Source organism: Bacillus sp. AR2-1 (assembly GCF_008368755.1).
In the GTDB taxonomy this organism is placed as follows: domain Bacteria; phylum Bacillota; class Bacilli; order Bacillales; family Bacillaceae_G; genus Bacillus_A; species Bacillus_A wiedmannii.
The window spans coordinates 112,170-169,840 of record NZ_QORY01000007.1 but is presented as its reverse complement, the minus strand read 5'-3'; the positions used below and the strand labels follow the sequence as shown (position 1 = coordinate 169,840).

Genomic DNA, 57,671 nt, shown 5'->3' with positions numbered 1-57,671 from the left:
GATTATATAGAGTTCTCCTAATAAGCTGTTACAATGGCCTGTTTTAGGGGTTTCATATTTATAAATTTAAAAATGTTTTTTTGAGATAAATTGAAGTAGAGGTGAACCATCGGTGAGGCAGGTGTTAGTAATTAAGAATGAACGGTCTTTAGCAAAGAAAATCGTAAGCGGTTTAACGCAAGAGGGCCATTTCATTTTAAAACTTCACAATGAAAACCAAGGTTTAAATATAGCATATGAACAAGATTGGGATATTATCATATTAGATTGGGATTCATTAAGTATATCGGGACCAGAAATTTGTAGACAAATACGACTTGTTAAAACGACACCGATCATTATTGTGACTGACAATATTTCTAGTAAGGATTGCATAGCAGGGCTACAAGCAGGAGCAGATGATTATATTAGAAAACCATTTGTGAAAGAAGAATTAGTAGCAAGAGTTCAAGCTATTTTAAGGAGAACTGACTATATCCAGCAAAATGAGACAAACTTTTTTCAGTTTAAAGATCTCTTTGTTGATACATCTAGCAATATTGTGAAAAAAGGTAGCGAAAATCTCTCGCTTACGAAGCGCGAGTACGATTTACTTGTATTTTTAATTAAGAATAAAAATACAATATTGAGCCGTGAAATGCTTTTAAATCAAGTTTGGGGATATAACGTAGTAGTGAATCCAAATGTAGTAGACTTATATATTGGGTATGTAAGAAAAAAGTTAAAGTGTGAGAAGAGAGACAGATATATTCAAACGATACATGGCAGAGGCTATTCAATGGTTGAATGATAAAAATAAGATAATAAAATAGTTTCTGTGAAATATGAAAAGAAGGAAACTATAAAAAGAAGATTGCTATTAGGAAATGGTCATTGTTTTGCAGTAGAAATCATGGTTTATAAGGTGCTCAATCTATTGATTAGCACGTGTGTGGACTGACTCTGGTGCGCATTAGATGAGGTTGTATCTAATTTATGTTTAATTTGATTAACGCACACCATTCACAAGATTTTCACAGAATTAATGACTATACTTATTTACAGGATGTTCAAATGAAAATGATTATCAATAGCAATTTAGATACATGAAAGTTACTATCTAATTCAATCTATGGACGTCATCATTTTCGAACTAAATTACATAATAAGGAGTATACGTATGAAAAAAACTATGCTTTTAAAATTAGTAAGTATTCTAGCAATTTTCACTTTAATGTTAGTAGCTTGCTCAGATTCAAGTAAGGAAACTTCGAAAGCTAATAAAGGTGATAGTAGTGATAAACCAAAAACGGTTGAAATCACTGATGCTCATGGAACTGTTAAAGTCCCTGTAAATCCAAAGAATGTAGTTGCTTTAGATAATAGAACGTTTGAAACTTTAGCTGATTGGGGAATTAAATTAGCGGCTGCTCCAAAGGATATCATGCCTGCGGATTCAGCATATAAAAAGGATGATTCAGTTAAAAATATCGGGAATCACCGCGAACCAAATCTTGAAATCATTGCAGCGGCAAACCCTGACCTTGTAATCGTTGGTCAAAGATTTGCTGATCATTACGAAGAAATCAAAAAATTAGTGCCAAATGCAGCTGTTATTGATCTTAATTTTGATGTTTCTGAGAAGGCTACTAAGCCTGGAGAAAACTTAGTAAAAGGACTTAAAGATTCTACAACTACTTTAGGAAAAATCTTTGCTAAAGATAAAGAAGCTAAACAATTAGTAGCTGATTTCGATAAATCTATTGAAAAAGCAAAATCTGCTTATAACGGAAAAGATAAAGTTATGAGTGTTATCGTTACTGGTGGAAATATTGGCTTTGCTGCGCCGCATTCTGGTCGCGTTTGGGGACCTATGTATGAAATTTTCGGTTGGACTCCAGCATTAGAAGTTTCGAATTCTACTGCAGGTCATAAAGGTGATGACGTTTCTGTTGAAGCTATCGCACAAACAAATCCTGATTGGCTTTTCGTATTAGATCGTGATGCTGCAACATCTGATGCAGCTAAGTCAGCTCCTGCTCAGGATGTTATTTCTAAATCACCAGCTCTTCAAAATACAACTGCTGTTTCTAAAAAACAAGTTATTTATGCACCAGCAGATACTTACACAAATGAATCAATTCAGACTTATATAGAGTTATTTGGAAATCTTGCAAAAACTTTAGCTAAGTAGTGTAAAGGGGTACGAAACAGTGTCAAAAAATATGATTTCTAGGGTTGAGAATATTTCTCAACCCCAGTTTTATAATCACAATAAAATATGGACAAAACCTTTTATAATAGCGGTTATAGTTGTTATAATTTTAGGGATTATATCACTGTTTACTGGAGTTTATGATATACGTGGACAAGAGGACGGAATGGAGATGTTTTTCATCACTCGTGTTCCGAGAACAGTTGCATTAATGCTTACTGGAGCTGCAATGGCAATGGCAGGGCTCGTAATGCAATTAATTACACAGAATCGTTTTGTTGAACCTACTACAACGGGGACGATTGAATGGTCAGGCTTAGGCCTGCTTTTTGTGTATTTATTATTTCCTGCCCCGACTTTAGTTCAAAGAATGACTGGTGCAATCATTTTTTCTTTTATAGGAACTATGATTTTCTTTTTATTTTTAAGAAGAGTTAAACTTCGTTCTTCTTTAATTGTCCCAATTATTGGATTGATGCTTGGAGCAGTTATTTCTGCAGTGTCTACTTTTTTGGGACTCCTTTTTCAAATGTCGCAAAGTATTGAAACTTGGTTCGTAGGTTCATTTGCTACTGTTCAGGTGGGAAGATATGAATATTTATGGCTGATTGTTATCGTTACTTTGTTTATTTTTATGTATGCTAATAGATTGACTTTAGCTGGACTAGGAGAAGATGTCGCAACAAGCCTTGGAGTTAATTACAATAGAATTGTTCTTTTTGGGACTGGTCTTATCTCTGTTGCTGTTGGAATTGTTGCAGCTGTTATTGGAAACTTACCTTTCTTGGGATTAATTGTTCCAAACATTGTTTCCATGTTTAGAGGGGATGATCTTAGGAGTAATTTACCTTGGGTATGTGTGATCGGAATGGGGACAATCACTGCCTGTGACATCATTTCTCGGACAATTATAAAGCCTTTTGAAGTCCCTGTTTCTTTAATACTTGCAACAGTGGGAGCGGTCGTGTTTATTACTATTCTATTGAGACAAAGAAAACCAAGGAGGCTGCGATGATCACATTAGATTATAGAAATAAAGAAAATGTCGAAGTCGATTCTAGCCTTCATAATGAAAGTAGATCAGCTAGTGCTTTTCGTTCTAAGAAGGAGGCAAGACGTTATTGGATTGTACTGACAACATTGATTGCTTTAGGTCTCCTTTCTTCATATGGACTTTTAGTTTATAACAATCCAGTTCCGATAGATTCACCTTCTTTTATCCCGGTTGTTAAGAGAAGGATAGTAGCTATTGTTGCAATGATTATTGCTGCAGTTTGCCATAGTTTATCGACAGTCGCTTTCCAATCTATTACAAATAATAAGATTATTACTCCTTCACTTTTAGGTTTCGAATCACTTTATTCAGCAATTCAAACGAGTACAATATTCTTCTTTGGTGCTAGTGCATTAATAAACTTTAATGGAATTGGATCATTTTTATTTCAAGTTGTTGTGATGGTCTTCATGAGTTTGATACTTTATGGGTGGTTACTTTCCGGCAAATACGGGAATTTACAACTTATGCTTTTAGTTGGAATTATTATTGGTACCGGGCTAAATTCTGTGTCAACTTTTATGAGAAAACTACTTGCGCCTTCAGAATTTGATATTTTACAAGCGAGATTATTTGGTTCTGTTAATCATGCAGACCCTGCATATTTTCCTGTTGTAATTCCTATGATCATAATTGTAGCGTTATTAATTTTTGCTCATTCTAAGAAGTTGAATGTTTTGTCACTAGGAAAGGATGTTGCTACTTCTTTTGGGGTTAAATATCAACCTAGTGTAATTTATACGCTTGTGTTAGTAGCTATTTTAATGTCTATCTCAACAGCTCTAATTGGGCCACTTACTTTCTACGGCTTTTTAGTAGCAACTTTGAGTTATCAGGCGGCGTCAACTTATGATCATAGATATATTTTCCCAATGGCTTTTGCTATAGGATTTTTAATAATGACGAGTGCATACTTTTTAATGTATCATGTATTCCATGCTCAAGGTGTAGTTTCAGTTATTATTGAATTATTTGGTGGAATCATATTCTTAACTATAGTTTTAAGGAAGAGGGCTTTATGATAAAAATCGATAATGTTAAAAAGTTCTATACTGATAAGGTGAAAATAGGACCTTTGGATATTGAAATACCAAAAGCGGGCTTTACTTCTTTAATTGGACCAAATGGCGCTGGAAAGTCTACGACACTATTGATGATTGGAAGACTTTTAGATATGGATGAAGGCCAAATTCAAGTAGCGAATATGGATGTTTCTGAATCCAAATCAAAAGACTTAGCAAAAATTTTGACTATATTGCGACAAGAAAATCATTTTGTAACGAGGCTTACTGTTAGACAATTAGTTGGATTTGGGCGCTTTCCGTATTCTAAGGGAAGATTAACTAAAGAAGATGAGGTTATCATTTCTAAATATATCGATTTCTTAGATTTAACTAGTTTAGAGAATAGATATTTAGATGAGCTTTCTGGTGGTCAAAGACAAAGGGCATATGTAGCGATGGTATTGTGCCAAGAGACTGAATATGTGCTATTGGACGAGCCTCTGAACAACCTTGATGTTGCGCGCTCTGTTCAAATGATGGAGCATTTGAGACGTGCAGCTAATGAATTCGGAAGAACAATTTTGACTGTTATGCATGACATAAATTTTGCAGCTAAATACTCTGATAAAATTTGTGCTATGAAAGATGGGCAAATTGCTGCTTTTGGAACAGTAGAAGAGGTTATGGACCCAACACTTTTGACAGATATTTTTGAAACAAAAATAGAAATTATCAAGGGTCCTTATGGGCCAATTGCTGTTTATTAGTTACAAAATGAGTATGCAAAAAAAAGCTGCTGTCTATATTTTATAGGCAGCAGCTTTTTTTGCGATTGCCCATTCTGCGGATATTTCATTTGCGACGCTTTGAGCGCTCAGAATATGAGGTTGTATTTATAAAAAAGTTCTTTTACATACGGTGAATGTTATTCTCTCATTTCGAAAATGTCGTAATCAAAAGAGGTGATTAACATTATGATTTAACTCACCTTCAATCATAATTTTGCTATAATAAATAAGTATTTACGTGAAGGAGAGTGTGAAATGAAGTTTAATATCGATCATTACATAGCTAGCGTTTTGCAGTGGATATTGAATATAGCGTTAATTATATTGTCCATTGTTTTATCGATCTTTTTAATTAACGAGACGATTACATTTATTCAATACATATTTTCAACAAAGGAATATACATCGTATAAATTGGTTGAGAGCATCATCGTTTATTTCTTATACTTCGAGTTCATCGCATTGATTATTAAGTATTTTAAGTCGAATTATCATTTTCCGTTACGTTATTTTATTTATATCGGAATTACGGCGTTAATTCGTTTAATTATTGTGTCTCATGAGGAACCAATGGAGACGTTATTATATGCGGGATCCATTCTTGTTTTAGTTATTGCTTTATACATATCGAATATGAGAGATTTGAGAAAAGAGTAGTGCAGACATAAGTTCGCACTACTTTTTTACGTCTTGACATTCAAGTTACTTGAAAGTTTACAATGAAATTAGGGCGTTTGAAATTGAAAAAAATTGAGAAATTAAGTGAAGAAGTTTCTTTTACTTGGAGGTTATAGCAATGAGTCAGGATTTGAAGTTACGTCCTTTAGAACGAGAAGATTTAAAGTTTGTACACGAACTGAATAATAATGCACATATTATGTCGTATTGGTTTGAAGAGCCATATGAGGCATTTGTGGAGCTGCAGGATTTATACGATAAACATATACATGATCAAAGTGAACGGCGTTTTATCCTAGAGAAAGATAATGAGATGGTTGGATTAGTTGAGTTAGTGGAAATTGATTATATTCATCGAAGAACAGAATTCCAGATTATTATTGATCCGAATTATCAAGGACATGGTTATGCAGCGGAAGCGACGCGTTTAGCGATGGATTACGCTTTTTCTGTATTAAATATGCATAAACTCTATTTAGTTGTTGATAAAGAGAATGAAAAAGCTGTACATGTTTATAAAAAAGTTGGATTTATGGTAGAAGGAGAACTTCTCGACGAATTTTTCGTTGATGGTAACTACCATAATGCGATAAGAATGTGTATGTTTCAGAAGCAATATTTTAGAACGAAATAATGGAGTGAAAAGGCTATAGATAATGATTGTCTATAGCCTTTTTGTTGTGTTTAACAATAATTATTTATCGTAAAACAATAAATAATTATTGACTGAGAATGTTAGTGGACTTATTATGATGGTAGTGATAATAGTAAAAAGGAATGCAGATAAATTAATTGTGAAATCAAAGGAGAATATATGATGAAAAAATATTTATTAGCTTCTAGTCCAATATTTTTAGGAGTGTTATGTATCATTATGTTTAATGTAATTGGTTCGGAAGTAAAACGAGATGGAACTTTAGTGGAGCCATTTTACTTAATTCCGTTAGCATATTTATTTACTTTTACTGGAATTGTTGCAATTTTGTGTGTGGCTCTTTTCTCGGTGCTTCGAAAAAAGACAGCGTAATAAAACACTTGTCATGAAATAGAAACATACGATAGGGAAGAAAAATAAAAAGTGAGCTGAATCATGGTGAATCATTATTGTTATCCTGAAAGGCAAGTTGGATCGGCTATTACTTTGGCAGGAGCACAGGGGACAATTCATGCTGTGAATCAAGCGATTCAAATGCAGCAGCAAGCATATTTTGCACAAGTGATGCAAGGGCAGTATATGTCGTACTCACAGCCTCCGATGCAAATTGTACATTACGATGTGCATCCAGCGGGTTTATTCTCCATTCCATATGGCGGGACATACTTCTTATGAAAGAAAGCGACTGATAAGAGTCGCTTTCTTTTTTTATATTCCGCCTAGTTTCATTCCAAGGAATGCAAAAAGGATACCAATAATATAAGTAGCACTTAAATATAGAAATAGTATGCCAAAGTTTTTACGATTGAAGAGCTGAATGGACTCTAGTTTAAATGTTGAAAACGTCGTAAAGGCACCCATAAATCCAGTACCTAATAATAATTGCCAACCTGTAGTGACTCCGTTGCCAATTATATATCCGAGTAAAAACGCGCCTGTTATATTAATGAGAAATGTAGCAATTGGAAAGGAAGTTTTATTTCTTTTTTTAAACCAATTACTAATTGCAAATCGTGTAATAGCACCGAAAAATCCACCTGTTGCCACTAATAAAGCTTCTATCATAAGTGATCACCTTCCGTAAGGTGTTTCTTAATTAAGAAATCACCTAGTGTATAGCCAAGACCAGACATAATGAGACCACCAAGTATACTGCATGATACATATAAGAAAGCCGTACCCCATTCAGAAAGATGGATTAGTTGCACAGTTTCTACACTAAATGTTGAAAACGTCGTAAAGGAACCGATGAATCCAGTCCCAATGCCTGTGATAATTTCTGAAGGCAAGATGTTTCTCCGAGCGATATACGTAGTCAGCCACGCTAATAAGAAGCAGCCGAGTAAGTTGATGAGCAATGTAGCTAGCGGAAATGAATGATTCCATGAAGTATGAATAGTAAGACCTAAATAATAGCGAGAAAGGGCTCCTAATATACCGGCTATGCCAACGATAATATAAATCAATTTCTTCACCTCTTTAAATAGCTTGCTCAAAAAAATAGACTCCTACCAGTAGTTATACTGGTAGGAGTCATTAGCTAAGCAGCAGTTATGGCGAACTCCATCGCCTATGATTATTACATATAGTGTACTAAAAATTGCGTAGAATTTCCAGTGAAGAAGTGGAGCTGTTTTGTATGTATGTGATGGTTTAAGATAGAGAATTTATACTTATAAACTAAATATAGTGATATAAGGTTTTCGATATGATAAAATGTTTCGTATGTCTTTCATTCGCTTTAGTTAACTGAAAATAAAGAAAAGTAAAATTGGTAGTTTTAGAAAAGGAGTCGTTCGTTTGAAAAAATTATTAAAAATAGTACTTATATGTATTTTAGTAGGGGTGGGAGTTGTAGGTGGTTTTTTAGCATATATGACACTTACAAAAGAACAGCCGGCTAATGTTATAAGTTTGAAGGTGGAAAATAATAAGGAACGCGTGTTAGCGCTTGGAAATGAATTTAAAGTTACAACATTTAATATTGGATATGCTGGATTAGATAAGGATCAAGACTTCTTTATGGATGGTGGAAAAGGTTCTGGTTCAAGTAGTAAAGAGCAAACGGAAACGAATTTAAAGAAAATGCTTTCGTTTTTACAAAATGAGAATAGTGATTTTACGTTATTACAAGAAGTTGATATAAAATCAATGCGATCTTTTGATGTAAATGGGCATGAATTTTTGAAAAAAGGATTACCTGATTATGCTTCGTCGTTCGGAAAGAACTATGATACAAAATGGGTCCCTGTACCAATTACAAGTCCAATGGGATATGCGGAGGCTGGATTAAGTACGTTTTCTAAATATACAGTTCAAGCAGCGCAGAGGTTCCAGCTTCCTGGAATGGAACCTTGGCCAAAGCGTTTGTTTGATTTAGATCGAGCGATTGTTGAGCATAAAATACCTGTTAATAATGGGAAGTTTGTGAGACTCGTAAATTTACATTTGTCTGCGTATGATGAAGGCGGGAAAATTAGAAAACAGCAAGTAGAGTTTTTAAAAGAATATATGAACAAGCATTATGAAAATGGTGATTACGTAATAATGGGCGGAGATTGGAATCAATTACTTTCGAACGCTCAGTTAAGTGATCCGAAGTTTGTGAAAGAGCGTCCTGAGTGGTTAGTAGAGTTACCAAAGGACTTTACTGATGGTGGCTTTAAGTGGGCTGTAGATCCGTCTGTTATGACGGTGAGAGATGATGTGAAGAAGTATGTGGAAGGTGAAAACTTTGTCACGATTATTGATGGTTTTATCGTTTCATCGAATGTGGAAATTGTAAATGTACAAGGGAAAGATTTAAAGTTTGAAAATAGCGATCATAACCCAGTAAGTGCGGTATTTAAGCTGAAGTAATCTATATGTATAAGTAGAAGGTGGGGCTTCATATATGGAGTGGTTAAAGAGAACTTGTTTTTCTAACCTGGAGAAAGAATCACAGAAAAATCATTTATTGCTGTTCATTACGATTTGTAGTTTCTTTCTTGGAATAATCGCGATTGGGTATTACGGATATATTTTTACAGAGAGAGCAATAGCGTTTTGGGTTTGTGGTATTTCAGTTGTTGTATTTGGAACGCTGTTTACTTTTATAGAAAGCATGGAAGCGATGTATAAGTATATCATGACATTTATGTTGCTTATTATGTCTTTCATTATGGTACAAGCTTTTAATGAAAGTCCGGCTGTATTTCAAATGGTCTACTTTACATTAGCAGTTTCACTTATTTATTTAAGTGAACGTCTCGTTATCATTCTCGGCGGAGTGGCGGTTATTATCACATTTATTCTTTGTAGTTATTGGCCGGAGCAATTTTTTGCTTATACAGCGGCATCTGAAGCTGCAAACTTCGCAAGCTTGTTAGCGATCGTAACGATTGCAATGTGGGGCGTAACGAAGATTGGCTCTAATTTGTTAGCTCGTTTAAGTGATGAGAAGCAAGAAGTAATGAGGAAAGCTCAGGAGCTAGAAGAAACGCAAAGACTGATTGAGGAAACGGTTGGGAAACTAGATAATAATTTCAATCACTTAAGAGAAAATATGAATACATCGATGGAGTCGATGAGTGAAATTAATTTTGCTTTTGAAGAGGTGGCAGTTGGTACTCAATCACAATCAGAGATGATGTCACGTTCAGTAGAAGTATTGAACGATATGGAAGGGAATATTGAACAAATCATTTCGCAAGTAAGAAATGCATCGACTCGTGTTGATGAAAGTTTAGAGATTTCAAAGGGTAGTGTACATACTTTACGAAATTTTGAAGCGAATATGAGAAGTTTAAATGATGTTGTTTCACAATCAGGAATTATATTTAGAGATTTAATGATGCAGTCGAAGCAAATCAACGAAATTGTAGATGTAATAACGAATATCTCAAGTCAGACGAGTTTGCTAGCTTTAAATGCAAATATTGAAGCGGCAAGAGCAGGCGAGCATGGAAAAGGATTTGCTATTGTAGCGAATGAAGTATTAAAGCTTGCCGAAGAATCGAATCGCTCTGCGGGGAGAATTCAAGGTATTTTGAAGGAGTTTAGTAATCAGGCAAGTAAAGTGGAAGTACAGGTAGAAAAATCAGAAAAAGTACAAGAAGAATGTAATGAAATGCTAGCAAGTGTTTTAACAAATGTAACGGATTTAGGGAAGTTTATTGATGCAATTAATGATGTAATGAGAGAGATTGTTGGTCATCAAGAAAACTTGCAGGTTAAAACGACAAATATCGTAAAGGATGTTACACATGCTTCTAATGTAATTCAGCAAACTTCTGCGGCTACGGAAGAAGTGTTAGCAAGTGTGGAAGAAGAAAAACATCGAAATGATATATCGGTGAAGACGTTGCATACTGTTAGCGAGCAAGTGAAGTTGCTAGAAAATATTTTAGAAAAGTAATATCTCTTAAAAAGGGCACACTATGTGTGCTCTTTTTTCATTTAAATGAATACTTGGTAGTAATTTAATTGCTTTTCTGCGCGTTTTCTGCCAAGCTTAAGGAGATAAACTGAGACTTTAATTAGTGGGGCTATACGCTACTGATTATTAGTTGAACCCCGCAAATAGCGGAATAAAATACTTCAAAGAAAGAATTATATAGGTGACGCATATGATCGAAGTTAAGACTTCTGAACTTAGTGATGGAGAATTTAATAGAGGGGTATTTGCAACTCGTGATATTAAAAAGGGTGAGTTGATTCACTCAGCACCAGTTATCTCTTATCCGAATGAACAGCATGAACACATTGAGAAAACGTTACTTGCTGACTACGCATTTGAGTATGGGGTAAATCATACAGCATTCCTTTTAGGATACGGCATGTTATTTAATCATGCATATAATCCGAATGCAACGTATGATATTGTCTTTGAGAATCACACATTTAACTTCTTTGCTTACAAAGATATAAAAGCGGGAGAAGAGATTCTAATCAATTATAATGGTGAAGTTGATGACGATGAGCTATTATGGTTTGATAAGGAAAAAGAAGAGAACGAAAAGTAAATTATAATAAGTAATAAAAAAGATGCTTTTACCTATGTAAAAGCATCTTTTTTATTGATGAAAATAAAGTAAAGATTACAAAAAAATACCACTTTATTTTCGTATGGTATAGTAAGATACTGAAGGATAGTGTTTTGAAAAAGTAATATATTTTACAAATTGTTGTCTTTCTGATGACATGTCAAGTTTAGTAGCCCATTTGGGTTGCTTTATTATGCAATATATATTTTAATATGAGTGGCACCTCTTATAAATTAAGAGGTTTATAGGTGTCTCGAATTGATTTTGGGTACACTGTATCCACCACTTTAGGTTCGTTCATGTATGTGGGGATATTATGGGCCCGTATAACGGGATAAAAAGAATATAGAAATAGAGGAATCGTAAAATGAATATGCAAGAGGTTTATAAATATTTAAGTACGGTATTGCCTGAAGGTCATGTGAAACAAGATGAAATGTTAAAGAATCATACACATATTAAAGTTGGTGGAAAAGCAGATGTGTTCGTTGCGCCGACAAATTATGATGAAATTCAAGAAGTTATCAAATATGCTAACGAATATAATATTCCAGTTACGTTTTTAGGAAATGGATCGAATGTCATTATTAAAGATGGTGGAATTCGTGGGATTACCGTAAGTTTAATTCACATTACAGATGTGACTGTAACAGGAACGACGATTGTGGCACAGTGTGGTGCAGCAATTATTGATGTATCACGTATTGCATTAGATCATAATTTAACGGGTCTTGAGTTTGCTTGTGGTATTCCAGGTTCAGTTGGCGGAGCTTTATATATGAATGCTGGCGCATACGGCGGTGAAGTATCGTTTGTATTAACAGAAGCTGTCGTAATGACAGGTGATGGAGAGTTACGTACTTTAACGAAAGAAGCATTTGAATTTGGATATCGTAAGAGTGTATTTGCAAACAACCATTACATTATTCTTGAAGCGAGATTTGAGCTTCAAGAAGGTGTGCGTGAAGAAATTAAAGAAAAAATGGATGATTTAACGTTTAAACGTGAATCAAAACAACCTCTAGAATATCCTTCATGTGGTAGTGTATTTAAGCGTCCACCAAATAACTTTGCTGGTAAATTGATTCAAGAATCAGGACTACAAGGTAAGCGAATTGGCGGAGTGGAAGTTTCTTTAAAACACGCTGGATTTATGGTGAATGTTGATAACGGAACAGCACAAGATTACATCGATTTAATTCACTTTGTACAAAAGACTGTTGAAGAGAAATTTGGCGTGAAGTTAGAGCGAGAAGTAAGGATTATTGGAGAAGATCTATAATAATCTTTGAATTAAAAGCGTATAAAAGTATGAATTATTTTAAAATAACATTTGGGTATTGTTGACAATTTGTTTTCAATTCAATATAATGGCTAATAATTTAACAAATAACATACGTTGAAAGAGCCCAGTAGCAGTTTGTCACTGTTAATGAGAGAGCTAGGGGTTGCTGGAACCTAGCACAAACAAACTTGCGAATTACACTCTGGAGTATCTTAGGTAATGCTAAGCGGATTGGCAATCGATATTATTGCTAAGAGTGGTATGAGTAGCTATGCTATTTATACAAACTGGGTGGTAACACGGTGAATAATCGTCCCTATGTCATAGACATAGGGACTTTTTGTTTTCAAAAAAATAGAGGAGATGACAAAAGATGAATATTATTGATGAATTAGAATGGCGCGGCGCCATTAATCAACAGACGGACGAAGAAGGGTTACGTAAGCTAGTAGAAGAGAAACAGATTTCACTATACTGCGGAGTTGATCCGACTGGTGATAGTATGCATATTGGACATTTAATTCCGTTTATGATGATGAAGAGATTCCAGTTAGCTGGCCATCATCCAGTTATTTTAATTGGTGGGGCAACAGGAACGATTGGTGATCCGAGTGGACGTCAATCAGAACGTCAACTTCAAACGTTAGAAGTAGTTCAGCATAATGTGGATGCGTTAACAGCGCAAATGAAAAAGCTATTTGATTTTGGCGGAAATAGCGAAGTGAAGATGGTAAATAACTACGACTGGACACATGAAATAAACATTATTGAGTTTTTACGTGATTACGGGAAGAACTTTAGCATTAATAGCATGTTAGCGAAGGATATTGTAGCAAGTCGTTTAGATACAGGAATTTCTTTCACGGAATTTACGTACCAAATTTTGCAAGCGATGGATTTCCATCATTTATACACGAAAGAAGATGTTCAACTGCAAATTGGTGGTAGTGACCAATGGGGAAATATTACGAGTGGTTTAGATTTAATTCGTAAGTTAGAAGGGCACGAAGCGAAAGTATTCGGATTAACGATTCCGTTATTACTGAAATCAGATGGTACGAAGTTCGGTAAATCAGCAGGTGGTGCAGTTTGGCTTGATCCTGAAAAAACAACACCATTTGAATTTTACCAGTTTTGGGTGAATACAGATGACCGTGATGTAGTGAAATACTTGAAATACTTTACGTTCTTAACGAAAGAGCGCATTGATGAATTGGCAACGAAGGTAGAAACAGAGCCTCATAGACGTGAAGCGCAAAAAGTATTAGCGGAAGAAATGACGAAATTCGTTCATGGAGAAGAGGCCTTCCTGCAAGCTGTGAAAATTACAGCAGCGTTATTTAGCGGAGATATTAAATCATTAACAGCTGATGAAATTGAGCAGGGCTTTAAAGAGATGCCAACATTCCAGTCTTCAAAGGAGACGAAAAATATCGTAGAATGGCTAGTCGATTTAGGAATTGAGCCATCTAGACGACAAGCACGTGAGGATATTAATAATGGAGCTATTTCGATGAATGGCGAAAAAGTAACGGATGTGGGTACAGATGTTACTGTAGAAAATTCATTTGATGGACGATTTATTATTATTCGTAAAGGGAAGAAGAACTACAGCTTAGTGAAGTTAGGAGAATAATTTGTGTGAAAGGATGGGAGTAGGAAGAATACTTCCATCTTTTCATATACACAATTTAGACATAAAATAATCAGTAAATTTAGATAATTAAAAGGGTTATAATATTCTTCTGCCGAATAAATAAGTTAGAGAAAATTACGGACAAAAATAGCCCGAACCATGCAGGGCATGATTCGGGCTTATATTCAGATTAGTAAGCTAAGCTGAATAGACCTTTAATGTGTGATAAGTAACGAACGTTACTTGCTTCTTTCATTAATGAAGCTGGTAAGCCTTTAAGTGGAGTATTGCTTGCTCCAATTGTAGCAACAGCATCTTTACGCCCTAGACTAGCAAGTGTTCCAGAGTTTACAGGTGCGAACTCTTCGAATGCTTTGCCTTCTAGTGCTGCGTATAAGTTGTATCCAATTAACTCACCCATTTGCCAAGCGATTTGTGCAGTTGGTGGGTATGGACGTCCGTCTGGAGCGAAGACAACAGCGCTGTCTCCAGCAACGAATACGTCTTTGTGAGAAGTAGATTGTAGGTATGCATCAACTGTTGCACGGCCACGGTTTACTTCAAGACCTGATTCACCGATTAATGGGTTACCTTGTACGCCGCCTGTCCAAACGAATGTGTTAGCAACAAGTTTTTGACCGTCTTTTAAGTCGATTTCATTGCCAGCAACGTTTGTTACAGGAAGACCTGTTAAGAATGTAACACCGCGTGCTTCTAGGCTAGTAGTTGCACGTTCGATTAAGTGGTCTGGTAATACTGGAAGGATTTTTGGACCTGCTTCAACAAGAAGAAGTTTAACTTCTTTTGGATTTACGCCGTGGCTTTTTGCAAGTTTAGGCATAATGTCAGCAAGCTCACCAACTAGCTCAACGCCAGTTAATCCGCCACCACCGATTACGATTGTAGCATCAGCTTCGTTTTTCGTTTTCGCGTATTCACGAATACGGTCTTCAACGTGTTTGTAGATTTTGTTTGCATCAGCAGCAGATTTTAATACCATGCTGTTTTCTTCTAGTCCTGGAATACCGAAGTAAGCAGTTTTACTTCCTAAAGCAACTACAAGTGCGTCGTAAGATAAAGTAGTGCCACCAGCTAGTTTAATTTCTTTGCTATCAACTGAGAATGACTCAACTGTTGCGATTTTAAGATCGATGTCTTTACCTTTGAAAAGCTTTGTAAGTGGCATTGCAATTGCTTGCTCAGCGACGTTACCAGCTGCAAGGCGGTGTAGTTCAGTGATGATTTGGTGTGTTGGGTATTGGTTAATCACTGTAACTTGTGCTTCTGATTTGCTGTAATATTTACGTACGTTTAAAGCGGCAAGAAGACCGCCATAACCAGCGCCTAAGATGACAATTTGTTTTGACATAGTATGATATCCCCCGTCTTTACTAATTGTTGTTATAAGTTAACTTATTTATTGTTACGTTCTGCACTAATTTGAAGATATGCGTTCACAAAGCGGAACATTTTTTGTGCTTGTGGGTCTTTTAGTAATTTTAATAGACCGAACAGGCCGATAACTTCGTTGCTTTCGTCAGCACGATCTTTCGCTTCGATAGCAGTTGCAGCCATGCCTTTCACTGTATCTTTTACAGGTTCTACAAGCTCTGTGATTGCACTAACAGTGTCGCTTTTTAATACTTCATCAGTAGCAACAGTTTGAGCGAAGTCATAAGACTTAGTTAAAATGTTAACAAGCTCAGTTAATTTTGGAAGCTGTTCTACTAGTGTAGTTAATGATTCTTGTACCTCAGGTTTTAACAACTGATCAAGTACATCAAGTTGTCCTTGGCTAGCAGAAATTTGTACAGTTTCTTGTTCTGGCTTTGTTTGAGTCATAGTTTCTGGCATCTCCAATTCTCCTTTACGATAGCAATACTCTTATTTTTGATAGGTAAGATAGTAAACGTTTGCGAAACTTTATACAAAGTTTCACAAAGCACAATAAAATGCCTTTAAATTTATGCCAGCAAGTAAGCTGAAATCATAAATCCAAAACCATAATGTCCTACCTATTATTTATGAACTGTCCGATACATGGCTTGTCCGCATAATGGAAAGTTCCTTTATCGGAAAGTGTATATAATATATATCCTATATTATATACTATATACACCTATGTTAACATAAAAATGATTCCTAATTATTTGATATTAAGCGTATAATGTAGTACTGACAAGGCGTGAAAGCGCATAAATTATTTTGTTAAGGTTAGAAAGGTACGTATATATAAATAAAAAAAGGAAAAAATGGACAAATTTATGTTCATTTTTTCCTTTTTTTATTGTTCACCTTCTGTAATTAGCATCGATGTGTTACCGCTTTTTTCAAGGTGGCATTCGCCCCAAGTACAAAGGGAATCAAGAATGGATTCTAAAGACCAACCGTAGTCTGTAAGAGAATATTCTACTTTCGGTGGTACTTGATTGTATACCTTTCTTTGAATAACTCCGTCTTCTTCTAATTCGCGTAATTGCTGTGTTAACATCTTTTGTGTAATACCAGGCATGAGACGTTTTAATTCACTCGTTCTCTTTGTACCTTTCGTTAAGTGGCAAAGAATAACGACTTTCCATTTTCCGCCGATAACCTCTAAAGTCGCTTCAACGGGAATATTATATTTCTTCATATAAAAAAATCTCCTTTGATGAATATAGATTTCAGTTCTCCAACAAAAGAAGCCAAATAATTTAAATGTTACTAAAAAGTACCTATAGCACTTTAAAGTACGTACTTTTTATCATGTTGAATATGTTCCATAATAGCATACGTAAGAGGGAAATGAGTAGTACGGTACTAAAAAGTGCCTATGTTACTTTTTGGTACCTATCGTACTTTAAAGTGCGTTCTTCAAAAAAAGAGTGAAGCCATTCATAATAGCATATATCAGCAGTAACATTATTTTTGTAGAAGAAAAAAGGCCTTTTTTCATACTATTATGATTGGATTTCTCGTATTAAGGAGGAGTTCAAGTGAATTCATATACAGTATCTTCTTCGGTAGTACAGACGAATCGGAGAAGCATGTTTGCTTTATTAGCACTAGCAATTAGTGCGTTTGGAATTGGTACAACCGAATTTATTAGTGTCGGTTTATTACCATCTATTTCAGAGGATTTACATGTTTCTGTTACAACAGCGGGTTTAACCGTTTCTTTATATGCATTAGGAGTAGCGTTTGGTGCCCCAGTATTAACGTCATTAACAGCTAGTATGTCGCGAAAGGCGTTATTAATGTGGATTATGATTATTTTCATTATTGGTAATGGAATTGCGGCAGTGGCAACAAGTTTTACTGTGTTGCTTATCGCAAGGGTTGTATCTGCGTTTGCACACGGCGTTTTTATGTCGATAGGATCCACAATTGCGGCTGCGCTTGTACCAGAGAATAAACGTGCGAGTGCAATTGCATTTATGTTTACTGGTTTAACTGTTGCGACCATTACAGGCGTACCGATTGGAACATTTATCGGTCAACAATTTGGTTGGAGAACATCGTTTATGGTAATTGTGGCAATTGGAATCGTTGCCTTAATCGCCAATAGTATGCTAATTCCTTCTAACTTAAAAAAAGGTACGTCTGTATCATTTCGCGATCAATTCAAACTGATTACGAATGGAAGGCTATTACTTGTATTTATTATTACTGCATTAGGATACGGGGGAACATTCGTAACGTTTACGTATTTATCTCCGCTATTACAAGAAGTAACAGGATTTAAATCAAGTACCGTTACAATTATTTTGTTAGTGTACGGAATTGCAATTGCGATTGGGAATATGGTTGGCGGGAAATTATCAAATCATAATCCGATTCGAGCATTATTTTACATGTTCTTTATTCAAGCAATTGTATTATTTGTTTTAACATTTACAGCGCCATTTAAAGTCGCTGGACTCATCACAATTATTTTTATGGGACTATTTGCGTTTATGAATGTTCCTGGGCTACAAGTGTATGTCGTTATCTTGGCTGAGAGATTTGTTCCAAGTGCTGTTGATGTGGCATCAGCGATTAACATTGCAGCATTTAACGCAGGAATTGCTCTTGGTGCTTACTTGGGCGGTATTGTAACGAACTCGTTAGGGTTAATTCATACGGCCTGGGTAGGCGGCATCATGGTAGCGGGGGCTGTTATTTTAACAGCGTGGAGTATGACATTAGAAAAAAGAGATCAAGTGAAATAAGGGAGAGAAAATATAATGAAAAATTTACAAAGTACAACAACATTGCATAACGGTGTAGAAATACCTTGGTTCGGTTTAGGGGTATTTAAAGTAGAAGATGGACCAGAACTTGTAGAAGCAGTAAAATCGGCGATTAAAGCAGGATACCGCAGTATTGATACAGCTGCGATTTATGGAAATGAAAAAGCAGTTGGAGAAGGAATTCGCGCTGGTATAAAAGAAGCCGGGATTACTCGAGAAGATTTATTTATTACTTCAAAAGTGTGGAATTCGGATCAAGGATATGAAACGACACTTGCTGCATATGAAGAGAGCTTAAAAAAATTAGAGCTAGATTATTTAGACTTATATCTTGTCCATTGGCCTGTAGAAGGGAAATACAAAGATACGTGGAGAGCGTTAGAAACACTGTATAAAGAAGAACGTGTGCGTGCAATTGGCGTAAGTAACTTCCAAATTCATCATCTGAAAGACGTATTAGCAGGTGCAGAAATGAAACCAATGATTAACCAAGTGGAATATCACCCTCGTTTAACACAAAAAGAATTACAAGCGTTCTGTAAAGAGCAAGGTATTCAAATGGAAGCATGGTCACCACTTATGCAAGGTCAATTATTAGATAACGAAACATTACAAGAAATTGCTGATAAGTATGATAAAACGACAGCTCAAATCATTTTACGTTGGGATCTTCAAAATGAAGTTGTAACAATTCCGAAATCAACGAAAGAACACCGCATTATTGCAAATGCTCATATATTTAATTTTGAATTAACGAAAGAAGATATGGAGAAAATTGATGCGTTAAATGAAAATCATCGCGTTGGTCCAGATCCTGATAACTTTGATTTCTAAACTTATAGTGGAGAGAAGGGGTGCAAACAGTTTGCACTCTTTTTTGTTTTGCTTATGCATAAAAAAAGTTTCTAACTAAATAATAAGCAGAAGAAAATTTGTTATTTCATAAGGGGTTGTAAACATGAATATAAAAAGATCGTTCAAGCTAATGGCCGCTTTTTTGAGTGTTTTATTTGTATTTGCGAACTTATTATTTCCACTTCAAAAAGCATTCGCGGAAGTTATGGATCATACAAAGTATGAAATGGATTGGAGTTATAGTAGGTCAAAGAAGAAACCAATTCGAACAGAGCTTATTAAAACAGCAGATGGAAAAATTGCCTTTTGCTTAAATGTAGATTTGAAATCTCCAAGCGGTCAAGATTTACCGGAAATGGGCAAAGTGGATATTAATGTATACCGTGTACTGTTAAATGGGTATCCGCAAAAGAGTCCACAAGAATTAGGTGTTTCTGATTGGAGAGAGGCACATTATGCAACGCAGCTTGCAGTATGGAATGCGTTAAAACAAATTGATATTAATGATTTAGATTTCCGTAATAAAAATGTAGAAAAGGTAACGAAAGATATCGTTGTAAAAGCAAGTGCTAGTGAAGAATTACAAGAAATTACGATGAGCGTAATACCGTCAGAAGAACAACAAGCAGTGTTGAAAAATGATTTCTTTGAAACAGGTTTATATACAGTAGAAACAAATGCGAAAAGCGGAACATATAAAGTGCAAGCAACAGGTGCACCAGAAGGCGCGAAATTTGTAAATGAAAAGGGCGAAGCAAAAACGGAATTTAATGTAGGAGAAAAGTTCCGCATCTTAATTCCGAAACAAACACCAGCTGGTGGGTTTAGCTTTAAAGTATTAGGAAATTTAACAAAGTTACAAGGGATTGCACATAAAGGGACACCGACTATTCAAAATGCAGTTGTATTACTTGAGCGTAGTGAAGAAAAAACAAGTCCGGAGTTATCGGTAAGTTGGAAAACAACAAATGGTCATGAGAATAATAAACCACATACTCCAAATGAACCACATAAACCGAATCAAAAGAGATAATGAAAAAGCATTGGCTTGTGCCAGTGCTTTTTTATATGAATTTTAAAATTATATCAGGAAAATTATATGTAGAATGAAAGCGCTGTTTATACAGTTTGAACTTTATTTTGAAGTAATATAAATATAGTAAAATCCAAACGTTAAAATTAATAGATTTCATTCGCAAAATTGTAACATTATTCTGATTGAAAAGGCTATCAAACAAAGTATAAAGCGTGTAAAATTCAGTTGAAAAAAATACCTATATATGGTCATGTACGAAGAATATGTAATATTCTATTTGTTATTTACAACTTTAGATGTATAGATGAAAATACTGAAAATATATCGTTTATTATTCTCTTTTTATGTAGAGAGAACTCATCACAAGAAGAGAGAAGTGAGGAGGATACAGTACATAAAAATTTTTATAATATAAGAAAGCGAATACATGGAGAGAGATGCGGTAGTAAATGATACAGGTGCGCGAGGTGTTAGTCTATTCACTAAATGTTTTTATAAAAATAATAGGATTTCTTATTAGATGAATATACATAGGATGGTTTCTCTAAATAAAGGAACAGGGGACACAGATTATGTCGAAGAAAAAGAGTAGTAGGGTATTAGTGGCTGGGATATGTATATCTACATTATTATCGCCAGTAGCTTTCGAAGCATCGAAAGGATATGCAGCACCTTTGGAAGAAAATAAAGGTGGAAAATTAGAAGAGGTTAAAGAGAATAAGTTTGAGCAAAGGACGTTTCATGTACCTGGAAAAGGTGATATAGAAAAGGAAACGAAACGCTTAAAAGTAAGTTTTCACCTTTCGGTTAACGAACCGACTGGAATTTATGCAGCGCCAAACGAAGAGATTACAATTGAAATAAAAGGAACGCAGTCTATTCAAGCTTTTATAGGAACGAGATCATATGGTGAAAAGGACCCTGAAAAGTTTGATTTAAAACCTGGTAAAAATGTTATTTCATCACCAAATGGTGGTATTTTATATTTTTACAATATGAACGATGAAGGTGAGGTAACGGCTTCTGTTACGAATGGTGGTAGCCATTTTCCTTTGTTTATTTTAGGTAAGCATACGAAAAAAGATTTTGATGAAATGTTGAAGAAATATAAGGATCCTTATGCAGTTGAATTAAAAGGGGAGAGAAGTTTAATTACTGCGAGTTATAATGCTGTTCAAGATCATATGAACGATACAGATCCAACAAAGTTAATGAAATTACATGATAAGATTATTCGTTTGGAAAATGCAGTAGCAGGATTATCTGAGGACGGTATTGGAGTCGCAAAATCTCCAAATCATTACGTTCAGTTTGTTGAAAAACGGAATCCGGATGAAGATGATTATATGTTTGCAACAGATTATCGTACAGCATATATCCCAAAAGTAATGAATAGAGTATTGGATTTAGAAGTACTTGAAAAGGATGGTTGGGGACCATGGCATGAAGTTGGACATTTACATCAACAAAGGCCGTGGGACTGGGATGCTGTTGGGGAAGTAACAGTCAACATTTATTCTTTAGCAGTACAAAAAGCATTAGGGAATAAACTAGACATGGAAGAACATTATGAAAAATCATTTGAGTATTTAGAAAGACCTATTGCCGAAAGAGTAATTGATGAAATTGATCCGCTTACGATGTTTTGGCAATTAAATATCGTTTATGGGGAAGATTTTTATCCTACATTGCATCAAGCGTATCGCTTGTTATCTGAAGAGGAAATGCCTACTTCTGATGAAGAGAAAAAGCAAATGTTTGTTTATATGACATCAAAAGTGGCAGGACAAAATTTAGTTCCATTCTTTAAAGAATGGGGATTAACTCCAAGTGATGAGACTAGAGAAAAAATAGAAAAATTAAATTTACCTAAATTAGAAAAAGAAATATGGAAAGCTACAGATAGTAATGATATTCGCGAGAAGCAAGTTGAACCGTATAAAGTTCCGTATGGTGAACCTGCTAATGAGGTACAAAACCTTGTAGTTGGTACGAATTTTGATGAAGAAAAAGCGGGTAAACTTGTTCAAAATTTAGGTGAGAATGTAAAAGTAACAGGTAAGATTATATGGTCTAAATTAGACGCTGGAAAACAGGAAGTGTTAGTAGAAATTGAGGATGAGAAGGGAAATAAAAATTCAATTCCTGTTCAAGTTAATGGTATTTATGGTGACAGTATCATTTTTCAAGGAATTTCAAATGATGTAATGTCAACAGTGACGCTTCGTCACAATGAAAAAGAATTAAATGTAAACTTTACTAGTAATAAAATACATTACCATTTTGAAAAAGAAGCATATATGGGTTTGACAGTATATGATCGAAATGGAATTGAAAAGAAACGTGTATCAGCAGAAGGGCAAGAAACTGGAAAAAGATTTGCTGAACTAAATGGAGTGGATTTTGAATATGGAGATGTAGTGAAAGTGTATCATGCCGAGTCAGGTCGTTTAATTTGGTACAAAAATAGTGAGTTAGTTGGAAAAGGAGATAAGAAAAAGTTTAAAGAAATTTCCTTCAAGATTACTCCAAATGGCTTAGAACAAGTGCAATAATAAAAAAAGCTCGTAAAACATTATGTTTTACGAGCTTTTTTTATTACTCAGCTTCAGAAACTACTTTGAACAATTGCAATAATAAATAAAGCTCTTAAAATTATGTTTTACGAGCTTTTTTTATTACTCAGCTTCAGAAACTACTGTGAAGCGTTCGTTTACGTGTTTTGGATTTTCGATTTCATCAAGTGCTGCAACTGCGAAGTCTTCGTAACTTACGTAGCTATCACCTTTTGCGTTAACAAGAAGGTTGTCTTTGCCAGCTGTATAAGAGCCTGTGCGTTTTCCTAATGCAAATAGTGCAGAAGGGCTGATGAATGTCCAAGTTATATCGTTTGTTTGTTGCAAGATTTCTAAGTTTTTACCTTGGTTTTGAGCTGTTGCAAGGTATTCATTTGGGAAACCTGGCGTATCAAATACACGCGTTGTTTTCTCTTCGTCTACAAATAAGCTTCCAGCGCCGCCAACTACAAGTAATTTTGTGTTAGGTGCACCTTTCATAGCTTCAATTAGTACGTTTCCTGCATCTACGTGAAGATGTTCTTCTCCTGCTGGAGCGCCGAATGCATTTACAACTACATCAAATGCTTGTAGGTCATTAGATGTAAGAGCGAATACATCTTTCTCTAAAACTTTTATATTTTCTTCTGTAATTTTTGCAGCGTTTCTTACGATGGCAGTTACTTCATGTCCGCGATCTAATGCTTCTTTTAAAATACGACTTCCTGCTTTACCAGTTGCTCCGATGATTCCGATTTTCATAATAAATCCCTCCAAAGTGTTTTGTTAAAGTGTATATCTGAAAGTAAATGAATTTGTTGTAATAAGGTTTGTTACAACCTGATGTAATCATTATAGTTACAGGTTGGTGTTTTTGTCAATGGGGTAGTTTGTATATTTACTTTTTGTTTTAGTATGTACAGTTAAAGGGCGGAGAGTCATAAAAGATTGTTACGTTATAAATCGCTAACATTTGGAAAAACGAAAATTGTCGAAAAATGTTGATTTTTGAATATTTTTTAAATATAATTCGTTTTATGGAGAAAAAGGAGGGGGTAATTGCATGAATATTTTAGAACAATTTGTTTCATCAACGAATACAATTCTTTGGTCATATATTCTTATTGCAATGTTAATTGGTTTAGGTCTTTATTTTTCTATTAAATTGAAATTCGTACAAATTACTCATTTAGGAGAAATGGTTCGACTAATGAGTGATGGATTAACTGGAAAGACGCGTAAAAAAGGTAGTGTATCTTCTTTCCAAGCGTTCTGTATGAGTTCAGCAGCTCGTATTGGAATCGGGAACTTAGCCGGTGTAGCGTTAGCTATTTCTATGGGAGGACCTGGCGCAGTATTTTGGATGTGGGTGATTGCGATTATCGGGGCGTCTTCAAGTTTCGTGGAAAGTACGCTTGCGCAAATTTATAAAGTAAAAGATGGCAGTGGTTTCCGTGGTGGTCCTGCTTATTATATGGAAAAAGGTTTAAATAAACGTTGGATGGGAATTTGGTTCTCTATCCTTATTACGATTAGTTATGGTTTAATTTTTAACTCAGTACAAGCAAATACAGTAACATTAGCGTTTGAAAATGCATTTGGTATTGAGCGTTATATTGTTGGAATTGCATTAGCTGCATTAGTTGCGGTTATTATTTTTGGTGGTGTAAAAAGTATCGCACGTATGTCGGAAATGATTGTTCCGCCAATGGCGCTTATTTATATTGCGGTAGCTATTTTTGTTGTCATTAAAAACTTCTATTTAATACCAGATGTGTTTACTGAAATCTTTAAAGGTGCATTTGGTTTAGATTCAGCTGTAGGTGGCGGTATCGGTGCTGCGATGAAGTTTGGTATTCAGCGTGGATTATTTGCGAATGAAGCAGGTATGGGTAGTGCGCCGAACGCGGCTGCAACAGCGGATGTAACGCATCCGGCGAAACAAGGATTTATTCAAACGATTGGCGTATTAGTAGATACGTTCTTAGTATGTACATCAACAGCATTTATCGTACTATGTTCTGGTGCATATAAAGCAACAAATTTAGAAGGTATTGAATTAACGCAAAATGCATTAAGTTCACAAATTGGTCCGTGGGCAAGTAGCTTCTTAGCGATTATTATTTTCCTATTTGCTTTCAGTTCACTTCTAGGAAACTACTATTATGGTGAAACGAACATTGAATTCATTAAACAAAGTAAAACTTGGTTAACGATTTACCGTATTGCGGTAGTGGGAATGGTATTATTCGGTTCTGTTGCGACGCTTAAAGTCGTATGGAATATGGCGGATTTATTTATGGGACTAATGGTAATCACAAACTTAATTGCGATTACACTTCTTGGCCGATTTGCATATGCTGCTTTGGCAGACTATGTAAGGCAAAAGAAACAAGGAAAAGATCCGGTGTTCAGTGCAGATTCTATTCCGGGTTTAACGAATACAGAGTGTTGGGATAAGCCGGTTGTAAAAAATAAAGAAAAAGCAGTGTAATGAAAAGATGAGTATCGAGCAGAATTCGATACTCATCTTTTTTGTTGTAATACATGATGTAAAGTGTAATTCGGTTTGTTTTTCTTGCTATTTTTAGTATAGAAATAATTAGTTGAATAGGTGTAGGGATGTTTGTGCTATTTTCCTTGTTTTAGTATAGAAAAAAACAAACATGTCACATATGGTAACAATTTCATGTAAGAAAACCTTACATCTTTTTGTCGAAAATTGTTGATTGTTTAAAGTTTTTAGAATATAATTTTCTTATTGTGAAGAAGAGGGGGCAATGCAATTATGGATTTTTTAACTAATGTAATTGGGGATATAAATAATGTTCTTTGGTCATATATAATCATTGCGATGTTAATTGGGTTAGGACTTTATTTTTCATTTCGTGTGAAATTTGTCCAAGTTCGTTACTTCGGTGAAATGATTCGTTTGCTTGGGGATGGGGCAAGTTCGAAAACGAGGAAAGCACAAAAAGAGAAGAGTGGTGTATCATCGTTCCAGGCTTTTTGTATGAGTACAGCTTCTCGTGTAGGTACTGGTAACTTAGCTGGTGTAGCTATCGCAATCTCAGCAGGTGGACCAGGAGCAGTATTTTGGATGTGGTTAATTGCGGTAATTGGGGGTGCTTCTGCATTTGTAGAGAGCACATTAGCGCAAATTTATAAAGTAAAAGATGGGAATGCATTCCGTGGTGGTCCAGCTTATTATATGGAAAAGGGATTAAATAAGCGCTGGCTTGGAGCAATTTTCTCTGTTTTAATAACAGTAAGTTTCGGATTGATTTTTAACGCTGTACAGTCTAATACTGTAGCGGCTGCTTTTGATGGGGCATTCAAAACAGACAGTAGATTAGTAGGTCTGTTTATGGCTGGTTTACTTGCAATCATTATCTTCGGCGGAGTAAAACGTATTGCACGTGCGGTTGAAATGATTGTTCCAGTAATGGCAATTATATATGTAGCAGTAGCATTATTCGTTGTTGTAACAAACATTACGGCAATTCCGTATGTATTTAAAGAAATTTTCTTACATGCTTTCGGAATTAAAGAAGTAGTAGGTGGGGGATTAGGAGCTGCGATTTTACTAGGGGTAAAACGTGGATTATTCTCAAATGAAGCAGGTATGGGTAGTGCGCCGAACGCAGCTGCGACTGCAAACGTAACGCACCCAGTTAAACAAGGTTTCATTCAAACTTTAGGGGTATTTACAGATACATTATTAATTTGTAGTTGTACAGCATTTATCATTTTATTATCAGATGTGCCTGGAGCGGCTGATTTAAACGGAATTCAATTAACGCAACAAGCATTAAGTCAACATATCGGACCGTGGGCTTCTATATTTGTAGCAGTTGCAATCTTCTTGTTTGCATTTAGTTCATTAGTGGGTAACTACTACTATGGTGAAACGAATATTGAATTCTTAAATGGAAGTAAAGTGTTATTAAATGTATACCGCATTGCTGTACTTGGTATGGTTATGTTAGGATCTGTAGCAACAATTCAAATCGTTTGGGATTTAGCAGATTTATTTATGGGGATTATGGCTGTTATTAACTTAGTTGCGATCGTATTCCTTTCTAAGTACGCTTTCGCGGCATTATCAGATTACGTTAAGCAAAAGAAACAAGGAAAAGATCCAGTATTCTATGCGGAGTCTATTCCAGGTTTGAACAATACAGAGTGCTGGGATAAGCCAGCAGTAGCTGATAAAGAAAAAGCAGTATAATGAGGTGAGCATCAAGTGAAACTTGATGCTCATTTTTTTGTTTTATCCTGCTATTTGTGAACGGTAAAACTCTCGATTGATATGGGCTAATAATCAGTGGGGATGATGCTGATTAAAGTTTCGCTATATAATGTAAAAGACGAACATTCATGAACGTTTTATAATAAAATGTAATTTTTTTAAGAAAAGTGCGGATATGAGTTGTGATTTATGTTAGAATGGAAAATGCCTTTGAAACAAGAGGTTTTATGATCTTTCCTATCCGATTGAAGGTTTTAGAGGAGAAATGGAAAGTTCGGATTATTTCTTATTTCAAGTGGTCAGACGTTCAACGTTAATGAAGAGTTAAATGGAGGATTTTATTAATGAAGTTTGTTATGTTTCTTGTAGGATTGCTCGTTGTATTTGTACTCGGTTTTCTTATAAGTGCCGATCGAAAGAAGATTAAGTATAAACCAATCGCAATTATGCTTGTTATTCAGCTAGCGTTAAGTTATTTCTTATTAAACACGCAAGTTGGTTATATTTTAGTAAAAGGAATTTCAGATGGATTTGGCGCGCTTCTTGGATATGCGGAAGCTGGAATCGTTTTCGTATTTGGCGGTCTTGTTAATAAAGGAGAGGTTTCATTCTTCTTAACAGCGTTATTACCAATCGTATTCTTTGCCGTTTTAATCGGAATTCTGCAACACTTTAAAATTTTACCGATATTTATTCGTGCTATTGGTACTGCGCTAAGTAAAGTAAATGGTCTAGGAAAACTAGAATCATATAACGCAGTAGCAGCTGCCATTGTTGGGCAAGCGGAAGTATTTATTACAGTAAAAGATCAATTAAGTAAAATCCCAAAACATCGTTTATATACATTATGTGCATCTTCCATGTCGACAGTATCAATGTCAATCGTAGGTTCTTATATGAAAATGATCGAACCGAAATATGTAGTAACAGCACTTGTATTAAATTTATTTAGTGGTTTCATTATTATTCATATTATTAACCCGTACGATATTACAGAAGAAGAAGATACACTGAAATTAGAAAATAAGAAAAAACAGTCATTCTTTGAAATGCTAAGTGAATATATTATGCTTGGTTTCACGATTGCAATTACAGTAGCGGCAATGTTACTTGGTTTCGTAGCATTAATTACAGCAATTAATAGCTTGTTTGATTCAATGTTCGGTATTACATTCCAAGCTATTTTAGGATACATTTTCTCACCATTAGCATTTGTAATGGGTATCCCGCAAGCAGAGATGGTAACAGCGGGACAAATTATGGCAACAAAATTAGTATCAAACGAATTTGTTGCGATGCTGGATCTTGGAAAAGTAGCTGGTGATTTATCAGCTCGTACAGTTGGTATTCTTTCTGTATTCCTTGTATCATTTGCGAACTTCTCATCAATCGGAATTATCGCAGGTGCAACGAAAGGTATCGATGAAAACCAATCAAATGTTGTATCATCATTCGGTCTACGCCTTGTGTACGGTGCGACATTAGTAAGTATTCTATCAGCGATTATCGTTGGTGTTATGTTATAAACAAAGATGGCCCTAGCTTATAGCTAGGGCTATTTTTTATGGTAAATTTGCATGAAAAAACCAATTAGTTAGGAATATATTAACATATAAAAATCTTTTAAAATTTATATTGCATTTCGATTAGATAACGCTTACAATTTGATTTGTAGGTGGTATCAATTTCAGACTTTCAAGTAGGGTAGGAGAGAAGAAGCTACCTTTTATAAATTGCAATTTATGTAAACGCTTACTGATTTTAGAAAACAGTTGAATAATATTTAGGGGTTTTAAATTTTTTTAACACCAATGGTCAGACGTCATTCGTTATACGACCAATAACTCGTGGGAGAAGTGGAGGATTCACATATGAAGATCGTAATGTTTCTAGTCGGTTTACTTGTAGTATTTGTACTAGGGTTCCTTATCAGTTCAGATCGTAAGAAAATTAAATATAAACCAATTGCACTTATGCTTGTCATTCAATTGGTACTTGCGTATTTCTTACTAAATACAAAGGTCGGATTTGTATTAGTAAAAGGGATTGCAGATGGATTTGGCGCTATTTTAAAATTTGCGGAAGCAGGGGTTAATTTCGTATTTGGTGGTTTAGCAAATGATGGACAAGCACCATTCTTCTTAACAGTATTATTACCAATTATTTTCTTAGCAGTATTAATCGGGATCTTACAACATATTAAAGTTTTACCGATTATCATCCGTGCAGTCGGTTTCCTATTAAGTAAAATTAACGGCTTAGGGAAACTAGAATCATATAATGCAGTAGCAGCTGCAATCGTTGGTCAAGGTGAAGTATTCATTACAGTAAAAGATCAACTAAGCAAATTACCGAAAAATCGTTTATACACACTTTGTGCATCTTCCATGTCAACAGTATCGATGTCAATCGTCGGTTCTTACATGAAAATGATAGATCCAAAATATGTAGTAACAGCACTTGTATTAAACTTATTTAGTGGATTCATTATCGTTCATATTATTAATCCATATGACGTAAAAGAAGAAGACGACATTTTAGAATTACAAGAAGATAAAAAACAAACATTCTTTGAAATGTTAGGCGAATATATTATGCTTGGTTTCTCTATCGCTGTAACAGTAGCGGCAATGTTAATCGGTTTCGTAGCATTAATTACAGCAATTAACGGTGTATTCGATTCAATTTTCGGAATCACATTCCAAAGCATTTTAGGATATGTCTTCTCACCATTAGCATTCGTAATGGGTATTCCAACATCAGAGATGCTAACGGCAGGACAAATTATGGCAACGAAATTAGTAACGAACGAATTCGTTGCAATGCTTGACCTTGGAAAAGTAGCTGGTGATTTATCAGCTCGTACAGTAGGTATTTTATCTATCTTCCTTGTATCATTTGCGAATTTCTCATCAATCGGAATTATCGCAGGTGCAACGAAGAGTATCGATGGCAAACAAGCAAACGTTGTATCTTCATTCGGATTAAAACTTGTATACGGTGCAACGTTAGTAAGTATATTATCAGCGATTATCGTTGGGGTTATGCTTTAATAAATTAAGAAAAGCAATGAGCGTAGGCTCATTGCTTTTTTATTTAACTTGCTCTATCTAAGTCTCTTTTAAATTGTGGTTTCTCCAAATAAGTTCCAAGCCTCCATATATACTCAACAGGACCCATTCGATATTTTCGCAGCCAATATGTGCTAACAAATAATTGAATTGTATAGATTCCAATCGTTAAAAGAATACCGAAGAAATATCCTATTTTACCGAATAAGCCAAAGCCGTATGCGTAAAAAATTGTTGTTGTGATAATGGACTGGGCTAAGTAATTACTAACCGACATTTTTCCCATATTGGCCATGTATGTTAGTAGACGGGTTGCTTTTTTGTAATGGAATAATAAAATAATTGTGCTTCCGTAAAAGAAGGTCATGGTTACTGGTGTAAGGCCGTCTTGTAACATAAGTACAATAGGATGTTTGACGAACATAGCTGAAATTTTGATTGTAAAAGAGAAAATACCAGTAAGAAGCCAGATCCTTTTGACAGCAGAGATATGTTTATCAATCTCAAATAACCACCCTTTTTTTCCTACGTACATACCGATTAAGAAAAGTGGAGATAGGAAAATGAGTGTAAAAAGTGTTATAAAGGTTAATCCGAAGAAACCGTCAATGCCTATATATTCGAAAGGATTTTCAGTTAACCTAAAGTTGACATGATCCATATAGCTTCCAGTCTCATGAACTTTATGTTCTTTTTCAATATAAGGAGCAAAATCAGTAACATTTGTATTTGGGTCAGTTGAATAAGTCATAAGTGTAAGGAGTGCGAGTAGAATAGTTGCCCAAATTAATAATGTTTTTGGCTTTCTGTTTATAAACATCAGTAAGAAAATCCCGATGAGGCCATATGAGAATAAAATATCCCCGGACCAAATGAGCACGCCGTGAATAAAACCTAGTAGTAAAAGAATAAGAATACGACGTAAATATGTAGGGGAAAACTTTTTTCCTTTTGCGACAATGCTTTTTTGTAACAAAATAATGCTAAGACCAAATAAAAAAGAGAATAAAGAAATGAAATTTTGTGTGCCGAAAAATTGAATAAACCAATTAGCACCTTTATCGAGTCCGCCAAATATATAGGATGGTTTTTCATTAGCGAAGAACCCGAATTGAATTAATGTTATATTAACAAGTAAAATACCAAATAAAGCGAAGCCACGCATGGCGTCAACAACTTCTACACGTTGATTCATTTTTTCTCTCCTCGTATATTATTTTATATTGAAAATAATACCATTTTATAGTGGGCGCTATGTCAAATATGAGGAAATTTAAGGTGATTTTAAGCTAGAGAGAAAATAAAAAAATCACCTTAATACATTCATTAAGGTGATTGAAATACTATTCAGCTGGAGGCGTAAATGTACGTTTCTCTAATTCAGCGTCTAGCATAAATAATGCGTTTGAATCGCTTGTAATACGTTTTAATTTTTGGATGATGCTATCGAATGAAGATTCTTCTTCTACTTGCTCATCGACGAACCATTTTAAGAATGTAATTGTTGCATGCTCACGCTCATCCCAAGCGATATCAGATAAGTTGTAAATACGCTTCGTTACTTCACGCTCGTGCTCAAGTGCCACTTCAAAAGCGTTCAGTACAGATTCATACTCGTTATTCGGATTATCAAAACCAGTAATAATAGCGCGCTCACCGCGGTCATTAATGTAGTTGTAAAGCTTCATTGCGTGGAAACGTTCTTCTTCAGCTTGTACAAGGAAAAAGTTAGCGAATCCATCATAGCTCTCAGCTGTACAGTAAGCAGCCATTGCCATATAGGCGTGGGCAGAGTAAAATTCAAAATTCATTTGATCGTTTAATGCGTCGTGTAATTTTTTAGATAACATAAAATCCCCCTTAGTATTGTGACAAGAACATTATACCATAATTGATAATATTCTCATTTGGATACTTCGAACCTTTTCGAAAGCTTTGTGACGTGTGCCTCCATAATGTCTTGTAAATCTAAATCATATTTTTGTGAAAGAATAATAAGATTAGATAGTACATCACCAAGTTCTTCTTTTAACTCTTGTTTTAGTTCTTCTTCTGTTTTCACTTTTTCGTCAGGACGATCACGGCCAATTTCGATTGCGCGAACAACGCGTGAAACTTCTCCAACTTCCTCTGTTAAGAAATTTAAGCGAATAAAGGAATTATACTGTGACCAGCTTCGTTTTTCGTAAAATTCCTCCACCCATCTTTGAAATGCGACGATATCCATTTCTTCCTCATCCCTTCAATATGTTGTACAATATTTATTGTATCATAACAATATATAGTTTCGGGGTGTAGGAATGAGAAAGATTTGTGTGTTTGCAGGTTCCAACTTAGGGGAGAGACCTGAATTTAAAGAGCAGGCAATAGCGTTAGGAAAAATGTTTGTTGAGAACGATTATGAGCTTGTATACGGTGGTTCTTGCGTTGGATTAATGGGAGAAGTGGCAAACGAAGTTCTTCGCTTAGGCGGACGTGTAACAGGTGTTATGCCGCGCGGTCTATTCCGAGGAGAAATTGTTCATACAGGGCTAACAGAATTAATTGAAGTAGAAACGATGCACGAGCGCAAAGCGAAAATGGCAGAGCTTGCGGATGCTTTTATTGCATTACCAGGCGGATACGGAACGTTTGAAGAGCTATTTGAAGTAGTATGTTGGTCACAAATTGGTATACATAATAAGCCGGTTGGTTTATTGAACATAAAAGGCTTTTATGGACCAATTTTGCAAATGGTTGAACGTGCAGCAGAAGAAGGATTTATGAATCCATCAAATAAAGAGTTGATCGTTTCAGCTGAGACGGCAGATAAACTAATTCATGCAATCCAAAATTATGAGCGTCCTGTTTTAGGAACGAAGTGGAAGCAGCTATCATAATACAATTTTATAGATATTTTTGGAAACACATGTCATTTTACTTTGAAAAGGCATGTGTTTTTAATTTGGTTAAATATGTTAATGTTAAGATATAATGTTTTTAGAAAAGGAGAAATAGATGGAGGAGTTTGTGTATTTACGTCCTGTTTTTAAAAGTATATTAGTAGCATCTATTCTTGTTATGCTAATTGTTTCAACACAGAAGAAAGAGCTAATTAATGAATTTTCGCTTTGGTTTATTTCGATATTGTGTATCGGTGTTGCCGCGATAACGTTGTTTATGTCTGGGTTTATCGTTGATGAGTATAATCTAGCTGGGGATGCACAGAGTTTTGGCATGTTTATTGCAATTGGCTGTATTAGCGGTTTGAATTTTATTATTTATTATAGACGGCAATAAAAGAAGGCATTCTGTATTACTTTGGAATGCCTTTATCACTTTGATTACTTTGTTTTTTGTACAGGTACCAGCCACCCCAGCCGCCACCAATTGCTACAACAACGAGGAAAGCATAGTCTTTAACCTCGACACGTATATTGAAAATATTAGCTATAAGTAAGAGAATCCCAACTGTTATTAACGCAAAAAATGCTCTAATTAAGTAGTCTTTCAACTGAACCACTCCCGCCATTTAAGTAGTAAATGATGAATATGGAAAAGCTTTTTTGGATCTATTTTACTAAAGGATGTTACCTATATTTTAACATAAAAGGGATTGTAATATATTGATAAAAGTAGAGGAGAGGGGTGCTAATATTGTCGTGTTTTGTCGATAAGTCGATATATTGGAAAAATCGCTGATATATTTAATAGAATCGCCGATATAATGCAAAAATCGCTGATGTAAATTTCATGTACTGATATGCGCGATTAACCCCATAGAAAAAAGCGACTCTGAACGAGCCGCTTCCGCTTTAAATGATATCCAGCTCCGGTGACTAGAACAGTCGGTCATTTCGCGCCTTCCTGTGAGGCAAAAAGCGCCTCTTCGTCAGGAGCTCCAATGCCCTCTTGTTCTGAGCAAGTCACCTCCGCTTTTAATATTATCCAGCTCCAGCGGCTAGAATCTCCGGTCATTTCGCTCTCTCGCTCGAAGCAAAAAGCGCTTCAAGGTCGAGAGCTCCAATGCCCTCTTGTTCTGAGCAAGCCGCTTCCACTTTTACATAATATCCAGCTCCAGCGGCTAGAATCTCCGGTCATTTCGCTCTCTCGCTCGAAGCAAAAAGCGCTTCAAGGTCGAGAGCTCCAATGTCCTGCGATTCTGAGCAAGCCGCTTCCGCTTTTAAATATATTATTGATTCAAGAACGCGCGTAGCATCCAAGCGTGTTTTTCTAGTTCTGTGTAGATGCCTAGTAGTAGGTCAGATGTCATTTCGTCATCAGAGTTTTGAGCGATTTCCATGCCTTTTTTCAGTTCGACTAGCATCATTTCGTAGTCTTTCATAATTGATTCAACCATTCCTTCTGCAGTTTCGCCGTATGCTGCTTCTTGAATAGAAGATAGTTCTAAGTATTCTTTCATTGTTGCTACTGGTTTGCCGCCAATTGCTAAAATGCGTTCTGCAATTTCGTCGATGTGAGTAGCTGATTCTGTGTAAAGTTCTTCGAATTTTTCGTGTAATGTGAAGAATTGAGGTCCTTTTACGTACCAATGGAAGTTGTGTAATTTTGTGAATAAAACGCTCCAGTCTGCTACTTGTTTGTTTAATACTTCGATTACTTGTTTGTTCATTATGATCAATCTCCTTTTGAGTTGTTATGTTATATCAATTACTAATTTATAATTATTATAATCTAGTAATTTGTATAAATCAACCCTTTTGCTGGAATTAATTTGAACAAATTATGAACTGTTATAAATAAAAATCCCTATTACTGTGGAGTAATAGGGATTTTTATTTTGATATATAGCTCTTGTTCTAAACGAGCCACTTTCGCTTTTAATGATGTCCAGCTCCAGCGTCTAGAATCTCCGGTCATTTCGCTCTCTCGCTCGAAGCAAAAAGCGCTTCAAGGTCGAGAGCTCCAATGTCCTGCGATTCTGGACGAGCCGCTTCCGCTTTTAATTATTACACAGCCTTCTGTTTCTCTTCTACATCCTGTCCATCCCAACACTCTGTATTCTGTAAGCCAGGGATAGAACTTGCAACGAAGACAGGATCTTTTCCTTGTTTCTTTTGCTTTATATAGTCTACTAAAGCTGCGTATGCAAACTTGCTAAGGAATGAGATGGCAATTAAGTTTGTGAATACCATTAGTCCCATAAAGAAATCAGCTAAACTCCAAACTGTTTGAAGGGCAGCGATAGATCCGAAGAACACCATTCCGACAACTGCAACACGATAAATCAGTAACCATGTTTTGCTTTCTTTAATGAATGCGATGTTTGTTTCACCATAATAGTAGTTTCCTAGTAAAGAACTGAAAGCGAATAGGAAAATAATGATCGCTAAGAAAGTACTTGCCCACGGTCCGATTTGTGAACTTAATGCACTTTGTGTTAATTCAATACCTTGTAAATTTGTTCCTTTGTACAGTCCGGAACATAATACGATAAATGCTGTTGATGTACATACTAAGAATGTGTCCACGAAAACACCTAATGCTTGAACAAGTCCTTGTTTTACAGGATGAGATACATCTGATGTTGCTGCTGCGTTAGGAGAACTACCCATACCTGCTTCTGTCGCGAATAGACCACGCTGAATTCCGAACTTGATTGCTGCTCCAATACCACCAGCGATAGCTTGGTCTAAACCGAATGCACCATTAAATATTTCCATAAAAATGCTTGGTAACATAGTGAAGTTGTTAATAACGACAAAAATTGCCACACCAATATAAATAATTGCCATTGGAGGAACAATCATTTCTGTAATACGTGAAATGCTCTTGATACCACCGAAAATAATAACTGCAACTAATAAAGCTAATAGAGCTCCTACGATCGTTCGCTCTAATCCAAAAGCATTTTCAAACGCTATTGTTACCGTATTTGCTTGTACTGAATTGAAGATTAATCCGTACGCAACTGTAATAAGAAGTGAGAACCAAACACCCATCCAGCGTTTGTTTAATCCTTTTTCCATGTAATATGCTGGTCCACCACGGAACCTGCTGCCATCTTTTACTTTATAAATTTGCGCGAGCGTACATTCTACGAAACTAGTAGCTGCTCCGATAATTGCGATAAACCACATCCAAAATATTGCACCAGGTCCACCCATTGAAATGGCTAATGCTACACCAGCTAAGTTTCCGATACCAATGCGCGCTGCTGCACTTAAGCAAAATGCTTGGAATGGAGAGATGCTATCTTTCTTTTTTTCTTTTCGATTAAACCCTTTACTAATTAAACTGACCATCTCACGGAAATGAGTAATTTGGACGAATTTTAATTTGAAAGAGAAATAAAGACCGAAGCCGATTAGCATTGCAATAAGAATATATGACCATAAAATATTATTCGTTACCTCAAGGAATCTGCTAAAGATATCAACCATATAATACACTTCCTTTTTTCCGTAATAAGAAAATTATATGCAAAAAATATACGAGAATCAATTTTTCTAAAAAATTATGTTACATAAACATATTTTGTGTTATGATTATGTTACATAGTAATATTTTTAGAATTATTTACATTTTAAAAAACTAAATGTAAAGCGAGAAAGAGGGGATAATTTGAAAGAAGAAACTTTATTGAAAGTAAGCCTTAAAAGTTTGAAAATGAGAAGTAATATATTTTTTATCATTACATCTTTAAGTATCTTTTTAGGAGCCACTTATTATTACAATAAAAGATTTCCAAGTCACAGGTATCCTGAATGGTTAGAATTTCTAAAATTGATTTAATGAACAAAAGACAGAAAAACAGAAAATTTAAATAAAGAAGTTATGGAGGAGCTAAATATGAATATTAGAGAAAGTGAACTTCCGGGTATTGGTTATAAGTTTCAAATCGTTACGAAAGGTAACGAAAAGATGGTGATTGTTATTCATGATGATGGACGTAGAGAAATGTATCATTTTGATTCAGATCATGAAGAAAGCATCTCAAGTATTTCATTACGTGACTCAGAGGCAAGACAAATTGCAGCAATATTAGGTGGAATGGTATACAAGCCTAGAGCATTAGAAAATGTTGAAATGGTCTTTGAAGGTTTAGCGATTGAGTGGTTTAAAGTAGAGAATGCTGCTCCAGCGCTTGGAAAAACAATCGGTGATCTTGAAATAAGAAAAACATATAGCGTAACGATCATTGCAGTTATGAAAAAGAATATGAAAAAATTATTTAATCCAGGGCCAGAAACGGTAATTGAAGAAGGCGATATGCTTGTAGTTTCAGGCGAGAGAGAAGAAATTAAAAAGATTATTAATGAGTTACTTTCGAATAGGGGGACTGACTAGATGGATACGTTAATTTTTGAAGTTGGTACAGCGTTAGTATTAGTTGCAATTGCGGCAGTAATTGCTGGAAAGTTTAAATTCTCAGTAATTCCGTTTCTAATTGTTCTTGGAATGTTAGTAGGGCCACACGCGCCGACAATAGGTGTTATCGATTTCAAGTTTATTGAAAGTGCAAGTGTCATTTCCTTCCTTGGACGGATTGGGGTTCTGTTCCTTCTGTTTTATCTAGGACTTGAGTTTTCGATGAAAAAACTAATAAAATCTGGACGTTCTATTGCGATTGGCGGAACGATCTATATTTTAATTAACTTTTCACTTGGGTTATTATACGGATTTATAATGGGATTCCCTTTACTAGAAATCTTAATTATTGCGGGTATTATTACGATTTCTTCTAGCGCTATCGTTGCAAAGGTGTTAGTGGACTTAAGAAGAACTGGTAATAATGAGACCGAATTAATTTTAGGAATTATTATGTTTGAAGATATATTCCTTGCTGTATATTTATCAGTTGTCTCTGGTTTAGTTCTAGGGGATCATGCTTCCTTCCTAGGTGCTCTTACTTCAATTGGAATTGCTCTAGGATACATGCTTCTATTCTTTATTGTAGCTAGAAAGGCGACGCCGTTATTAAATAAATTGCTCAATATTAGTTCAGATGAAATTTTCATTATTGTAGTATTTGCTTCGTTATTCTTTATTGCAGGTTTCTCGGAAACAATTCACGTTGCCGAAGCAATTGGAGCACTTCTTTTAGGATTAGTTTTCTCTGAGACAGAGCATAGTGACAGAATTGAGCATCTCGTTGTTCCATTTAGAGACTTTTTCGGAGCTATTTTCTTCTTTAGTTTCGGATTAAGCATTGATCCGTTTTCATTAGGCGGAGCGATATGGTTAACGTTAGGTGCTGTCCTTCTTACAATCATCGGTAACTTTGTTGCAGGAATGATTGCAGGGCGACAAGCTGGATTATCTCATAAAGCGTCAACAAATATTGGATTAACAATCGTTTCAAGAGGAGAATTCTCCATCATTATGGCCAATATCGGAATCGCCGGTGGTTTAATGTCAGTCTTGAAACCATTCTCGGCACTATACGTGCTTATACTATCCATCTTAGGTCCACTTCTGACGAAAGAGTCAAAGAATGTATATAAATTTTTAAATAAAATCTTTAAGTGGGATACGAAGACTAACTAATTTTAAAAAAATAAAAGTACAAGATATTTACTGCTTGTACTTTTATTTTTTGCAATGAAAAAAGTAAAGAGAGGTACATAATGTTAGGAGAGTTGATTCATTCCGTTTTAGTTTTTCTAGAAGGACTTGGTTATTGGGGAATTATGCTTGGATTGATGTTAGAGGTTATTCCGAGTGAAATCGTATTGTCTTATGCAGGTTATTTAGTATCAACAGGAAGCATTACGTTTTGGGGCGCTGTCGCGTTCGGTACAATTGGTGGTGTAATCGCACAATTATTCATTTATTGGATCGGTCGATACGGAGGAAGACCCGTCCTTGAGCGATATGGAAAATATATTTTAATTCAAAAGAAACATATTGATTATGCTGAAGATTGGTTTAATCGTTACGGAACTGGCGTTATTTTTACAGCGCGTTTTATTCCTGTTGTGCGTCATGCTATTTCGATACCAGCAGGGATTGCAAAAATGTCACATGCTAAGTTTATTACGCTAACTACATTAGCTGTTATTCCGTGGTCAATTGTATTTGTATATTTAGGTTTTAAATTAGGAACAGAGTGGGAAAGTATTAATAAAGTAGCTGGGCCATATGTGAAATACTTTGCACTTGCTGCTATTGTTTGTGCAATTGGTTACTTTGTATTAAAAAAAATGATGAAAAAAAAGTGATTACGTAAAAAGAATCTATGCTGACATAGATTCTTTTTTTATTGTCATTTTTCGAAAGGGGAAAGAGTAGGTTTAATATTTTACATATTGTGGCATACATATAGGAAAAGGGAGTTTGGAAAGGGGATTATAGAAAAATGGAACTCCAGTTTCAAAATGTATATCAACAGGTGGAGAATTGGTATGTGTTGGATTCGGAGCTTCCTTGGGATGTCAAAAGGCTTAGAGATGATTTGTTTTCACTGATTGAAGTATGTAAAACACCAGTTATTTTTTGTGATACGTGTGATGCGAATCATGTGCTTCTATCATTAGGAGAAGAAGAAGAGGAATTCTTATTCCCAGTAGGTGGTTTTTATCATAAAGAAAAACAATTAATTTTTGTTTGCATATGGGAAGAGTATGAGCAGGTGCTCAAAACACTACTGCATGAATTTCGCCATGCGATGCAGCATAAGAGGGAAGTATTGTATGTTGGAAGTGAATTGTACGAAGATAGATGGATTGAGAAAGATGCGAGAAAGTTCGCGGAGAGGAAGTTAGATGAATATAAAAATAGAAAGTTAATGTAAAGCATAGTGGAGAAATGGCACTGTGCTTTCTTTATTAATTACTAAAAGTAAGTGATTGACTTTTATAAAGTTTAGTTCTAAACTAATGGTATGAAATGAGCGAGGTGATAGAATGAAGACAGAAGATAGACTCGGATTACTATTATGGTTTCGTTTATCACGTTTTTATAACAAAAGTATTCGTGAGACGAATCAGCATTTGAAAGAATGGAATGTATCTGCCGCTCAGTTTGATGTGCTAGCTCAAGTTGGAGGACATAATCGTCTAACGCAGCAAGAGCTCGGAAATAAACTATTTGTTACGAAGGGAAATATCACGCAGCTATTAAATAAAATGGAGCAGCTGGAGTGGATCCATCGTGAACAAGAAGGTACTACAAAATATATTTCGTTAACAGAAAAGGGAAAAGCTTTATATGAAGAAATCGTCCCGCCTCAAGAAACGTTCCAAGCGGAGCAGTTTCAAAATTTAAATGTAGAAGAACAACATCAATTATTACAATTACTAAAAAAATTACAGTGAGAAAAATTTTAAAAATAAATCTTGAATTCGAGATAATATGAGGTGAAGGATATGTTTAGAAAAGTTGATCATAAAAATATGGGAAGAGCAAATCACGGTTGGTTAAATACACATTTCCATTTTTCCTTTGCGAATTACTATAACCCAAATAACATGAACTTTGGAGCATTGCGTGTAATTATTGATGACCTAGTAGCGGCACAAACTGGTTTTGATATGCATCCGCACCGCGATATGGAAATCATTTCGTACGTTGTAGATGGTGCTTTAACACATGAGGATAGCATGGGGAACCGCGGAACAATTGAGCGAGGACATGTTCAATATATGAGTGCTGGCACAGGTGTATTTCATAGCGAGCATAATTTAGGAAATGAAACACTACGTTTATTACAAATTTGGATTTTACCAGATCGTGCGGATCATAAACCAAACTATGGTGAGTTTACATTTGATTGGAGTAAGCGTGAAAATGAATGGTTCCATATGGTATCTCCAGTAGAAGGAGAGGCACCAATTCGTATTCACCAAGATGCGAATTTATATTCTTTATCGTTAGATGCTGGAAAAGAAATTCATTTCCCGGTGCAAGAAGGCCGTCAATTGTACCTTGTACAAATTGAAGGGAGTAGTGTAATAAATGGTGAAAATCTTGTTATGCGTGATGCAGCAGAAGCGATAGAAGAGGATATTCATATTGAAGCGAAAGAACGATCACACTATTTAGCAATCGAATTGAAAAAATAATAGAACGTTTATGGAAAAGAGGACATCGAATGGATGTCCTCTTTTTTTGAGTGGAATTGTCAGAAAAAATTTTCTCAATATTTAGAAAAAGGTATTAGCCCGGAAAATAAGAATTGTATAAAAGTGTCAAAAATCTTTATGGGAATGGGGAATGTTATAGTGAAAAAGCAAGTCATTTCATCAGCATTAGCGTTAACTGTTATAGCCGGAGGATTTGGAACATTTGGAGCAACGACAACGAAAGCGGAAGAACAAAAAATTCAATATCATCAAGAATTTAAAACACCTGCATACATAGGTGAAGAATGGAAAGCACCGGAAGGACTAGATAAAAAAGAGACGGTCTTTCAATATTTAGAGAGTAAGAAAGATATGTTTAAATTAGCAGGAAATATTGATAAACACTTCAATGTCGTTGGAGAGGAAAAAGATGCTGAATCTGGTACGACACATGTGAAGTTAGTTGAGAAGCATAATAACATTCCTGTGTATGGTTCAGATCAAACTGTTACACTTGATAAAGAAAATAATGTAAAAGCATTCTTCGGACAAGTTATTCCGAATTTAGAGGATAAAAATATTCCTGCGTTTGCAAATATTAGTGCAGAGCAAGCTGAAACGATTGCAAAGGCAGATATTGAAAAAGAAGTTGGTAAAGTAAAGAATTATGACGGTGTGAAAAAAGATTTATTTGTGTATGAAAAAGATGGGAAGTACTATCTTGCATACTTAGTTAAAGCATCGATTTCAAAACCAGCTCCAGGATATTGGCATTATTTTGTTGATGCAACGAATGGAAATGTGATTGAGAAATATAACGCTGTAGATCACATTACAGGATTTGGTTACGGAGTATTGGGCGATAGACAATCATTTGAAATTGCTCAAGATGAGAAAACAGGAGCGTTCAACTTATTTGATGGTAAACGAGGACAAGGTGTTCACACATTTGATGCAGAAAATATGGATGAAAACTTGTTTAATTTATTCTCACAATGGCTTGGATATACAGGAGAAGAGGTTGAGAGTAAATCTAAGTTCTTCGAAGATAAAGCAGCGGTTGATGCGCATGTAAATGCAGGAAAAGTATACGATTACTACAAAAAGACATTTAATCGTAACTCTTTCGATGATAAAGGTGCGAAGCTTATTTCTACTGTTCACGTCGGAGAAAGCTGGAATAACGCAGCTTGGAACGGTGTACAAATGATGTATGGTGATGGCGATGGAAAAACATTCATTCCATTATCTGCTGGACTAGATGTTATCGGTCATGAATTAACGCATGCTGTAACTGAACATACAGCAAACCTTGTTTATAAAAATGAGTCAGGTGCGTTAAATGAATCGTTATCTGATATTATGGGTGTCATGGTTGAGAAGAAGAGCTGGGATTTAGGTGCTGACATTTATACACCTGGAAAACCTGGTGATGCACTTCGTTCTCTGAAAGATCCAGCATCTATTCCAAATCCATTAAAACCAGGTGAAGGTTACCCAGATCATTACAATAAACGCTACACTGGAACAGCTGATAATGGCGGCGTTCATATTAACAGTAGTATTAACAATAAAGCTGCATATTTAGTATCTGATGGCGGAGAGCATTACGGTGTGAAAGTAACTGGAGTAGGCCGTGAAGCGACAGAAAAAATTTATTACCGTGCTCTTACGAAATATTTAACTGCAAACTCTGACTTTAAGATGATGCGTCAAGCTGCTCTGCAGTCAGCTGAGGATTTATATGGTAAAAACTCTAAAGCTGTACAAGCTGTAACGAAAGCTTATGATGCAGTAGGCGTAAAATAATAAGAGAAAAAGACCTGACTAGGATGTCAGGTCTTTCTTTATTTAGTCACGAATACCTAATGCGATTTTCGCCATACGTGACATGCGTTCTTTAGACCAGGGTGGATTCCAAACGACATTTACTTCTATTTCATTGACTTCAGGTACGTTCGTTGATAATACTTTTTTAACGTCTGATACAATTTGCCCAGCCATTGGACAACCGATAGAAGTCATCGTCATCGTAATGACAGCATTATTATTTTCATCTGCTGTAACGTCATAAACTAATCCAAGATTAACAATATCAACACCTAGTTCAGGATCAATAACAGCTTCTAAGTTTGCATATAACTTTTCTTCAAATGCTTGTTGTGACATGTATAGCACCCCCTACATATTAATGATATCGGTTCTCATTATAACGGATATATATATAATATGCAGGGAATGAGCTCAAAAAAATATTCCTCTTGAAAGAGGAATATTTTTTGAAAGCTATTCAGTTTTGAAATGAGATACGAGTTGATCTAATTCTTCAACTGTTTGTTTCATTTGTTTAGCAGTTTGTGTCATTTCATTCATCGTAATGACTTTTTTCTCAGCAGATTGTGCTGTTGTCGCTGTTTCACTAGATACTTCAGTCGAAATAGAAGCGATGTTATTCAGTGAAGCGTTCATTTCTTCAGCGCTTGCAGCCATTTCCTCAGCGGTTGCTGAGATGTCTTGCATTTGAGTAGATACTTTATTTACTTGTTCCACAATCGTTGTGAAAGAGTTGCCGGCTTCACGAATGACATGAATGCCTTCAAATGCTTCCGAACGGCCTTGGGACATCATAGAGCTCGCAGTTTCAGTGTCTTGTTGAATTTGATGTAGTAGTTGGTTAATATCTGTTGCCGCTGTTTTAGATTGTTCTGCAAGTTTTCGAACTTCGTCAGCTACGACAGCAAAACCTTTTCCTTGTTCGCCAGCACGAGCTGCTTCGATAGATGCATTTAAAGCAAGTAAGTTTGTTTGTTCTGCGATATTAGAAATAGATTGAACAGCTGTATCAATATATTTCGTGTGGGTGATTAGACGTTCGACCACTTCTGACGTAGCATTTACCGCGTCGTGTATCGTTGTCATTTGGGAAACGGATTTTTGAATAACTGAACTTCCATCGTTAGCCTGTTCAGATGTAGTTACAGCAAGTTCAGTTACAGATGAAGCAGATTCAGCAATACGCTGAACGCTTACTGTCATATCGTCCATTGCAGTTGAGCTTTCTTCCATACTAGAGGCTTGCGATTGAATATTTGCATTTAAGCTAGACATCGAGCTTTGAACTCTTATTGTTGCCTCGCGTGATATATTCGTCTTTTCTAGCATATTTTCAGAAGCGTTTTGTACTTCTACGGATGTTTTTTGAACACGATTGATAATATGTTGTAGGTTTTCTAACATTTTATTAAATGATGTTGCAATCGTACCAATTTCATCATTACTATTTACTTGTAGGCGGGCTGTTAAGTCACCTTCTTGAGATGATAATTCTTTTAGCTTACTATCAATTTGTTGAATTGGTTTTACAAGTTTACCAGAGAACCACCATGCAAGAATGATAGCTACGATAATACAAATAACAAGTGATAAGAAGATAACATATTTAATTTGTAGTGAAGATTGATCAATTTTTTCGATAGATTGATCACGTAACTTAGCTTGTTCATTACTGTAATTTGTGAAATCACCAATTACTTTATAAACAGAGCCATTCTCTGTAGAAGCTACTTGTAAAGCTTCTTCCCACTTTTGTTCTTTTGCAAGGATGAAGACTTTTTCTTCAATAAATTTTCTCCAAGTGGACCCTAAATTCATTGTATCTTTCACGGATTGAGAAATATTTGGATTAGAAAGAAGTTTATCTTTTGAATCCTCCAGACGTTTACTCATCTCGTTAAACTTGTCTAATTCTACTTGATCGTGTTGTAGTAAATAACCTCTTAAAGCAGAAAGTTGTACTTGATAAGCGTCTCCACGCTCTTTCAATTCTGTTGCTAGAGGAGAAATTTCTTTTTGTAATGTTTCAGCTTTACGAGATTGGTCAATAGCAAAAAATAAAATAAAAGCTAAGGCGATGCCAAATAAAGCGCAAATCGTTCCCATCATGAACATTAGTTTTTTTCGAATGCTAATAAAATTCATATGATAAAAAGCCCCCTTTGTGAAATCTTAGTATTAGAATTAATTAATGTAAAAAATCGAAAGAAAGCTTTACTCCATCTGGAATAAAGCTTTCCTCTTTCCTCTAGGAATTATAGCAGACGTAATGAGAGATAGAAAGAGATATTTTAAGGTTAAAAAAAGAGAGACTGTAAATCTCTCTTTTTAACAACTTGGAGCTCATAGAAGTATAAAGGAAAGTTTCGCTTTAAACGTTTGTTTTGAAATGAGAAACGAGAACTTCAAGTTCTTGTACGGTCGTTTTCATTTCAGAAGCTTTTTTAGCAACGACACTCATTTTATTTACTTGGTCACCAGCCGAAGTTGCTGTTTGTGATGTTTCGGCGGCAACTTCATTTGAAATAGAGGCGATGTTATTTAAAGCTGCATTCATTTCTTCTGAACTTGCGGCCATTTCTTCAGCAGTTGCAGACATTTCTTGCATTTGTGTAGAGACTTTGTTAATGTGGTTAACAATTTCCGAGAATGAAGATCCAGCGGTACGAATGACTGTAATTCCTTCCGAAGCCTCTGACTGACCTTGTGTCATCATTTCATTTGCTATTTTTGTGTCAGCTTGAATTTGATGAAGTAAATGGTTAATGTCAGTTGCTGCTAGCTGAGATTGTTCAGCAAGTTTTCGTACTTCATCGGCAACAACGGCGAATCCTTTTCCGTGTTCGCCAGCACGTGCTGCTTCAATTGAAGCATTTAAAGCGAGTAAATTCGTTTGTTCCGCGATATTAGAAATGGATTGAAGTGCAGTATCAATATGATTTGTATGTGTAATGAGTCGCTCTACTACTTGTGATGTAGCGTTAACAGCTTCGTTAATTGTATGCATTTGTGTAATAGATTTCTCAATGACTTTATGCCCACTATCTGCTTTTTCTGAAGTTGTAACAGCTAGGCTAGCAACAGTAGAGGCAGATTCTGCAATACGCTGAACACTCGTTGTCATATCGTCCATTGCAGTTGAACTTTCTTCGATGCTTGAAACTTGTGAACGAATATTATACTCAAGAGCATTCATAGTTTCTTCGGTTTTTGCTGTATTTTCCATAGAAGCAGTGGTTTCGATAAACACATTTTCAGACGCTTCTTTTACACTTGTGGATGTTTGTTGCACTTGTTTTATGATACGTTGTAAGTTAGCGAGCATTTGATTAAAGGAATTGGCGATATCACCAATTTCATCTTTACTCGTTACGTGTAATCTAGCAGTTAAATCGCCGTCTTGAGAAGCTAATTCTTTTAATTTCTCATCAATTTGTCGTATCGGTTTAACGAGTTTACCAGAGAACCACCATGCTAATAAAATAGATGTTAACGTACATGTAATGAGTGAGAAGAAAATAATATATTGAATAAGAGATGAAGAAGACTCTACGTCAGCAATTAATGCGTCACGTTTATCATTTTCTTCATTTGCATATTTAGTAAAACGACTTAAAAGATCGTTTACATAATCGGTTTGAGCTAAAGCGATTTTGGACGCTTCGTCCCATTTTCCTTCGCGAGCGAGAGGGAGGACTTCATCATCTATGACGCTTCGCCATTTTGCTCCCATTAAAATCGCCTCTTTCATTCCTTCTGGGAGTTTTTTATCACTTGTTACCTTCTCTCTAGTATCAGCAAGTTTTTTTCCTTCCCGGTTGAATTTATCCAATCCTTTTTGATCATGTGACAGTAAATATTCTTGTAAACCGGCAACTTGTGCTTGGAACCAATCACCACGTTCTTTTAAAATTGTTGCTCGTTTTGATACATCATTTTTTAACGTTTCAATTTCGCTTGCTTGGTTCATAGCGAATGAAAGAATAACAATAAGAGCAATACTAAATAAAGAAGAAATGCTTAAGAGTGTGAACAGTAGTTTTTTGCGAATACTAACATATTTCATCGTTACCCCTGCCTTTAAAAACTATTTATTATGATTTATAAATATAGAGAACGACATTAATAAAAACATCATTATGAAGTTATTAATCTGTTCAATGAAAATTATAGCAGATAATGGAAGATGGCAGATTAATATGAGTAAATGTTCTTAAAATGTATACATTTGTATATCAAAAAGTTCATAAATAAAAATGAGAAATGCTATTGTAATTTGAAATAACATCATGTATACTTCTAATTAGTTGATAACGATTATCAGTATCAACTGCAACATTACTCTTCGTTATGTTGGTCATACCCCTTTTTGACGACGTAAGTCAGAGACGAAATGTTGAAATATCTTGTGTCCTATTCTACAGAATTATGGTAATCTCCAACCTCAACTTATATGCGTGAGCATGCAAAAAGGATCCTATCCGTGAAGGGATCCTTTTTTGCATGCTGTCGCAATTAATGTATATAAACCAGGCACACGATCTTCAATTTCTTCCGGTGCAGTAGGAGGGAAGACCCACCTTTGATGAGACCCGTGTTCTTCAACTAGTTTTTCAATTTTAAAATGTTCTTCCGCAAGTGTTGTAATAATTTCTCCTAGCGTCCAGCGACGGATGGTTGTTTTAGGTAATGATTCTTTCTGCGCTTCTGTAAGAAGGATGCTATAAGCAACATCATCTTCAATCAATTCTTCATCGAAATAATTTCCATTGGCCCGAAATGATGGGTGGTCTACTCCTAATAATTTCGTGTAAACAGGATGATAGTCACGAAGGATAAGCGTTCCATCTCCTTTAAGCAAGGTAGCAATTTTTTGAAAGAGCGGTTTTAAATCTAGAAAGTAATGGAGTACACCAAGTTCCAGTAATACGATATCAAATGATTCGGAGAGCTGCACATTTAGTACATCAGAAACGACATACTGGATAGAGACACCTGCTGCTTCCGCAAGTTCATTTGCATATTTTGCATTACTTGTCGAAATATCAACAACTGTTACGTCAGCTCCTAAAAGAGCGAGAGCAACGGCTTTATTGCCTTTTGAACCGAGTAAATTAATAATATGTTTTCCTTTTGGAGATTGTATGTAAGGTAAATAGTGATCTACCTCGCGCACGGGATCTTTCATAAGCTTTTTCGCATAATCGGCCGGTGCCCCGTGGCGATTCGTCCAAGCTTCATAAGCAGCTGCATTCCAGCTTTTTTCATTACGTGCGCTTAGTTGTTTTTGATTCAATCGTATCACTCCTTTTGTGAACGTATAGTTATTCTATGAGAGGATAGGATTTCCTTTTCTTTCTGAATAAAAGTTTGATTTTTCTGCAATTAAGTCGTAAAATACGTGTTATATATAAAAGCGTTGAAAAGGAAAAGTAGGATGAAACCATTCTTTCCAGAGAGCTTCGGTAGCTGAGAAGAAGCAAGAATCTTCATTTGAACAATGGCCTTTGAGCTTCGTTCTGAACTTATCAAATGATAATAGTAGGCGGCGACGAGAGTTGGTACTCGTTATCAAAACCACAGTATAAGAGCATATAGCTCCGTACTTGTTAAGGCTAATTATGTGAGTAATTGGCGAAATAAGGTGGTACCGCGACTGTTTATACAGCCCCGCCCTTATCTTTTTTAAGATAAGGGTGGGGCTTTTTTATATTTAAAAGGAGGAATGTAAGATGAGTATTTTTATTCTTTTCGGCAAGAAGACTCCATTTGATTTGTGTTACGGGTGAAACCCAATAATTCAGGTAGAGATGAATTACCGTCAGAAGGTAGACCAAACACTTTTGTTTCGTTCATAACAATTTTTTGAGAGCGAATATTTGTTTCTTTTTGTCTTACGATATAATCTGCCCTTAGATAAGGAGGGAATATATCGTAAGACAACGAAATTGGATAATAATAATCATTCGGTTACTTGAGCCAAAAGGAATTACGATGAAGACCATGTTCATATTTTGTTCCGTTCCAAATATTGATTTGTCAAAAAAAAATTTAATGAACTCTCTAAGAAAGGTGGTGAAAACAATGGCTAAAAAGAAAGCAGTGAAGGTATTACGTAAACAAAAGAAAAGAGAAACAATACAACGATTCACCCAGAAACAGAATATCGGACGAGCTTGTCTCACAGCTAAAGAATTTCGTTTACTGCAGCGCATGTCACATAGCTCAAAAGCGTTGCGAAATGTTGGATTGTACACGATTAAACAAAGTTACTTGAATAATAACAAGATGGCTACTGTAAAAGAAGTGGACACTGCCATGCAAGCCGATATGAACTACTCGGGCGTTCAATCAAACTCTGTTCAAGCCATTCGTAGAGCCTTATTTACAGAAGTGAAGAGCTTTTTTAAAGCGTTGGAACAGTGGAAGAAAAAACCTGAAACATTCACAGGTCGTCCTAAGTTTCCGAATTATTCTCGTTCAACTGATAAACGAATTATTGAAATCTATCAAGTGCCAAAAGTAGATGATAATGGGTATTGGATGATTCCAATGAATGTTGCATTTAGAAAAAAATTCGGTTCCATTAAAATACGTATGCCAAAGAACTTAAGAAATAAAAAAATCTCCTACATTGAGATTGTACCGAAGCAAAAAGGTCGGTTCTTTGAGGTGCATTACACATATGAAATGCACGTTTCTCAAATGAAGAAACCACCCACGACTACTAGTAACGCTTTGAGTTGCGATTTAGGTGTAGACAGATTAGTAAGTTGCGTGACAAATACAGGTGATACATTTTTAATTGATGGGAAAAAATTAAAATCTATTAACCAGTACTTCAATAAAATGATACGTAATCTGCAACAGAAAAATATGGAGAATGGAATTTCCAAACGCATTGTAACGAATAAAATCGCTGCACTTTGGCATAAACGAGAACGACAAATAAATGGTTATATTTCACAAACGGTAGGCTTGTTGTTCAAAAAAGTGAAAGCATTCGATATAGATACTATTGTCGTAGGGTATAACACGGGTTGGAAACAAAAATCTGATATGGGAAAAAAGAATAATCAAAAGTTTGTTCAAATCCCATTTCATAAACTGATTGCAGCGATTGAGAATAAATGTGTAAAAGAAGGCATTCGCTTTTTAAAACAAGAAGAAAGCTATACTTCAAAAGCCAGTTTCCTAGACAAAGATAGGGTTCCAGTTTGGTCTAAGGATGATAGGACTCAGTATCGCTTTAGCGGCAAACGAACCACTCGTGGTCTGTACCAAAGTAAAGCAGGAACATGTATCCACGCTGATATTAATGGTGCGCTGAATACATTGCAAAAATCAAAAGTTGTAGAATTGGACGACAATCTCAAGGTGAAAACGCCGATTCTATTAGAAGTGCAAAAACGTAAGGCTGTTGCTTCGCGCATAGCTTAGTGGGTGCGTCAACCATCCATGTGTACTCGATTTGTCGGGGCTTGTAGCACACGCCAGGTTCATCTGAGTGGTGGCTTCTTCTGCAAGGAAGAACTGCTCTTTTTCGAAAGGGTGGTGCAAGTGGGAAAACAATCGCTCGTTGCCAGTACCAACCAAAAACATACTTGGGGTGTTACCATAAGGGGGCATGAATGCTAGAGCGTCAAACTGTCTAGCGATAGACGAAAAGACCTAGCGTTCTAACTCAAGCCCCCACTGAAATGTTTCATCTCAGTGGGGGTAGTTGACTGGAGGCGCTTGGCCGTATGCAAATCTCCTTGAACCGTTTTTACCATTTTCAAGTGAAAGAGTTAGAAACATATTATCGATTGTGAACCGAAATTGGGAGCCTCAAAACACGTTGCCGAATAGAATTGATAGTGTGCAGCCACTATTTGAACGAATCGATGTAAAACAAATTGAGCATGAAATAGAAAAGCTGTATGGAGCGGTAAAGTGAGATAGAGAAAAAGACCTTTCAAATACATGAAAGGTCTTTTGTTACGCACTATGCACGCTACTATGTTTCTTTGTTTTCCTAGCCGTAAGCAGCTGAGGAGTAAAAATTCCAAGTAGTATAAAGAGTATCCCAATCCACTGCATGAAGGTTACGACTTCATGTACAAGTGTAATAGAAGCGATAATGGCCGTTGGTAATTCAGCTGCTCCTAGTATTGTACTAAGTCCTGTTCCTACTTTCGGTACACCAATTGAAAAACAAATGACAGGTACGACAACGCCGAACAATCCGAGGAAGAAAGCGTATTTCCAAAGACCGGCTTGCAGGGCACCATCCGTTAAAAAGGTTGGCGGGAAGAATAGGCATACGATAAGAGTAGCGCTTGTTGTCATAAGAAAGCTTTTCGTATAAGGCGGAACTTCTGTAGCAACACGCCCACTTGCAAAAACATAGAATGAAAAAGAGACAGCGGCTAATAGACCAAAGATAATACCTTTCGTGGAAAAGTTTTGTCCGAGACCTTCAAAGACACCGCCTGCAAACAATGTTCCAGTAAATAAAATAATAATAGATATAACTTTCTCACGGTTTGGTAATGTTCGATTAGCGATTGCTTCTATAACGACACCAATCCATGTGAACTGGAAGAGTAGGACAACAGCGATAGATGCTGGTAGTTCTTCTACAGAAATAGCGTAGAAGATACCAGTCATACTCATTGTTGTGCCAACTGTTAGTAAGGAAAAGAATTGCTTTTTTGTTACTTTATGACGTGAAACGAAAAGAACGAGCAGAAGAAGCCCGATCCATCCAAAGACATATTGTCCCCCTAATAGTTGATGTGCTGAAAATCCATCAATGAATCCGAGTTTGAAAATAGTTGAAAGTACGCCGTAGCTACAAGCTCCGAATAAAACAAGTAATGAATACTTAAATTTCTCCATGAAGATCCTCCTTTTAAATAATAAAAAACGCCCGCTATCCAAATAAGGATAACGGGCGAACGAAACAGAGTAAGATACTCTACAAAATTCCGCCATTCATACGAAGTATGAATTTGGGGTATGAAATTGTAGTAGGTTTTTTACATTGCTTTTGGGAATACAATAGAACATTTTACACCTTGAGGCGTGTTTTGTATCCCATAAGGAAACTGATGTTTATCTAATATTTGTTTTACAATATATAGCCCAAGGCCACTACCTTGTACTAATCCGTGTTTGCCAGGGTTTGCGCGATAGAATGGCTCAAATAAATGGGCGAGTTTATCCTCATCAATTTGTGAACCTGTATTTAATACTTCTAATGCATAACCGTTTGGCTTTTCATAAAGCTTTATATATACATGCTGATGGTCAATTGTGTAATGAATTGCATTTGAAATAATGTTAAAAATAGCAGTTTGAATAAATTTAGGGTCAGCTAAAATTTGTACATCTTGCTTAATGTTAGATTGAACATTTAATTGCTTTACAGATACAAAGTAATCTACTTTCTTCATAACATCCTCAATAATATTAGTTAATGAGATAACTTTTAAATCAGGTTTAAATTGAGGGTTTTGTATTTTGGATAATTCCGACATTTTTTCCGTTAATATGTTAATGTCTTGCATCATTTCATAGGAACGTTTTAAATATTTATCTCTATCTTTATAAGCTCCAATTCCGTGAATCATGCCATCTAGTTGTCCCATAACGGCTGCGATTGGTGTTTTTAATTCATGGGAAACCATAGACATAAATTCTTTACGAGATTGTTCTAACTGTTGTTCCTTTTTGAGCTCATTTCTTAAGTCTTGATTGCTTGCATGTAAATTCTTCACAATATTTGGGACCTGTGAAGCAGCTACTTGTAAATTAAAATCGGTTTGGTCTGTATTTTTGTTAAGTAGCTTTTTATCTGAGAAATCAAGATTCATAATATCTTTTAAAGCATCGCTCATAAATTGAAAAGGTTTGGCAATTAGTTTCGTATAAATTAAAGATCCGAGTAAAGATAATGCAAGCATTGTCGCACCAATATGTGGAGCTAATTGCTGCAGTGCATCTGCTAATTTTGGATAATCTTGTGTATCATTTGTGTTATTTGCTGCATTTTGTTTATGTAAGGCATCATTAGTAGCGACTTGCTTTTCCGTTTCTGTAAGTGGAGTAGAAGTGCTGTTTTCCCCCGCAATATTTTGGGTATGTTCTTTTGCTTTTACAGTTTGGCTAGGCTGCAAAAGGTGATTTATGGCTGTGGAGAGTGCTTTATAATCTATAGTAGAAGATTGGAAATTGGAAATCATACTCTCTGAAACAGCCTTACTTTGATTCGTTTTACTTTGGTCGTTTTGTTTGTCTGAATCCGCTTGTTCTGTAGACAGCGCTCCATTTTCTTTTGCAAAACGTTCTTTATCGTAGTTCGAAGCTAGAAAATAAATAATTTGATAAAGACAAAGTGATAAAAGAATACAAAATAATAAGGTTTTGATGAAAATATTTTTGGTGATGTTGTCTGTACTACGATTCGATTTTGTAGCCAATGCCTTTCACCGTTTTAATATAAGGAATCCCTAATTTTTTTCTTAAGTTTTTAATATGTGTATCTATAACTCTTACATCACCATAATGTTCATAGCCCCATACCTTATTCAGCAAATCACTTCTTGATAATACTTTTCCCCGATTTTGCAGTAAAGTATATAAAATTTCAAATTCTTTTGTTGTTAATTCAATTTGATTACCATGAACATAAGCGGCATAGGCTGTAGAATTTAACATCAATTCATGGAATTGTAGTATAGTTGCAGCTTCTGCTTCCTTCGTTGCTGCCCTTCTTAATACAGCCTCTACACGTTTAATAAATACGGTGTAATGGAACGGTTTCGTAATATAGTCATCAATACCTAACTCAAATCCTTTAATTTCACTTTCTTCATTATGTAAGCCTGTTAACATAATGATCGGTACATCAGATTGTCCTCGCATAATTTTACAAATACTATAGCCATCTATATCTGGTAACATCACATCAAGGAGGACAAGATCGTATGAATTTTTTTGGAAAAGAAGAATACCTTCTGTTCCAGCGCCAACGACATCAACAGTAAAGTTTTGTGCCATTAGAAATTCGCGAATCAGTTCTTGTATATCTGGGTTGTCTTCAATCACCAGTATATGCGTCATAGTAACACCTCCTAAATAACGCTTTTTACTGCAATATTCGAATTCATCATTTTTTGGATAACTCAAATTGTTTATACATATAATAAGCCCCCGCTATAAAGTCATCATGAAAGTAGCAAGGGGAATGGTTTAGAGAAACTGAATATTTCAGAATTACATTAGTTCTATTATAGTATGTATTGTAAAATTTATAAAATATTATAACTGTATAATTTTAATATCCATGTTTATCAATGTTTTGATATTGCTTAACGAAACCTATTCTTATTATATATGTAAATACAGTTGTTTTGCTACTGTAAATGAATAAATAAAATAAGCCAAGATATAAAATTCTTGGCTACACATAAATCTTGTTTTTAGGTTATTTTACAGTGACGGTAGCTTGCTGCTGAATACGCTCAAATAACCAGTGTATATCATTGTTATACATACGAATACAACCTAGTGTTGTCCATTTGCCGATTGCTTGATTATTGTTAGTACCATGAATCGCATAAGTTGTTCCGTAAGTTCCTGCCATGTTTAGTCCGAGCCAACGGTCACCAAGTGGATTACGTGGATCGCCGCCTTTAATTTTTCCTGTATAGTAAGGACGGTTTTTAATTTTATTAACGATTTGAAAAGTACCTTTAGGCGTAGGTGTGGATGCTTTTCCAGTAGCGACAGTAAAACTCTTTATAAATTGTCCGTTTTGATAATAATCCATTTTATTTAACTGCGTATTCACGATAAGCTGATCGTTTGTTGTAGCTGCCTCAGCATTTGTGAATGGAATAGTTAAAAATCCTAATGATAATAGTGCGCTTAATAATAGTTTTTTCATTATATTCTCCTTTTTACTATTGTAATAGTCTTACATACAATGAATTTGCAATCCTCGTAATACTTTATTTACATTTTCATCTAATGTTTCAAAGAAGGTAGTAATATTTGGATTTTGTTTGTTGTTTTTATCAATAAGTAATCTTTCATTTAGTAAAAGTTCACCATGTAGTCCAAAACTTTGAACTTGAATATTTAGCTCATCTTCAGTTTCAGAAATAATTGGTAAGAAGTAGTGGAAAGCTTTCGTTGGAATGATGTAACTTTTACCAATCATGCTTTCTTGATTTGAATTAATCCATTTTTTCGTAACAATCTTAATGTTCTTTTTTGAAACGATAAAAGACAGTGTTGTAGATTTTGTTAAACTTACATCAAATTCACTTGTTTCACATATGTGTAAATTAAAAACGGTTTCATTTTGATGAGATTCAACATTTGTATTAATAAAATCATGCATTTTATAAGCTTCCATTTCTTATTCACCCTTTTTTCAATTTCGAAAAACTACTTATATTTATTCAATTTAATGCTTAGTCATATATTAGTTAAATTTTTCAACAAATTCCGATATAATCTTACAATACGTATATGAAGCTAATATGAAGTTAGTATGAGTTTGTGGTGGTTTTTTATTGAGAACAAAATAAGGTGACTTTAAGTGTTAAAAACTGGATAAAAAATGCATATTAATGCCCTTGTTTCGTCTGATATATAGTTGTTAGCTTATTTTAAAACGATAATGGATAGTAGCAAATAATGAACAGAAAACTTTAGTGTGAGCCTTACAAAAATGTAATAAAAATGTAAGCTATTGTGATAGTTATTTCGACAATTTTTTTATACAATAATAGTAAGAAGTTGTACGTGATTGAAAGGAGAGATGACATGGAATGGGTTCATGAATTATTTCAGCAGTACGGGTACTATGTTGTACTTGTTGGTTTGCTGTTAGAATATATTGCACTTCCGTTTCCGGGAGAGCCAACGTTAGCATATGCGGGGTTTTTAGCACAGAAGGGCGATTTAAGTTTACCGATTTTAATTATCCTATCCTTTATTGGGACAAGTGTAGGAATGACAATTCAATACTTTTTAGGAAATAAATTAGGTATGCCCTTTATTCAAAAGTATGGGAAATACGTATTTTTAACACAAAGAAAAATCGACTTAACAAGAATGTGGTTTGATAAGTATGGATACTTCCTTATTTTTATCGGTTTCTTTATTCCTGGTGTACGTCATTTTACAGGATATTTTGCAGGAATTATTAACTTACCATTCCGTCGTTTTGCGATTACAATTTACTCAGGTGCTCTATTTTGGATATCATTCTTCTTAATCGGTGGTTACTGGTTAGGTGGCAACTTACATGATATTTTTGGAGTGCTAGAAGATCATATCGGTAAAATCATTGTTGGAGTTATCGTTATCGTAGCAACTACGTTAGGAGTACGTTTCCGCAAACAACTAAAACGAGTATTGTTACAAAACGCAAGTTAATATGGAATCCATTCTATGTCAGAATTTAGGAAGGCAGTGCAGACGCACTGCCTTTTTATTTTATATTCCAATCTATTCTCAACTTTCCTTTTAACTTATTGCCATTAACTATAATGTAATACGTTCCCGTCTTAATTGCTGCAAATTGGTATGTATTAGGACCGTTTGAAGTTAAATAATTTTCTTCCTCTTGAAACTCACTAGCCATTTTTACGGCTCCCATGTAGCCATCCGGATTTTCAGCTCGTGATTCAATGGTAAATTCTAATATGTCACCTCGTTTTAGTTCAATGGGGACTTTATGTTCACCACTAAAATGTTGAAAAGATGCTTCGAAAGAGTTTTCTGTTTTTGTTTCGACCCATTGTTCTTTTGATGTTCCAACCTTTTCTAGATCGATAAAGTTGATTGTGATAAATATAATAAGCATAATGCCTGGCACGACATATTGTATCCACTTAAGTTTTGTTGCTATAACTGCACATAAGTAGAAAAAAAGAGAACACACTGCTCCAATTGATCCGAGAAACAAGAACTGTATTAGACTAGCTTCTTTAAATATTAGGAATGGAAGAGAAAATAAATAGCCGCAAAAAATATAAAGGCATAATGTCTTCAGTCTTGTATATGTTTTTAATTTCAATTTATCGATGCAAATAGAACAAAAAATTGCATACGCCGCAAGAATAGGAGCGAAGGGAACATAAAGTAGTTCTCGTAATCCAGCTAAGAAACTATATAATGTTTGTTGACTAGTTGTTAAGAGAAGCGTGCTAATAAGTAATAATAATAATAATAATAATAATAAAGCTGCTGTAAGCTTAGTAAGAACGTAAGAAAAGGTAGATGTTTTCTTCATATGGAACCTCCTTTGTTTAATATTTCACATTCATTATATAAGTTATTTTCATCATAATACATCTTTATTTTTGTCAATTATTATAGTCGTAATGACAATTATAATTGACAAAAATAAGGATATTATTTACAATTTTAATTAAATAAATGAAAAAGAGGGAAGACATGAAGCTTCAAAATCGAGTGAGGGAATTGCGAGCAAAGCATCGTTTATCACAAGGGGATTTAGGGAAAGCGAT

At 35.3% G+C, this 57,671-nt stretch carries 56 protein-coding genes, 1 pseudogene, 1 riboswitch and 2 other annotated features (1 of these 60 only partly in view); of the genes and pseudogenes, 35 read left to right on the top strand and 22 right to left on the bottom strand.

Annotated elements, in window-relative coordinates:
* The first annotated feature begins 112 nt into the window (after positions 1-112).
* From DT250_RS07685 to DT250_RS07645, 9 genes are all read left to right on the top strand, one after another.
* Positions 113-790: a response regulator transcription factor gene (locus DT250_RS07685; RefSeq protein ID WP_087983994.1), complete on the top strand. Its 678-nt coding sequence runs from the start codon at positions 113-115 to the stop codon at positions 788-790.
* A gap of 369 nt (positions 791-1,159) precedes the next feature.
* A complete protein-coding gene (locus tag DT250_RS07680; protein WP_087983993.1) occupies positions 1,160-2,173 on the top strand; it encodes a siderophore ABC transporter substrate-binding protein in 1,014 nt (337 codons plus the stop codon).
* A gap of 19 nt (positions 2,174-2,192) precedes the next feature.
* The gene (locus tag DT250_RS07675) at positions 2,193-3,209 is read left to right on the top strand and encodes an ABC transporter permease (protein ID WP_149212871.1); all 1,017 of its coding nucleotides are present in this window, start codon (positions 2,193-2,195) and stop codon (positions 3,207-3,209) included.
* Complete coding sequence (locus DT250_RS07670) at positions 3,206-4,270, top strand: iron chelate uptake ABC transporter family permease subunit (protein WP_000631136.1); 1,065 nt, start codon at positions 3,206-3,208, stop codon at positions 4,268-4,270. The genes DT250_RS07675 and DT250_RS07670 overlap by 4 nt, the downstream gene beginning before the upstream one ends.
* Complete coding sequence (locus tag DT250_RS07665; RefSeq protein ID WP_046955601.1) at positions 4,267-5,019, top strand: iron ABC transporter ATP-binding protein; 753 nt, start codon at positions 4,267-4,269, stop codon at positions 5,017-5,019. Before DT250_RS07670 ends, DT250_RS07665 begins: the two co-directional genes overlap by 4 nt.
* Positions 5,020-5,295: 276 nt before the next feature.
* Positions 5,296-5,697, top strand: a complete 402-nt coding sequence (gene psiE, locus DT250_RS07660; RefSeq protein WP_000671178.1) for a phosphate-starvation-inducible protein PsiE — start codon at positions 5,296-5,298, stop codon at positions 5,695-5,697.
* A gap of 139 nt (positions 5,698-5,836) precedes the next feature.
* On the top strand, positions 5,837-6,352 hold the full coding sequence (gene speG / locus DT250_RS07655; RefSeq protein ID WP_088064778.1) for a spermidine N1-acetyltransferase: 516 nt from the start codon (positions 5,837-5,839) through the stop codon (positions 6,350-6,352).
* 180 nt (positions 6,353-6,532) lie between these two features.
* Entirely contained in the window at positions 6,533-6,745 is a 213-nt protein-coding gene (locus DT250_RS07650) for a DUF3955 domain-containing protein (RefSeq protein WP_088064777.1), read from the top strand.
* 63 nt (positions 6,746-6,808) lie between these two features.
* Complete coding sequence (locus DT250_RS07645; protein ID WP_149212870.1) at positions 6,809-7,048, top strand: DUF3947 family protein; 240 nt, start codon at positions 6,809-6,811, stop codon at positions 7,046-7,048.
* 33 nt (positions 7,049-7,081) lie between these two features.
* Here the strand turns inward: DT250_RS07645 and crcB (DT250_RS07640) are convergent, their stop codons facing one another.
* Both crcB (DT250_RS07640) and crcB (DT250_RS07635) read right to left on the bottom strand, forming a co-directional pair.
* A complete protein-coding gene (gene crcB / locus DT250_RS07640; protein WP_088064776.1) occupies positions 7,082-7,438 on the bottom strand; it encodes a fluoride efflux transporter CrcB in 357 nt (118 codons plus the stop codon).
* Positions 7,435-7,839, bottom strand: coding sequence for a fluoride efflux transporter CrcB (gene crcB, locus DT250_RS07635; RefSeq protein WP_179211913.1), 405 nt, complete (start codon positions 7,837-7,839; stop codon positions 7,435-7,437). The genes crcB (DT250_RS07640) and crcB (DT250_RS07635) overlap by 4 nt, the downstream gene beginning before the upstream one ends.
* A gap of 54 nt (positions 7,840-7,893) precedes the next feature.
* A riboswitch (Fluoride riboswitch) is annotated at positions 7,894-7,953 on the bottom strand.
* A gap of 220 nt (positions 7,954-8,173) precedes the next feature.
* Here crcB (DT250_RS07635) and DT250_RS07630 point away from each other — a divergent pair.
* The 5 genes from DT250_RS07630 (at position 8,174) to tyrS (ending at position 14,318) form a co-directional block, all read left to right on the top strand.
* Complete coding sequence (locus DT250_RS07630) at positions 8,174-9,232, top strand: endonuclease/exonuclease/phosphatase family protein (RefSeq protein WP_149212869.1); 1,059 nt, start codon at positions 8,174-8,176, stop codon at positions 9,230-9,232.
* 34 nt (positions 9,233-9,266) lie between these two features.
* Entirely contained in the window at positions 9,267-10,769 is a 1,503-nt protein-coding gene (locus DT250_RS07625) for a DUF4077 domain-containing protein (protein WP_149212868.1), read from the top strand.
* A gap of 211 nt (positions 10,770-10,980) precedes the next feature.
* Positions 10,981-11,376, top strand: coding sequence for an SET domain-containing protein (locus tag DT250_RS07620; RefSeq protein ID WP_000573650.1), 396 nt, complete (start codon positions 10,981-10,983; stop codon positions 11,374-11,376).
* Between the two features lie 388 nt (positions 11,377-11,764).
* Positions 11,765-12,679 carry a UDP-N-acetylmuramate dehydrogenase gene (gene murB, locus DT250_RS07615; protein ID WP_048542427.1) on the top strand — a complete coding sequence of 305 codons (915 nt, stop codon included), beginning with the start codon at positions 11,765-11,767 and terminating at the stop codon, positions 12,677-12,679.
* A 108-nt stretch (positions 12,680-12,787) separates the two neighbouring features.
* Positions 12,788-13,003: a binding site (T-box leader), on the top strand.
* 52 nt (positions 13,004-13,055) lie between these two features.
* Entirely contained in the window at positions 13,056-14,318 is a 1,263-nt protein-coding gene (gene tyrS, locus DT250_RS07610; protein WP_149212867.1) for a tyrosine--tRNA ligase, read from the top strand.
* 190 nt (positions 14,319-14,508) lie between these two features.
* On the opposite strand, the gene DT250_RS07605 is transcribed toward tyrS, so the two are convergent.
* The 3 genes from DT250_RS07605 to DT250_RS07595 all read right to left on the bottom strand — a co-directional run bounded on the left by DT250_RS07605 (position 14,509) and on the right by DT250_RS07595 (position 16,950).
* Complete coding sequence (locus DT250_RS07605; RefSeq protein ID WP_000043194.1) at positions 14,509-15,687, bottom strand: NAD(P)/FAD-dependent oxidoreductase; 1,179 nt, start codon at positions 15,685-15,687, stop codon at positions 14,509-14,511.
* A 44-nt stretch (positions 15,688-15,731) separates the two neighbouring features.
* Positions 15,732-16,172 (bottom strand): DUF1641 domain-containing protein, encoded by a 441-nt coding sequence (locus DT250_RS07600; protein ID WP_001115312.1) that lies wholly within the window; start codon positions 16,170-16,172, stop codon positions 15,732-15,734.
* A gap of 430 nt (positions 16,173-16,602) precedes the next feature.
* Entirely contained in the window at positions 16,603-16,950 is a 348-nt protein-coding gene (locus DT250_RS07595) for a winged helix-turn-helix transcriptional regulator (protein ID WP_000760478.1), read from the bottom strand.
* A 394-nt stretch (positions 16,951-17,344) separates the two neighbouring features.
* On the opposite strand from DT250_RS07595, the gene DT250_RS07590 reads away from it, so the two are divergent.
* From DT250_RS07590 to DT250_RS07575, 4 genes are all read left to right on the top strand, one after another.
* Positions 17,345-18,508: an MFS transporter gene (locus DT250_RS07590; protein ID WP_179952837.1), complete on the top strand. Its 1,164-nt coding sequence runs from the start codon at positions 17,345-17,347 to the stop codon at positions 18,506-18,508.
* Between the two features lie 15 nt (positions 18,509-18,523).
* Positions 18,524-19,363: an aldo/keto reductase gene (locus DT250_RS07585; RefSeq protein ID WP_149212865.1), complete on the top strand. Its 840-nt coding sequence runs from the start codon at positions 18,524-18,526 to the stop codon at positions 19,361-19,363.
* A gap of 124 nt (positions 19,364-19,487) precedes the next feature.
* Positions 19,488-20,417 (top strand): thioester domain-containing protein, encoded by a 930-nt coding sequence (locus DT250_RS07580; protein WP_149212864.1) that lies wholly within the window; start codon positions 19,488-19,490, stop codon positions 20,415-20,417.
* Between the two features lie 575 nt (positions 20,418-20,992).
* Complete coding sequence (locus tag DT250_RS07575; protein ID WP_370513118.1) at positions 20,993-22,975, top strand: M60 family metallopeptidase; 1,983 nt, start codon at positions 20,993-20,995, stop codon at positions 22,973-22,975.
* 123 nt (positions 22,976-23,098) lie between these two features.
* Here DT250_RS07575 and DT250_RS07570 read toward each other — a convergent pair whose 3' ends face one another.
* On the bottom strand, positions 23,099-23,737 hold the full coding sequence (locus tag DT250_RS07570) for an NAD(P)-dependent oxidoreductase (protein ID WP_149212863.1): 639 nt from the start codon (positions 23,735-23,737) through the stop codon (positions 23,099-23,101).
* Between the two features lie 301 nt (positions 23,738-24,038).
* On the opposite strand from DT250_RS07570, the gene DT250_RS07565 reads away from it, so the two are divergent.
* The 4 genes from DT250_RS07565 to DT250_RS07550 all read left to right on the top strand — a co-directional run bounded on the left by DT250_RS07565 (position 24,039) and on the right by DT250_RS07550 (position 30,280).
* A complete protein-coding gene (locus tag DT250_RS07565) occupies positions 24,039-25,469 on the top strand; it encodes an alanine/glycine:cation symporter family protein (RefSeq protein ID WP_048542413.1) in 1,431 nt (476 codons plus the stop codon).
* A gap of 294 nt (positions 25,470-25,763) precedes the next feature.
* The gene (locus DT250_RS07560) at positions 25,764-27,206 is read left to right on the top strand and encodes an alanine/glycine:cation symporter family protein (protein WP_137035004.1); all 1,443 of its coding nucleotides are present in this window, start codon (positions 25,764-25,766) and stop codon (positions 27,204-27,206) included.
* A gap of 365 nt (positions 27,207-27,571) precedes the next feature.
* Complete coding sequence (locus DT250_RS07555; RefSeq protein WP_000673848.1) at positions 27,572-28,753, top strand: NupC/NupG family nucleoside CNT transporter; 1,182 nt, start codon at positions 27,572-27,574, stop codon at positions 28,751-28,753.
* 345 nt (positions 28,754-29,098) lie between these two features.
* Positions 29,099-30,280 (top strand): NupC/NupG family nucleoside CNT transporter, encoded by a 1,182-nt coding sequence (locus DT250_RS07550; RefSeq protein WP_046960038.1) that lies wholly within the window; start codon positions 29,099-29,101, stop codon positions 30,278-30,280.
* 43 nt (positions 30,281-30,323) lie between these two features.
* Here the strand turns inward: DT250_RS07550 and DT250_RS07545 are convergent, their stop codons facing one another.
* The 3 genes from DT250_RS07545 to DT250_RS07535 all read right to left on the bottom strand — a co-directional run bounded on the left by DT250_RS07545 (position 30,324) and on the right by DT250_RS07535 (position 32,525).
* Entirely contained in the window at positions 30,324-31,493 is a 1,170-nt protein-coding gene (locus tag DT250_RS07545) for a DUF418 domain-containing protein (protein ID WP_098802144.1), read from the bottom strand.
* 148 nt (positions 31,494-31,641) lie between these two features.
* The gene (locus DT250_RS07540; RefSeq protein WP_000949394.1) at positions 31,642-32,148 is read right to left on the bottom strand and encodes a ferritin; all 507 of its coding nucleotides are present in this window, start codon (positions 32,146-32,148) and stop codon (positions 31,642-31,644) included.
* A gap of 53 nt (positions 32,149-32,201) precedes the next feature.
* Positions 32,202-32,525 carry a MazG nucleotide pyrophosphohydrolase domain-containing protein gene (locus tag DT250_RS07535; protein WP_000355764.1) on the bottom strand — a complete coding sequence of 108 codons (324 nt, stop codon included), beginning with the start codon at positions 32,523-32,525 and terminating at the stop codon, positions 32,202-32,204.
* 73 nt (positions 32,526-32,598) lie between these two features.
* Between DT250_RS07535 and DT250_RS07530 the strand changes: the two genes are divergently transcribed.
* Together DT250_RS07530 and DT250_RS07525 are read left to right on the top strand one after the other, a co-directional pair.
* Entirely contained in the window at positions 32,599-33,177 is a 579-nt protein-coding gene (locus DT250_RS07530) for an LOG family protein (RefSeq protein WP_046955625.1), read from the top strand.
* A gap of 118 nt (positions 33,178-33,295) precedes the next feature.
* Positions 33,296-33,577 (top strand): hypothetical protein, encoded by a 282-nt coding sequence (locus tag DT250_RS07525; RefSeq protein WP_088608576.1) that lies wholly within the window; start codon positions 33,296-33,298, stop codon positions 33,575-33,577.
* 16 nt (positions 33,578-33,593) lie between these two features.
* On the opposite strand, the gene DT250_RS07520 is transcribed toward DT250_RS07525, so the two are convergent.
* The 3 genes from DT250_RS07520 to DT250_RS07510 form a co-directional block, all read right to left on the bottom strand.
* Positions 33,594-33,791: a hypothetical protein gene (locus tag DT250_RS07520; RefSeq protein ID WP_000656314.1), complete on the bottom strand. Its 198-nt coding sequence runs from the start codon at positions 33,789-33,791 to the stop codon at positions 33,594-33,596.
* Between the two features lie 678 nt (positions 33,792-34,469).
* A complete protein-coding gene (locus DT250_RS07515; RefSeq protein ID WP_001041898.1) occupies positions 34,470-34,910 on the bottom strand; it encodes a Dps family protein in 441 nt (146 codons plus the stop codon).
* Positions 34,911-35,247: 337 nt separating this feature from the next.
* Positions 35,248-36,681, bottom strand: coding sequence for an alanine/glycine:cation symporter family protein (locus tag DT250_RS07510; protein WP_088064763.1), 1,434 nt, complete (start codon positions 36,679-36,681; stop codon positions 35,248-35,250).
* Positions 36,682-37,090: 409 nt separating this feature from the next.
* Between DT250_RS07510 and DT250_RS07505 the strand changes: the two genes are divergently transcribed.
* From DT250_RS07505 to nprB, 7 genes are all read left to right on the top strand, one after another.
* On the top strand, positions 37,091-37,588 hold the full coding sequence (locus DT250_RS07505; protein WP_001026071.1) for a cation:proton antiporter regulatory subunit: 498 nt from the start codon (positions 37,091-37,093) through the stop codon (positions 37,586-37,588).
* Complete coding sequence (locus DT250_RS07500; protein ID WP_000380218.1) at positions 37,589-38,788, top strand: cation:proton antiporter; 1,200 nt, start codon at positions 37,589-37,591, stop codon at positions 38,786-38,788.
* An 80-nt stretch (positions 38,789-38,868) separates the two neighbouring features.
* A complete protein-coding gene (gene uptA, locus DT250_RS07495) occupies positions 38,869-39,462 on the top strand; it encodes an undecaprenyl phosphate transporter UptA (protein ID WP_000900214.1) in 594 nt (197 codons plus the stop codon).
* Between the two features lie 137 nt (positions 39,463-39,599).
* Positions 39,600-40,034 carry a DUF3920 family protein gene (locus DT250_RS07490; protein ID WP_000422822.1) on the top strand — a complete coding sequence of 145 codons (435 nt, stop codon included), beginning with the start codon at positions 39,600-39,602 and terminating at the stop codon, positions 40,032-40,034.
* A gap of 112 nt (positions 40,035-40,146) precedes the next feature.
* On the top strand, positions 40,147-40,557 hold the full coding sequence (locus DT250_RS07485) for a MarR family winged helix-turn-helix transcriptional regulator (RefSeq protein WP_000845460.1): 411 nt from the start codon (positions 40,147-40,149) through the stop codon (positions 40,555-40,557).
* Between the two features lie 51 nt (positions 40,558-40,608).
* Positions 40,609-41,304: a pirin family protein gene (locus tag DT250_RS07480; RefSeq protein ID WP_149212862.1), complete on the top strand. Its 696-nt coding sequence runs from the start codon at positions 40,609-40,611 to the stop codon at positions 41,302-41,304.
* Positions 41,305-41,463: 159 nt separating this feature from the next.
* Positions 41,464-43,113 carry a neutral protease NprB gene (nprB, locus tag DT250_RS07475; protein WP_048542397.1) on the top strand — a complete coding sequence of 550 codons (1,650 nt, stop codon included), beginning with the start codon at positions 41,464-41,466 and terminating at the stop codon, positions 43,111-43,113.
* 42 nt (positions 43,114-43,155) lie between these two features.
* Here the strand turns inward: nprB and DT250_RS07470 are convergent, their stop codons facing one another.
* The 4 genes from DT250_RS07470 to DT250_RS07455 all read right to left on the bottom strand — a co-directional run bounded on the left by DT250_RS07470 (position 43,156) and on the right by DT250_RS07455 (position 48,433).
* Entirely contained in the window at positions 43,156-43,473 is a 318-nt protein-coding gene (locus DT250_RS07470; RefSeq protein ID WP_000082523.1) for a metal-sulfur cluster assembly factor, read from the bottom strand.
* A 117-nt stretch (positions 43,474-43,590) separates the two neighbouring features.
* Positions 43,591-45,282: a methyl-accepting chemotaxis protein gene (locus tag DT250_RS07465; RefSeq protein WP_088064758.1), complete on the bottom strand. Its 1,692-nt coding sequence runs from the start codon at positions 45,280-45,282 to the stop codon at positions 43,591-43,593.
* 226 nt (positions 45,283-45,508) lie between these two features.
* On the bottom strand, positions 45,509-47,203 hold the full coding sequence (locus DT250_RS07460; protein ID WP_106383002.1) for a methyl-accepting chemotaxis protein: 1,695 nt from the start codon (positions 47,201-47,203) through the stop codon (positions 45,509-45,511).
* A gap of 411 nt (positions 47,204-47,614) precedes the next feature.
* A complete protein-coding gene (locus DT250_RS07455) occupies positions 47,615-48,433 on the bottom strand; it encodes a class I SAM-dependent methyltransferase (protein ID WP_149212861.1) in 819 nt (272 codons plus the stop codon).
* Between the two features lie 114 nt (positions 48,434-48,547).
* Positions 48,548-48,818: a binding site (T-box leader), on the top strand.
* Positions 48,819-49,221: 403 nt separating this feature from the next.
* Here DT250_RS07455 and DT250_RS07445 point away from each other — a divergent pair.
* Together DT250_RS07445 and DT250_RS07435 are read left to right on the top strand one after the other, a co-directional pair.
* Positions 49,222-50,577, top strand: coding sequence for an RNA-guided endonuclease TnpB family protein (locus DT250_RS07445; RefSeq protein ID WP_098133961.1), 1,356 nt, complete (start codon positions 49,222-49,224; stop codon positions 50,575-50,577).
* A 304-nt stretch (positions 50,578-50,881) separates the two neighbouring features.
* Positions 50,882-51,076, top strand: a pseudogene (locus DT250_RS07435) (methionine--tRNA ligase); the annotation flags it as partial.
* Between the two features lie 41 nt (positions 51,077-51,117).
* On the opposite strand, the gene DT250_RS07430 reads toward DT250_RS07435, so the two are convergent.
* From DT250_RS07430 to DT250_RS07410, 5 genes are all read right to left on the bottom strand, one after another.
* Positions 51,118-52,020, bottom strand: coding sequence for an EamA family transporter (locus DT250_RS07430; protein ID WP_149212860.1), 903 nt, complete (start codon positions 52,018-52,020; stop codon positions 51,118-51,120).
* A gap of 140 nt (positions 52,021-52,160) precedes the next feature.
* Complete coding sequence (locus tag DT250_RS07425; RefSeq protein WP_088064753.1) at positions 52,161-53,603, bottom strand: sensor histidine kinase; 1,443 nt, start codon at positions 53,601-53,603, stop codon at positions 52,161-52,163.
* Complete coding sequence (locus DT250_RS07420) at positions 53,581-54,246, bottom strand: response regulator transcription factor (protein WP_000148835.1); 666 nt, start codon at positions 54,244-54,246, stop codon at positions 53,581-53,583. The genes DT250_RS07425 and DT250_RS07420 overlap by 23 nt, the downstream gene beginning before the upstream one ends.
* Before the next feature lie 364 nt (positions 54,247-54,610).
* Positions 54,611-55,072: a L,D-transpeptidase gene (locus DT250_RS07415; protein ID WP_097907648.1), complete on the bottom strand. Its 462-nt coding sequence runs from the start codon at positions 55,070-55,072 to the stop codon at positions 54,611-54,613.
* A gap of 30 nt (positions 55,073-55,102) precedes the next feature.
* Complete coding sequence (locus DT250_RS07410; protein ID WP_149212859.1) at positions 55,103-55,546, bottom strand: DUF3978 family protein; 444 nt, start codon at positions 55,544-55,546, stop codon at positions 55,103-55,105.
* A 413-nt stretch (positions 55,547-55,959) separates the two neighbouring features.
* Between DT250_RS07410 and DT250_RS07405 the strand changes: the two genes are divergently transcribed.
* Positions 55,960-56,574 (top strand): DedA family protein, encoded by a 615-nt coding sequence (locus tag DT250_RS07405; protein WP_149212858.1) that lies wholly within the window; start codon positions 55,960-55,962, stop codon positions 56,572-56,574.
* Between the two features lie 55 nt (positions 56,575-56,629).
* Here DT250_RS07405 and DT250_RS07400 read toward each other — a convergent pair whose 3' ends face one another.
* The gene (locus tag DT250_RS07400; protein WP_149212857.1) at positions 56,630-57,433 is read right to left on the bottom strand and encodes a hypothetical protein; all 804 of its coding nucleotides are present in this window, start codon (positions 57,431-57,433) and stop codon (positions 56,630-56,632) included.
* A gap of 164 nt (positions 57,434-57,597) precedes the next feature.
* On the opposite strand from DT250_RS07400, the gene DT250_RS07395 reads away from it, so the two are divergent.
* Positions 57,598-57,671, top strand: partial view of a helix-turn-helix transcriptional regulator gene (locus DT250_RS07395; protein WP_087981953.1) — the beginning only. Its footprint extends 148 nt past the window's final position; the window shows 74 of its 222 coding nt (coding positions 1-74); the start codon lies at positions 57,598-57,600; the stop codon falls past the right edge of the window.

What these genes read in the sequence shown, in the direction of transcription:
- DT250_RS07485 (WP_000845460.1), top strand. Translation starts at nt 40,147, where the DNA reads ATGAAGACAGAAGATAGACTCGGATTACTATTATGGTTTCGTTTATCA.
- DT250_RS07670 (WP_000631136.1), top strand. Translation starts at nt 3,206, where the DNA reads ATGATCACATTAGATTATAGAAATAAAGAAAATGTCGAAGTCGATTCT.
- DT250_RS07620 (WP_000573650.1), top strand. Translation starts at nt 10,981, where the DNA reads ATGATCGAAGTTAAGACTTCTGAACTTAGTGATGGAGAATTTAATAGA.
- DT250_RS07555 (WP_000673848.1), top strand. Translation starts at nt 27,572, where the DNA reads ATGAAGTTTGTTATGTTTCTTGTAGGATTGCTCGTTGTATTTGTACTC.
- DT250_RS07570 (WP_149212863.1), bottom strand. Translation starts at nt 23,737, where the DNA reads ATGAAAATCGGAATCATCGGAGCAACTGGTAAAGCAGGAAGTCGTATT.
- DT250_RS07525 (WP_088608576.1), top strand. Translation starts at nt 33,296, where the DNA reads ATGGAGGAGTTTGTGTATTTACGTCCTGTTTTTAAAAGTATATTAGTA.
- DT250_RS07550 (WP_046960038.1), top strand. Translation starts at nt 29,099, where the DNA reads ATGAAGATCGTAATGTTTCTAGTCGGTTTACTTGTAGTATTTGTACTA.
- DT250_RS07405 (WP_149212858.1), top strand. Translation starts at nt 55,960, where the DNA reads ATGGAATGGGTTCATGAATTATTTCAGCAGTACGGGTACTATGTTGTA.
- DT250_RS07585 (WP_149212865.1), top strand. Translation starts at nt 18,524, where the DNA reads ATGAAAAATTTACAAAGTACAACAACATTGCATAACGGTGTAGAAATA.
- DT250_RS07460 (WP_106383002.1), bottom strand. Translation starts at nt 47,203, where the DNA reads ATGAAATATGTTAGTATTCGCAAAAAACTACTGTTCACACTCTTAAGC.
- crcB (WP_088064776.1), bottom strand. Translation starts at nt 7,438, where the DNA reads ATGATAGAAGCTTTATTAGTGGCAACAGGTGGATTTTTCGGTGCTATT.
- DT250_RS07505 (WP_001026071.1), top strand. Translation starts at nt 37,091, where the DNA reads ATGAATATTAGAGAAAGTGAACTTCCGGGTATTGGTTATAAGTTTCAA.
- speG (WP_088064778.1), top strand. Translation starts at nt 5,837, where the DNA reads ATGAGTCAGGATTTGAAGTTACGTCCTTTAGAACGAGAAGATTTAAAG.
- DT250_RS07430 (WP_149212860.1), bottom strand. Translation starts at nt 52,020, where the DNA reads ATGGAGAAATTTAAGTATTCATTACTTGTTTTATTCGGAGCTTGTAGC.
- DT250_RS07530 (WP_046955625.1), top strand. Translation starts at nt 32,599, where the DNA reads ATGAGAAAGATTTGTGTGTTTGCAGGTTCCAACTTAGGGGAGAGACCT.
- DT250_RS07515 (WP_001041898.1), bottom strand. Translation starts at nt 34,910, where the DNA reads ATGAACAAACAAGTAATCGAAGTATTAAACAAACAAGTAGCAGACTGG.
- DT250_RS07625 (WP_149212868.1), top strand. Translation starts at nt 9,267, where the DNA reads ATGGAGTGGTTAAAGAGAACTTGTTTTTCTAACCTGGAGAAAGAATCA.
- DT250_RS07545 (WP_098802144.1), bottom strand. Translation starts at nt 31,493, where the DNA reads ATGAATCAACGTGTAGAAGTTGTTGACGCCATGCGTGGCTTCGCTTTA.
- DT250_RS07480 (WP_149212862.1), top strand. Translation starts at nt 40,609, where the DNA reads ATGTTTAGAAAAGTTGATCATAAAAATATGGGAAGAGCAAATCACGGT.
- DT250_RS07590 (WP_179952837.1), top strand. Translation starts at nt 17,345, where the DNA reads ATGTTTGCTTTATTAGCACTAGCAATTAGTGCGTTTGGAATTGGTACA.
- DT250_RS07580 (WP_149212864.1), top strand. Translation starts at nt 19,488, where the DNA reads ATGAATATAAAAAGATCGTTCAAGCTAATGGCCGCTTTTTTGAGTGTT.
- DT250_RS07500 (WP_000380218.1), top strand. Translation starts at nt 37,589, where the DNA reads ATGGATACGTTAATTTTTGAAGTTGGTACAGCGTTAGTATTAGTTGCA.
- DT250_RS07540 (WP_000949394.1), bottom strand. Translation starts at nt 32,148, where the DNA reads ATGTTATCTAAAAAATTACACGACGCATTAAACGATCAAATGAATTTT.
- DT250_RS07680 (WP_087983993.1), top strand. Translation starts at nt 1,160, where the DNA reads ATGAAAAAAACTATGCTTTTAAAATTAGTAAGTATTCTAGCAATTTTC.
- DT250_RS07665 (WP_046955601.1), top strand. Translation starts at nt 4,267, where the DNA reads ATGATAAAAATCGATAATGTTAAAAAGTTCTATACTGATAAGGTGAAA.
- DT250_RS07565 (WP_048542413.1), top strand. Translation starts at nt 24,039, where the DNA reads ATGAATATTTTAGAACAATTTGTTTCATCAACGAATACAATTCTTTGG.
- DT250_RS07575 (WP_370513118.1), top strand. Translation starts at nt 20,993, where the DNA reads ATGTCGAAGAAAAAGAGTAGTAGGGTATTAGTGGCTGGGATATGTATA.
- DT250_RS07410 (WP_149212859.1), bottom strand. Translation starts at nt 55,546, where the DNA reads ATGGAAGCTTATAAAATGCATGATTTTATTAATACAAATGTTGAATCT.
- DT250_RS07605 (WP_000043194.1), bottom strand. Translation starts at nt 15,687, where the DNA reads ATGTCAAAACAAATTGTCATCTTAGGCGCTGGTTATGGCGGTCTTCTT.
- DT250_RS07645 (WP_149212870.1), top strand. Translation starts at nt 6,809, where the DNA reads ATGGTGAATCATTATTGTTATCCTGAAAGGCAAGTTGGATCGGCTATT.
- DT250_RS07465 (WP_088064758.1), bottom strand. Translation starts at nt 45,282, where the DNA reads ATGAATTTTATTAGCATTCGAAAAAAACTAATGTTCATGATGGGAACG.
- uptA (WP_000900214.1), top strand. Translation starts at nt 38,869, where the DNA reads ATGTTAGGAGAGTTGATTCATTCCGTTTTAGTTTTTCTAGAAGGACTT.
- DT250_RS07415 (WP_097907648.1), bottom strand. Translation starts at nt 55,072, where the DNA reads ATGAAAAAACTATTATTAAGCGCACTATTATCATTAGGATTTTTAACT.
- psiE (WP_000671178.1), top strand. Translation starts at nt 5,296, where the DNA reads ATGAAGTTTAATATCGATCATTACATAGCTAGCGTTTTGCAGTGGATA.
- tyrS (WP_149212867.1), top strand. Translation starts at nt 13,056, where the DNA reads ATGAATATTATTGATGAATTAGAATGGCGCGGCGCCATTAATCAACAG.
- DT250_RS07400 (WP_149212857.1), bottom strand. Translation starts at nt 57,433, where the DNA reads ATGAAGAAAACATCTACCTTTTCTTACGTTCTTACTAAGCTTACAGCA.
- DT250_RS07650 (WP_088064777.1), top strand. Translation starts at nt 6,533, where the DNA reads ATGATGAAAAAATATTTATTAGCTTCTAGTCCAATATTTTTAGGAGTG.
- DT250_RS07535 (WP_000355764.1), bottom strand. Translation starts at nt 32,525, where the DNA reads ATGGATATCGTCGCATTTCAAAGATGGGTGGAGGAATTTTACGAAAAA.
- DT250_RS07420 (WP_000148835.1), bottom strand. Translation starts at nt 54,246, where the DNA reads ATGACGCATATACTGGTGATTGAAGACAACCCAGATATACAAGAACTG.
- DT250_RS07600 (WP_001115312.1), bottom strand. Translation starts at nt 16,172, where the DNA reads ATGCCAGAAACTATGACTCAAACAAAGCCAGAACAAGAAACTGTACAA.
- DT250_RS07510 (WP_088064763.1), bottom strand. Translation starts at nt 36,681, where the DNA reads ATGGTTGATATCTTTAGCAGATTCCTTGAGGTAACGAATAATATTTTA.
- DT250_RS07595 (WP_000760478.1), bottom strand. Translation starts at nt 16,950, where the DNA reads ATGAAGAAATATAATATTCCCGTTGAAGCGACTTTAGAGGTTATCGGC.
- murB (WP_048542427.1), top strand. Translation starts at nt 11,765, where the DNA reads ATGAATATGCAAGAGGTTTATAAATATTTAAGTACGGTATTGCCTGAA.
- DT250_RS07445 (WP_098133961.1), top strand. Translation starts at nt 49,222, where the DNA reads ATGGCTAAAAAGAAAGCAGTGAAGGTATTACGTAAACAAAAGAAAAGA.
- DT250_RS07560 (WP_137035004.1), top strand. Translation starts at nt 25,764, where the DNA reads ATGGATTTTTTAACTAATGTAATTGGGGATATAAATAATGTTCTTTGG.
- DT250_RS07490 (WP_000422822.1), top strand. Translation starts at nt 39,600, where the DNA reads ATGGAACTCCAGTTTCAAAATGTATATCAACAGGTGGAGAATTGGTAT.
- DT250_RS07470 (WP_000082523.1), bottom strand. Translation starts at nt 43,473, where the DNA reads ATGTCACAACAAGCATTTGAAGAAAAGTTATATGCAAACTTAGAAGCT.